At 63.2% G+C, this 57,671-nt stretch carries 48 protein-coding genes and 1 pseudogene (1 of these 49 running past the window's edge); 23 read left to right on the forward strand and 26 right to left on the reverse strand.

Going from position 1 to position 57,671, the window contains the following annotated elements; genetic code table 11:
• Positions 1-87 precede the first annotated feature (87 nt).
• Together PQR32_RS27650 and PQR32_RS27655 are read left to right on the forward strand one after the other, a co-directional pair.
• Positions 88-834, forward strand: a complete 747-nt coding sequence (locus tag PQR32_RS27650; RefSeq protein WP_408234388.1) for an amino acid ABC transporter permease — start codon at positions 88-90, stop codon at positions 832-834.
• Between the two features lie 2 nt (positions 835-836).
• Positions 837-1,493 (forward strand): amino acid ABC transporter permease, encoded by a 657-nt coding sequence (locus PQR32_RS27655; RefSeq protein ID WP_408234391.1) that lies wholly within the window; start codon positions 837-839, stop codon positions 1,491-1,493.
• 82 nt (positions 1,494-1,575) lie between these two features.
• Here PQR32_RS27655 and PQR32_RS27660 read toward each other — a convergent pair whose 3' ends face one another.
• From PQR32_RS27660 to PQR32_RS27670, 3 genes are read right to left on the reverse strand one after another with little or no spacing between them, the layout of a single operon-like run.
• On the reverse strand, positions 1,576-2,856 hold the full coding sequence (locus PQR32_RS27660) for a c-type cytochrome (RefSeq protein WP_408234394.1): 1,281 nt from the start codon (positions 2,854-2,856) through the stop codon (positions 1,576-1,578).
• Between the two features lie 12 nt (positions 2,857-2,868).
• Positions 2,869-5,100, reverse strand: a complete 2,232-nt coding sequence (locus tag PQR32_RS27665; RefSeq protein WP_408234397.1) for a xanthine dehydrogenase family protein molybdopterin-binding subunit — start codon at positions 5,098-5,100, stop codon at positions 2,869-2,871.
• A 1-nt stretch (position 5,101) separates the two neighbouring features.
• Positions 5,102-5,557, reverse strand: coding sequence for a (2Fe-2S)-binding protein (locus PQR32_RS27670; protein ID WP_007177017.1), 456 nt, complete (start codon positions 5,555-5,557; stop codon positions 5,102-5,104).
• Between the two features lie 410 nt (positions 5,558-5,967).
• On the opposite strand from PQR32_RS27670, the gene PQR32_RS27675 reads away from it, so the two are divergent.
• Together PQR32_RS27675 and PQR32_RS27680 are read left to right on the forward strand one after the other, a co-directional pair.
• The gene (locus PQR32_RS27675) at positions 5,968-6,366 is read left to right on the forward strand and encodes a hypothetical protein (protein WP_408234400.1); all 399 of its coding nucleotides are present in this window, start codon (positions 5,968-5,970) and stop codon (positions 6,364-6,366) included.
• Between the two features lie 503 nt (positions 6,367-6,869).
• On the forward strand, positions 6,870-7,688 hold the full coding sequence (locus tag PQR32_RS27680; RefSeq protein ID WP_408234403.1) for an alpha/beta fold hydrolase: 819 nt from the start codon (positions 6,870-6,872) through the stop codon (positions 7,686-7,688).
• Between the two features lie 10 nt (positions 7,689-7,698).
• On the opposite strand, the gene PQR32_RS27685 is transcribed toward PQR32_RS27680, so the two are convergent.
• Together PQR32_RS27685 and PQR32_RS27690 are read right to left on the reverse strand one after the other, a co-directional pair.
• Positions 7,699-8,679 (reverse strand): peptidoglycan DD-metalloendopeptidase family protein, encoded by a 981-nt coding sequence (locus PQR32_RS27685; protein ID WP_408234405.1) that lies wholly within the window; start codon positions 8,677-8,679, stop codon positions 7,699-7,701.
• A 625-nt stretch (positions 8,680-9,304) separates the two neighbouring features.
• Positions 9,305-9,721: a hypothetical protein gene (locus PQR32_RS27690; protein WP_408234408.1), complete on the reverse strand. Its 417-nt coding sequence runs from the start codon at positions 9,719-9,721 to the stop codon at positions 9,305-9,307.
• A gap of 185 nt (positions 9,722-9,906) precedes the next feature.
• Here PQR32_RS27690 and PQR32_RS27695 point away from each other — a divergent pair, with 185 nt between their 5' ends.
• On the forward strand, positions 9,907-10,314 hold the full coding sequence (locus PQR32_RS27695) for an SRPBCC family protein (protein WP_408234411.1): 408 nt from the start codon (positions 9,907-9,909) through the stop codon (positions 10,312-10,314).
• Between the two features lie 156 nt (positions 10,315-10,470).
• Here PQR32_RS27695 and PQR32_RS27700 read toward each other — a convergent pair whose 3' ends face one another.
• The 4 genes from PQR32_RS27700 to PQR32_RS27715 form a co-directional block, all read right to left on the reverse strand.
• Positions 10,471-11,742, reverse strand: coding sequence for a c-type cytochrome (locus PQR32_RS27700; RefSeq protein WP_408234413.1), 1,272 nt, complete (start codon positions 11,740-11,742; stop codon positions 10,471-10,473).
• On the reverse strand, positions 11,739-12,473 hold the full coding sequence (locus PQR32_RS27705; RefSeq protein WP_408234415.1) for a (2Fe-2S)-binding protein: 735 nt from the start codon (positions 12,471-12,473) through the stop codon (positions 11,739-11,741). Before PQR32_RS27705 ends, PQR32_RS27700 begins: the two co-directional genes overlap by 4 nt.
• The gene (locus PQR32_RS27710; protein ID WP_408234418.1) at positions 12,470-15,298 is read right to left on the reverse strand and encodes a xanthine dehydrogenase family protein molybdopterin-binding subunit; all 2,829 of its coding nucleotides are present in this window, start codon (positions 15,296-15,298) and stop codon (positions 12,470-12,472) included. The genes PQR32_RS27705 and PQR32_RS27710 overlap by 4 nt, the downstream gene beginning before the upstream one ends.
• Before the next feature lie 438 nt (positions 15,299-15,736).
• Positions 15,737-16,564 carry a DeoR/GlpR family DNA-binding transcription regulator gene (locus PQR32_RS27715; RefSeq protein WP_408234641.1) on the reverse strand — a complete coding sequence of 276 codons (828 nt, stop codon included), beginning with the start codon at positions 16,562-16,564 and terminating at the stop codon, positions 15,737-15,739.
• A gap of 50 nt (positions 16,565-16,614) precedes the next feature.
• Between PQR32_RS27715 and PQR32_RS27720 the strand changes: the two genes are divergently transcribed.
• The 3 genes and pseudogenes from PQR32_RS27720 to PQR32_RS27730 all read left to right on the forward strand — a co-directional run.
• A complete protein-coding gene (locus PQR32_RS27720; RefSeq protein ID WP_408234421.1) occupies positions 16,615-17,202 on the forward strand; it encodes an NUDIX domain-containing protein in 588 nt (195 codons plus the stop codon).
• Positions 17,203-17,421: 219 nt separating this feature from the next.
• Positions 17,422-17,751 (forward strand): hypothetical protein, encoded by a 330-nt coding sequence (locus tag PQR32_RS27725; RefSeq protein ID WP_408234644.1) that lies wholly within the window; start codon positions 17,422-17,424, stop codon positions 17,749-17,751.
• Between the two features lie 168 nt (positions 17,752-17,919).
• A pseudogene (locus PQR32_RS27730) lies at positions 17,920-18,126 on the forward strand (hypothetical protein); the annotation flags it as partial.
• 7 nt (positions 18,127-18,133) lie between these two features.
• Here PQR32_RS27730 and PQR32_RS27735 read toward each other — a convergent pair.
• Positions 18,134-19,294, reverse strand: a complete 1,161-nt coding sequence (locus PQR32_RS27735) for a porin (protein ID WP_408234424.1) — start codon at positions 19,292-19,294, stop codon at positions 18,134-18,136.
• 523 nt (positions 19,295-19,817) lie between these two features.
• Here PQR32_RS27735 and PQR32_RS27740 point away from each other — a divergent pair.
• Together PQR32_RS27740 and PQR32_RS27745 are read left to right on the forward strand one after the other, a co-directional pair.
• The gene (locus PQR32_RS27740) at positions 19,818-20,927 is read left to right on the forward strand and encodes an OpgC domain-containing protein (protein WP_408234427.1); all 1,110 of its coding nucleotides are present in this window, start codon (positions 19,818-19,820) and stop codon (positions 20,925-20,927) included.
• 175 nt (positions 20,928-21,102) lie between these two features.
• The gene (locus tag PQR32_RS27745) at positions 21,103-21,996 is read left to right on the forward strand and encodes an alpha/beta hydrolase (protein WP_408234647.1); all 894 of its coding nucleotides are present in this window, start codon (positions 21,103-21,105) and stop codon (positions 21,994-21,996) included.
• Between the two features lie 52 nt (positions 21,997-22,048).
• On the opposite strand, the gene PQR32_RS27750 is transcribed toward PQR32_RS27745, so the two are convergent.
• Positions 22,049-23,131 carry an AI-2E family transporter gene (locus PQR32_RS27750; protein WP_408234429.1) on the reverse strand — a complete coding sequence of 361 codons (1,083 nt, stop codon included), beginning with the start codon at positions 23,129-23,131 and terminating at the stop codon, positions 22,049-22,051.
• 374 nt (positions 23,132-23,505) lie between these two features.
• Between PQR32_RS27750 and PQR32_RS27755 the strand changes: the two genes are divergently transcribed.
• Both PQR32_RS27755 and PQR32_RS27760 read left to right on the forward strand, forming a co-directional pair.
• Positions 23,506-23,787 carry a DUF3331 domain-containing protein gene (locus tag PQR32_RS27755; protein WP_106311561.1) on the forward strand — a complete coding sequence of 94 codons (282 nt, stop codon included), beginning with the start codon at positions 23,506-23,508 and terminating at the stop codon, positions 23,785-23,787.
• 275 nt (positions 23,788-24,062) lie between these two features.
• Complete coding sequence (locus tag PQR32_RS27760; protein WP_408234432.1) at positions 24,063-26,639, forward strand: adenosylcobalamin-dependent ribonucleoside-diphosphate reductase; 2,577 nt, start codon at positions 24,063-24,065, stop codon at positions 26,637-26,639.
• A 158-nt stretch (positions 26,640-26,797) separates the two neighbouring features.
• Here the strand turns inward: PQR32_RS27760 and PQR32_RS27765 are convergent, their stop codons facing one another.
• The 7 genes from PQR32_RS27765 to PQR32_RS27795 form a co-directional block, all read right to left on the reverse strand.
• Positions 26,798-27,748 (reverse strand): dimethyl sulfoxide reductase anchor subunit family protein, encoded by a 951-nt coding sequence (locus tag PQR32_RS27765; protein WP_408234435.1) that lies wholly within the window; start codon positions 27,746-27,748, stop codon positions 26,798-26,800.
• 20 nt (positions 27,749-27,768) lie between these two features.
• Positions 27,769-28,524, reverse strand: a complete 756-nt coding sequence (locus PQR32_RS27770) for a 4Fe-4S dicluster domain-containing protein (protein ID WP_408234438.1) — start codon at positions 28,522-28,524, stop codon at positions 27,769-27,771.
• Between the two features lie 27 nt (positions 28,525-28,551).
• The gene (locus PQR32_RS27775; RefSeq protein WP_408234441.1) at positions 28,552-31,476 is read right to left on the reverse strand and encodes a molybdopterin-dependent oxidoreductase; all 2,925 of its coding nucleotides are present in this window, start codon (positions 31,474-31,476) and stop codon (positions 28,552-28,554) included.
• Positions 31,477-31,655: 179 nt separating this feature from the next.
• Positions 31,656-32,654 (reverse strand): Ldh family oxidoreductase, encoded by a 999-nt coding sequence (locus PQR32_RS27780; RefSeq protein WP_408234444.1) that lies wholly within the window; start codon positions 32,652-32,654, stop codon positions 31,656-31,658.
• A 175-nt stretch (positions 32,655-32,829) separates the two neighbouring features.
• Positions 32,830-34,200 (reverse strand): C4-dicarboxylate transporter DctA, encoded by a 1,371-nt coding sequence (gene dctA / locus PQR32_RS27785; protein ID WP_408234447.1) that lies wholly within the window; start codon positions 34,198-34,200, stop codon positions 32,830-32,832.
• Between the two features lie 177 nt (positions 34,201-34,377).
• Positions 34,378-35,553, reverse strand: a complete 1,176-nt coding sequence (locus PQR32_RS27790) for a UxaA family hydrolase (protein WP_042328033.1) — start codon at positions 35,551-35,553, stop codon at positions 34,378-34,380.
• 59 nt (positions 35,554-35,612) lie between these two features.
• Positions 35,613-35,957, reverse strand: a complete 345-nt coding sequence (locus PQR32_RS27795; RefSeq protein ID WP_408234450.1) for a UxaA family hydrolase — start codon at positions 35,955-35,957, stop codon at positions 35,613-35,615.
• A gap of 257 nt (positions 35,958-36,214) precedes the next feature.
• On the opposite strand from PQR32_RS27795, the gene PQR32_RS27800 reads away from it, so the two are divergent.
• Complete coding sequence (locus tag PQR32_RS27800) at positions 36,215-36,973, forward strand: GntR family transcriptional regulator (protein WP_408234453.1); 759 nt, start codon at positions 36,215-36,217, stop codon at positions 36,971-36,973.
• Positions 36,974-36,994: 21 nt separating this feature from the next.
• Here PQR32_RS27800 and PQR32_RS27805 read toward each other — a convergent pair whose 3' ends face one another.
• Positions 36,995-37,927, reverse strand: a complete 933-nt coding sequence (locus PQR32_RS27805) for a 2-hydroxyacid dehydrogenase (protein ID WP_408234456.1) — start codon at positions 37,925-37,927, stop codon at positions 36,995-36,997.
• 256 nt (positions 37,928-38,183) lie between these two features.
• On the opposite strand from PQR32_RS27805, the gene PQR32_RS27810 reads away from it, so the two are divergent.
• The gene (locus tag PQR32_RS27810; protein ID WP_408234459.1) at positions 38,184-39,671 is read left to right on the forward strand and encodes a sensor domain-containing diguanylate cyclase; all 1,488 of its coding nucleotides are present in this window, start codon (positions 38,184-38,186) and stop codon (positions 39,669-39,671) included.
• Positions 39,672-39,839: 168 nt separating this feature from the next.
• Here the strand turns inward: PQR32_RS27810 and PQR32_RS27815 are convergent, their stop codons facing one another.
• The gene (locus PQR32_RS27815; protein WP_408234462.1) at positions 39,840-40,142 is read right to left on the reverse strand and encodes a putative quinol monooxygenase; all 303 of its coding nucleotides are present in this window, start codon (positions 40,140-40,142) and stop codon (positions 39,840-39,842) included.
• Between the two features lie 271 nt (positions 40,143-40,413).
• On the opposite strand from PQR32_RS27815, the gene PQR32_RS27820 reads away from it, so the two are divergent.
• Entirely contained in the window at positions 40,414-40,755 is a 342-nt protein-coding gene (locus PQR32_RS27820; RefSeq protein ID WP_408234465.1) for a zinc ribbon domain-containing protein YjdM, read from the forward strand.
• 29 nt (positions 40,756-40,784) lie between these two features.
• Here PQR32_RS27820 and PQR32_RS27825 read toward each other — a convergent pair whose 3' ends face one another.
• Both PQR32_RS27825 and PQR32_RS27830 read right to left on the reverse strand, forming a co-directional pair.
• Entirely contained in the window at positions 40,785-42,185 is a 1,401-nt protein-coding gene (locus tag PQR32_RS27825; RefSeq protein ID WP_408234468.1) for a heavy metal sensor histidine kinase, read from the reverse strand.
• Positions 42,182-42,853, reverse strand: coding sequence for a heavy metal response regulator transcription factor (locus PQR32_RS27830; protein ID WP_408234471.1), 672 nt, complete (start codon positions 42,851-42,853; stop codon positions 42,182-42,184). The genes PQR32_RS27825 and PQR32_RS27830 overlap by 4 nt, the downstream gene beginning before the upstream one ends.
• A gap of 193 nt (positions 42,854-43,046) precedes the next feature.
• Between PQR32_RS27830 and PQR32_RS27835 the strand changes: the two genes are divergently transcribed.
• From PQR32_RS27835 to PQR32_RS27845, 3 genes are all read left to right on the forward strand, one after another.
• Positions 43,047-43,679, forward strand: coding sequence for a hypothetical protein (locus PQR32_RS27835; RefSeq protein ID WP_408234474.1), 633 nt, complete (start codon positions 43,047-43,049; stop codon positions 43,677-43,679).
• A gap of 93 nt (positions 43,680-43,772) precedes the next feature.
• The gene (locus PQR32_RS27840) at positions 43,773-44,405 is read left to right on the forward strand and encodes a cytochrome b/b6 domain-containing protein (RefSeq protein WP_408234477.1); all 633 of its coding nucleotides are present in this window, start codon (positions 43,773-43,775) and stop codon (positions 44,403-44,405) included.
• Positions 44,402-45,178, forward strand: a complete 777-nt coding sequence (locus PQR32_RS27845) for a molybdopterin-dependent oxidoreductase (RefSeq protein ID WP_408234480.1) — start codon at positions 44,402-44,404, stop codon at positions 45,176-45,178. The genes PQR32_RS27840 and PQR32_RS27845 overlap by 4 nt, the downstream gene beginning before the upstream one ends.
• Before the next feature lie 25 nt (positions 45,179-45,203).
• On the opposite strand, the gene PQR32_RS27850 is transcribed toward PQR32_RS27845, so the two are convergent.
• Complete coding sequence (locus PQR32_RS27850) at positions 45,204-46,172, reverse strand: AraC family transcriptional regulator (protein WP_408234483.1); 969 nt, start codon at positions 46,170-46,172, stop codon at positions 45,204-45,206.
• A 317-nt stretch (positions 46,173-46,489) separates the two neighbouring features.
• Between PQR32_RS27850 and PQR32_RS27855 the strand changes: the two genes are divergently transcribed.
• Both PQR32_RS27855 and PQR32_RS27860 read left to right on the forward strand, forming a co-directional pair.
• Entirely contained in the window at positions 46,490-47,542 is a 1,053-nt protein-coding gene (locus tag PQR32_RS27855) for an NAD(P)-dependent alcohol dehydrogenase (protein WP_408234486.1), read from the forward strand.
• Positions 47,543-48,279: 737 nt separating this feature from the next.
• Entirely contained in the window at positions 48,280-49,236 is a 957-nt protein-coding gene (locus PQR32_RS27860; RefSeq protein WP_408234489.1) for a LysR family transcriptional regulator, read from the forward strand.
• A 41-nt stretch (positions 49,237-49,277) separates the two neighbouring features.
• On the opposite strand, the gene PQR32_RS27865 is transcribed toward PQR32_RS27860, so the two are convergent.
• Together PQR32_RS27865 and PQR32_RS27870 are read right to left on the reverse strand one after the other, a co-directional pair.
• On the reverse strand, positions 49,278-50,420 hold the full coding sequence (locus PQR32_RS27865; RefSeq protein ID WP_408234492.1) for a nucleoside hydrolase: 1,143 nt from the start codon (positions 50,418-50,420) through the stop codon (positions 49,278-49,280).
• A gap of 76 nt (positions 50,421-50,496) precedes the next feature.
• The gene (locus PQR32_RS27870) at positions 50,497-51,573 is read right to left on the reverse strand and encodes an SDR family oxidoreductase (protein ID WP_408234495.1); all 1,077 of its coding nucleotides are present in this window, start codon (positions 51,571-51,573) and stop codon (positions 50,497-50,499) included.
• Positions 51,574-51,710: 137 nt separating this feature from the next.
• Between PQR32_RS27870 and PQR32_RS27875 the strand changes: the two genes are divergently transcribed.
• Positions 51,711-52,619, forward strand: a complete 909-nt coding sequence (locus tag PQR32_RS27875; RefSeq protein ID WP_408234498.1) for a LysR family transcriptional regulator — start codon at positions 51,711-51,713, stop codon at positions 52,617-52,619.
• A gap of 38 nt (positions 52,620-52,657) precedes the next feature.
• On the opposite strand, the gene PQR32_RS27880 is transcribed toward PQR32_RS27875, so the two are convergent.
• Positions 52,658-53,599 (reverse strand): hypothetical protein, encoded by a 942-nt coding sequence (locus PQR32_RS27880; protein WP_408234501.1) that lies wholly within the window; start codon positions 53,597-53,599, stop codon positions 52,658-52,660.
• Positions 53,600-53,723: 124 nt separating this feature from the next.
• On the opposite strand from PQR32_RS27880, the gene PQR32_RS27885 reads away from it, so the two are divergent.
• Entirely contained in the window at positions 53,724-54,569 is an 846-nt protein-coding gene (locus tag PQR32_RS27885; protein WP_408234504.1) for a M15 family metallopeptidase, read from the forward strand.
• 259 nt (positions 54,570-54,828) lie between these two features.
• Positions 54,829-57,671: the 5' portion of a type VI secretion system membrane subunit TssM gene (gene tssM / locus PQR32_RS27890; RefSeq protein WP_408234507.1), read on the forward strand. 1,039 nt of this gene lie beyond the right edge of the window; 2,843 of the gene's 3,882 nt are visible here — the first part of the coding sequence; its start codon is at positions 54,829-54,831; its stop codon lies beyond the right edge, outside the window.

Raw genomic sequence — 57,671 nt, forward strand, 5'->3', positions numbered from 1 at the left:
CGGCGGCGCCCCCCCATTTCGCGCGGCCCCCCCCCCCCCCGCGGGGCCCCCCCCCCCGGAGTTTGACCTCACGATGAGCGCCACGCCATGACCTATGCGTTCGATTTCAGCGGCTTCGGCCTCTATGCGGGGATGCTCGCGCGCGGCGTCGCCGTGACCTTGGGGCTGACGGCCGTCTCGACTTTGCTCGGCGGGATCGTCGGCATTGCCGGTGCGAGCGCGGCGGTGGCCGGGCCGAAATGGGCGCGCTGGGTGGTGGCGAGTTATGTGGAGCTGATCCGCAACACGCCGTTCATCGTGCAGTTGTTCTTCGTGTTCTTCGGCTTGCCGAGCCTCGGCATTCATATCGATGAAGTGCAGGCCGCGATTCTCGCCATGACCGTCAATCTCGGCGCTTACGCCATCGAGATCGTGCGCGCCGGCATCGATTCGATTTCACGTGGTCAGGTGCAGGCGGCGCAGGCGCTCGGTCTGCATGGGCGCCAGGTGTTTCGCTTCATCGTGCTGCCGCAGGCCATCGCCAACGTGTTTCCCGCGTTGCTGAGCCAGGTGCTGATCGTGATGCTCGGCTCGGCGGTGGTCTCGCAGATCTCGGTGCCCGATCTCACCTATGCGGCCAACTTCATCCAGTCGCGCAACTTCCGCTCGTTCGAGAGTTACCTGATCATCACCGCGACGTATCTGGTGCTGTCCATCGTGTTGCGGCAAATCCTCAACCGGCTCGGTCGCGGTCTGTTCGCCGGCCGTGTGGCGCGCGGCAACGAAAGCGCCCCGCGCAACTGGCGCAATCGCCTGATGTGGCGCGGCGCCCGCACTCTGCCCACGGAGCGTTGATCATGGTCGAATTCACGCTGTGGGATATCGCCCGCAATCTGTTGCTCGCCGCCCGCTGGACGGTGCTGCTGTCGTTGATCGCGTTCGTCGGCGGCGGCATTGTCGGGCTGATTCTGCTCGCGATGCGCGTGTCGCCGATCGCCTGGCTGCGCCGCATCGTCGTGGTCTACGTGGAAGTGTTTCAGGGCACGCCGCTGCTAATGCAACTCTTCCTGGCGTTTTTCGGTTTGCCGCTGCTCGGCGTCGATGTGTCGCCGTGGGTCGCGGCCACCGTCACCTTGACGCTGTACACGAGCGCGTATCTGGTCGATATCTGGCGCGGCTGTGTGGAAGCCGTGCCGCGCGGTCAGTGGGCCGCGGGCGCGAGTCTCGGCATGACGTTCGGCCAGCAGTTGCGCTATATCGTGTGGCCGCAGGCGCGGAAAATCGCGGTGGCGCCGACGGTCGGGTTTCTCGTGCAAGTGGTGAAAAGCACCGCGCTCGCATCGATCATCGGCTTCACCGAATTGACCAAGACCGGCAGCATGATCACCAACGCCGCGTTCCGCCCGTTCCCGATCTACGGCATGGTCGCGATGATCTACTTCGCGATGTGCTTTCCGCTGACGTGGTACGCGCGGGCGCTGGAAAAGCGGCAGAAGGTGGGCCAGCATCGGTGAGCTTCGCTGCGGCGCGTGAATGAAGAAAAGCGGCAACCGTGTTGAGCGGTTGCCGTTTCTTTTTGTTGCTCGCCTTGCAGGACTAGCGAGCCGCGTGCGTCGACTTGCGCAGCTTCGCCACGTCGTCTGCCGTCACCGCCGGCGCGCCGTTGTTCCACCCGGCCCGCACGAAAGTGAGCACATCCGCGATCTGCTGGTCGTTGAGCACCGGCGCGTACTTCGGCATCGGATACGGCGCGGGAATGCCGCCGATCACCAGGTCCTCGGTGCCGTTCAGCGTCACGTTGATCAGCGACGATGGATCCTTCTCAAGCACGTTCGGATTGCCGGACAACGGCGCCAGCATCGGCGCGAAGCCGCGTCCATCGACACCGTGGCAGTGCATGCAATACGCCGTATAGACGCGCGCGCCGGCATCGTTCGCGGGACGGTTCAACGACACCTTCGTCGCCTGCGGGTCGTACTTATAAGGCGGGGCACCGCTGCCGCCCGCCGGCGGTAGCGACTTCAGATACGTCGACATGGCGGCGATGTCCGTGTCGTTCATGCCCTGCGTGCTGTTGTTGATCACGCTGGTCATCGAACCGAACGCCGAGGCATGACGATTCGCGCCGGTCTTCAGAAACGCCTGCAGGTCCTGATCGTTCCAGCGGCCCAGACCGACGTTGTGCTCGCCGGTGAGGTTGGCCGCGAACCAGCCGTCGAGCAGGCCACCGGTCAGGAACGCGCTGCCGCTTTCATCGAGCGCCTTCTCCTGGAACGCGATGCCGCGCGGCGTGTGGCACGACCCGCAATGCCCGAGCCCCTGAATCAGATAGGCGCCGCGATTCCACGCCACGTCCTTGCCCGGCTTGTCCTGATAGACGCCCTTCTCCAGGAACACCATGTTCCAGAACTTCAACGGCCAGCGCATGTTCATCGGCCACTTAATGTCGGGCTCGCGATTCGCCTGCTGCACCGGCGCCACGCCGCTCATGAAATACGCGTACAGCGCCTTCATGTCGTCGTCGTTGACCTTCGCGTACGACGGATACGGCATCGCCGGATAGAGGTTGTGGCCGTCTTTCGCGACGCCTTCGCGCATCGCCCGCGCAAAGTCCTCTTCCGTATAGCCGCCGATGCCGGTCTGCCGGTCGGGCGTGATGTTGGTGGTGTAGATCTGGCCCATCGGCGTGGTCATCGGCAGGCCGCCCGCGAACGGCTTGCCTTTGGGCGCCGTGTGACAGGCGACGCAATCGCCGAGCTTCGCCACATAAGCGCCGCGTTGCACCAACGCTGAATCTGCCGCCCGCGCGGGAGTCTGTGCCAAGAACGGCAGCGTCACGCACAACGCCGCACCGAAACCCTTCAGAGTGTTTTTCATGTCGGGCTCCGGTCAGGCGGTTTGCAGTTGGCTGCCGACCGGCAATTGCCGCAGCCGCTTGCCGGTGGCCGCATAAATCGCGTTGGTCAGCGCGGGCGCGAGCGCCGCCGTGCCGGGTTCGCCGATACCGCCGGGCGCCTCGCCGCTCTTCACGATATGCACCTCGATGGGCGGCGTCTGATCGATCCGCAGCATCCGGTAGTCGGTGAAGTTGTTCTGCTCGACGCGGCCGTCCTTGATCGTGATCTCGCTATAAAGCGCCGCCGTGATGCCGAAGATGATGCCGCCCTGCACCTGCGCTTCGATCGTGTTCGGATTGACCACCATGCCGCAATCGACCGCGCACACCACGTGCTTGACCGCCACCTCGCCGTGATCCACCGCGACGTCCACGACGATCGCAAAGAAGCTGCCGAACGCATGCATGACCGACACGCCGCGCCCTTGCCCCTTCGGCAGCGCGCTGCCCCAGTTCGCCGCCTGGGTGGCGACGTTGAGCACGTTCAACGCGCGCGGGGTTTTGCCGAGCAGATCCTGACGGTATTTGACGGGATCGACTTTGGCCTGCGCCGCGAGTTCGTCGATGAAACTCTCCACCACGAAGGTGCCGCGCGTCGGTCCCACGCCGCGCCAGAATGCGGTGGGCACCGCGTGCGGTTCCTGGCGGACGTAATCGATCAACTGGTTGGGCAGGTCGTACGGCAGATCCGACGCGACTTCGACCGCATCCGGATCGATGCCGTTCTTGAAGGCAGGCGGTGCAAAACGCGCCAATATCGAGGAGCCGACAATCCGATGCTGCCACGCGACCGGTTTACCATTCGCGTCCAGTCCCGCTGAGATCTTGTCGTAGTAATACGGGCGGTACATGTCGTGCTGAATGTCTTCCTCGCGCGTCCAGACGACCTTCACCGGCGTCGGCACTTGCTTCGCGACCTTCACGGCCTGCGTGACCATATCGAACTCGAGCCGCCGGCCGAAGCCGCCGCCGATCAGATGGTTGTGCACGACGATCTTGTCGGCCGGCAAGCCCGTGACCGCCGCGGCGGCATCCACCACGCGCGTCGGCACCTGCGAGCCGAGCCAGACATCGCAACCGTCGGGGCGCACGTGGACTGTGCAGTTGATCGGCTCCATGGTGGCGTGCGCGAGGAACGGCTGCTGATACACGGCATCGACGCGCGTCTTCGCATTGGAGAAAGCATTGCCGACGTCGCCGTCCTTGCGCGCCACCGCGCCGTTGCGCTGCGAGGCGTTGGCGAGATCGTCGACGATCTGCTTCATCGACAGAGTCGCGCCCGCGCCCTCGTTCCACTTGATGACGAGCGCCTGCACGCCGCGTTTGGCGGCCCACGTATGGTCGCCGATCACCGCGACGGCGTTGTCGATCTTCACGACCTGGCGCACGCCGGGGATTTTTTTCGCGTGGGTGTCGTCGACGCTGGCGAGCGTGCCGCCGAACACCGGGCAGTTCGCAATCGCTGCGTAGACCATGTCGGGCACGCGCACGTCGAGCCCGAACATCGCGGTGCCGTCCACTTTCTCCGGCGAATCGAGGCGCCTGGCCGCCGTGCCGATCAGCTTGAAGTCCTTCGGGTCCTTGAGCTTGACGTCTTGCGGCGCGGGCAGACCGGCGGCCACGGTCACCAGTTGGCCATAGCCGATGCTGCGCTTGCTGGCCTCGTGAATCACCTGCCCGGCCTGCGCATGGCAGCTTGCCGGATCGACCTGCCATTGCTGCGCGGCCGCGCTGATCAGCATGGTACGCGCGGTGGCGCCCGCTTTACGCATCGGCTCCCACGCATAGCGGATCGACGTCGAGCCGCCCGTGAGCTGGCCGCCGAGCAGCGGGTCCATGAAGAGCTTTTCATTCGGCGGCGCGTGATCGATGGTGACCGCGTCGAGCGGCACTTCGAGTTCTTCGGCGATCAGCATCGGAATCGACGTGTAGACGCCCTGGCCCATCTCCACCTTCGGAATCACGAGCGTGACCTTGCCCGCGGTATCGATCTGAATGAACGCGTTCGGCGCGAACACGCCGCTTTGCGGCGTTTCGACACCGTCGCCGCCGATCACCGATTTGCCGGCCTTCTGATCCTGGCTGGCGGCCGGCATGCTGAAGCCGAGCAACAGGCCACCGCCTGCCGCCGCGCCCACCGTCACACCGAATTTCAGAAAGGTGCGGCGTGAAAAGCCACCTGCGGCGCGTGCGCCGTGCTGTGCATCGAGCAATCCTTGGGACATGTCATGCCCCCTTTGCGGCTTGCTTGATCGCCGCGCGGATGCGGTTATAGGTCCCACAGCGGCAGATATTGCCGGCCATGGCGGCGTCGATGTCGGCATCGGTAGGATTGGGGTTGCTCGCCAGCAGCGAAGCCGCTGACATCACCTGTCCCGACTGACAGTAGCCGCATTGCACCACGTCCAGTTGGCGCCAGGCCTGCTGCACTTTCTGACCGGCCGGCGTGCTGCCCACCGCTTCGATCGTGGTGATCTTCCGGTCGCCGACAGCCGCCGCCGGCAACACGCACGAGCGCACCGCCACACCGTCGAGGTGCACCGTGCAGGCGCCGCATTGCGCGATGCCGCAACCGAACTTCGTGCCGGTCAGACCGACCAGATCGCGCAAGACCCACAGCAGGGGCATGTCGGGCGGCGCGTCGACGGTGTGCGTCTGGCCATTGATATTCAGCGTTGTCATTGAGCGGCTCCGAGTGGGGATTATTGTTTATCAGGCTGTTTAGACAGAGACGTCGAACCAAAACGTAAAGACTCGCCGCGTTTATTCGACAAGCCGGACTAATACGCGCTGCGGCTTTCCGGTCGATGAAAACGGCGGTTAATGCATGGGCGCGAACGCGCCGATACTGACCGGCGAATTGTAGACGCGCATTAAAAAGTTCGCCTCGAACCTGCATGCCGCCGGCCGGCTCGAAGAATTTCGCCGGGGCCGATCGCGCGGCTGAAAGCTGTTTTTAATCGGCGGGAGACTATCCGCGCATCGGCCCGAGGGGCCGGCCTTTATACGATCAGTGAATCTTGTTGAATCAATGCCGGGCGATTTTGTTAGCATGGATCCGGTCTGACTGACTATCCGAAGGAGCAGCACACATGAACGACTCGCAATGCACTCAATTCCTCTCGGACATTCGCCGACCGCTTTTGGCGCTGCACAAAGCCATTCTCGATCACGAGCGTGCCGTGTACGAAAAGGAATTCGGCCCGGTCACGCCGGCGGCTTTCCTGCAGGTGCTCATCAACGGTTCGGGGTTCCGCTGGCTCACGCCGCTCTCGACGGTCATTGCGAACGTCGACGAAATTCTCGACGATAAGGAAGCCGAAGCCGCCGACCGCACCGCCGCGGCCGAAGCGGTAATGGGACTGTTCTCGCCCGACCAGCCAAACAATGCTTTTCTGCCGCGCTATCTGCCGCTATTGCAGGCCGATCCGGCGATCCTGCATCAGCATGGTCAGGTGTCGCAATTGTTGCGCGGGATTGAATCGAAGTAGCCGGTTGCGCGCGGCTTCGTGTGCTCGCGTGGTGCGGGTTCGGGCCGCGCTTTGATTGCGCTTTGATTGCGCTTTGATTGCGCTTTGATTGCGATTCGCTGTCGGCGGATCGCGAGCGCGGTGCGCAGCGTTCATGCCACCTCGGCTCCCGAATTTCCTCACCATCGGAAAGCGCGTGTTTCGATCGAGCGGGACTCGTCTGCATGATGGCCGCACGGCGGCGGCGTTGACGATTACCAGGCATTTTTGAATGCGGCCAACACAACGAGGCCTTATTTCATGCCAATTTATGCGCGATTCGTAAGAGTGCGTGTTGCGTGGACGGTTCGTTATGCCGTTGAAACGAGTGCGCGATCAAGCCACGATTGAATTTGCCTGGCTTTGCTGAATAAAACAAAGGTGAGCTTCTGCGGGAGGCGTGCGGAGCAGGCTACGAAAAGCCGGTCAGCATGCTTCACGAAGCCCTGCTAAGGTAAGCAGACTTTCTTGCGACGCTCATCGCTATGCAAAACTGGCCGCTCCCCGAAAGCTATACCTTCCGCGATCAAGCCGTGCGCTTCAACGTGACCGGCAATGGTCCGCCGCTGGTGCTGGTTCATGGCACGCCGTTTTCTTCGTATGTGTGGCACCGCATCGCCCCGCATCTCGCGCAGACGCGCACCGTCTATTACTACGATCTGCTCGGCTATGGACAATCCGAACAGCGCGACGGCCAGGACGTCTCGCTCGGCGTGCAGAATGGTTTGCTGGCGGAATTGCTCGCGCATTGGCAACTGAAAAGCCCGGATGTCATCGCGCACGATTTCGGCGGCGCGACTTCATTGCGCGCGCATCTGATCGATGGCTGCGACTACCGCAGCCTCACGCTGATCGATCCGGTGGCGGTCGCGCCATGGGGTTCGCCGTTCGTGCGGCATGTGCGCGAACACGGTGACGCGTTTGCCGGACTGCCGCCCTACATTCACGAAGCGGTGGTGAAAGCATACGTGCGCGGCGCGATCGCGCGCGAGATTCCGGACGACGAACTCGCGCCCTATGTGATGCCCTGGCTCGGTGCAACCGGCCAGCCCGCGTTTTACCGGCAGATCGCGCAAATGGATCAGCGCTACACCGACGAGGTCGAAGCGCGCTATCCGCAGCTACGCTGTCCGGTGCAAATTCTGTGGGGCGAAGAGGACCAGTGGATTCCGCTGGCGCGCGGCCGTCAACTGGCCGCGGCCATAACGGAAGCGCGCTTTCAGGTGGTGCCGAAAGCCGGCCACCTGATGCAGGAAGACGCGCCGGAAGCGATCGTTGCCGCGGCGCTGCTGTGGCTGGATTAAGGGTGTACGATTAGCCGCGTCCTTGCGGCAGGTACGGCATGGGGTCGATCGGCTTGCCGTCGCGGCGCAATTCAAAGCCCACGGAAACGCGCGAATTGTTTTCGTCGCCCATCTCGGCGATCTGCTGTCCTTGCACGACGATATCGCCGATTTTGACCAGCAGCTTGCGGTTGTGCGAGTAGGCGGTCAGAAAGTCCTTGTTGTGCTGGACGATGATCAGGCTGCCGTAGCTGTTCAGGCCCGTGCCGGCGTACATCACCTTGCCGTCGGCCGCGGCCCGCACCGGATCGCCCGGCTTGCCGCCAATTTCGATGCCGCGCGTTTCGCCCGGCTGGAAGCCTTCGACCACGCGCCCGCCCGCGGGCCAGGCTAGTGATACGCGGTTCGCGTGCCGCGCGGTTTGCTGCGCCACTTCGCGTGCTTCAGCGGCACTGAGCGTGGGCGACTGTACGGACTGCGCGGACTGCGACGCTGACGCTGACGCTGACGGCGACGCTGACGCTGACGGCGTCGCCCCCGGCGTGGAGGCCGGCGCCGCCTGCCGCGCCGCAACCGAAGCCGCCGGCGCGGACGCCGCCGCGGCCTTCGCCGCCGCATTGGCCGCGTTCACCGCCCGCACCATTTCCGGCGACGCGACGTGCAGCACCTGTCCCGACTTCAAGCGCGAGGACGCCTTCAATCCATTCCAGGCCTGCAACTGCTTCACGCTGCAATGATGATGCTGGGCGATGCGCGCCAGGGTGTCGCCACGCTTGACGCGATACACCAGCGGCGGCGATTTCTTGAGCAGCTCGCTCTGGTCGGGGGTAATGCCGGGCGGGGCGGCTGCCGTCGCATCGGATGCCGGCGCGCTTGCCGCCGGCACGCTGGACGCGGCCGCCGCGCCTGTCTGCGCGCCCTGTTGGCCCACATTCGCACAACCGCCGACCGCCAGCGCAACCCATACGCCAGCCAGACCCGCCATCGTTGTTCTGTCGAAGCGCTTTCCCATCTTGTTCGACTCCTGCCTCGTTCATTGGCGAGCCGGATGCCGCCTTGTCGCGTGCGATGCGCGCGCCCGGACGGCGCGCTGCGTTCCCCTGCGACACGGCAAAGCCGCCTCGTGCGGCGCTCACCCATGCCCTGCCGACCAACCCAACCCTCGCCTTCACAAGCTGACGGATCCCCGGACGCGTACATGCCGCCCGCCAAAACAGCCGATCTTCCGCGAAAAGGGCCAGACTGCCGATTAAAATTCAAGCGGAATTGTAAAGTGCGTTTTATAAAAAACGCGTCAACCCACACACTCTGATACAAACCTTACGCACGGTATTGCGAACATCGTTGCGCGTGCAACGTGTACGGTGGCGGCGCGTGCCCTCAGGCATCTGCGTGGCCGCCGCAAGTCCGTCATTACCGCACTGCGTTTTCATGTGCCGCTGGCGGATCAGCCTGCGCGTCTGCACGCCATGCAAGACGCACGCATGTCGAAGCCCAGGCAAGCGCACGGTAACGTTTGCATTAACGGCAGACTGGCGTCGAAACTTGAATTACCAGCGGCGGCGGTGGTTGGCGTGGAGTAAGAATCGCGTCGGCGCGCGAACGGAGCGGCGTCCGTCCGGGTCGATGGAACGAAGCTAGCTGTAGTACTGCCCCTGGTACTTCACGTAGCCGACCGGATGATGCGTGAAGTGCAGCACCGGCAGAACGGGATTGCGATTGTCTTCGGTGGGATAGGCACTGGCGTCGGGGATGTATTCGCCTTGCGCTTCGATTGGCTGCCCTGCCTGCAAATTGGGGATCTCGTGCGCGAGGCCCTCGTTGTCGCCGAAACGCACGGCGACGAAGACCTCGGTGCCCAAGAGATTTTCCGTACCGCCTTCGAACTTCACGACCGTATCGATCTTGATGATGAAGTGCTGGTGATTGGCGCCGTTGTGATTCTCCGGGCTGGCGAACACCTTGCTGATCGTGCCTTGCACGCAGGCCAGCGGCGCGCCCAGCGAATAAACATAACTATGATGCGGAAGGATCTGCGTCGCGCGATTGCTCATGAAGTCTCCGTGAAAGGAATCTGTCTTGCCTACGGCGAAACGTAAGGCGCGCCGCGAGCCGGCAGCGGCGCGATACCATTTGAGCGGACCGTGGCGCGCGAGTTCATTGCGCGCCGTTCGTAGCAACCATCTTGCATGGGACCAGAGTAAGTGCTTTGTACCAACACTGGTCGATAGGAGACACGATGACTGATCCTGCCCAGGCGCAAATCATCAGCGCCCACATCGCGCGCGACTGGCGCGAGGTTTACGCTTTCACCTCGGATCCGGCGGTATTTCCTGAGTGGGCATCAGGGTTGGGCCGGCCGTTGGGCCATGACGGTGCGACATGGTATTTCGAAGGCAGTGAAGGCACGACGACCGTGCGCTTTTCCGCGCCGAACGAGTATGGCGTGCTCGACCACTACGTTCTGTTGCCCGACGGTAGCGAGATCTATATACCGCTGCGGGTGATCGCGAACGGCAGCGGCTGCGATGTGCAATTCACGCTGTTTCGCGTGCCCGGCATGACGGACGAGAAATTTGCCGCCGACGCGCAATGGGTCGAGCGGGATTTGCGCAAGCTGAAGGCGTTGATCGAAGATCGCGATTGACGTACATACGCGCGCGGCCTTGCCGGTTTTTGCCCACGCTGCTGCTGCGCATAACCCCCGCGCGTAAAAAGAAACCGGCGCCCTTAACGAAAGAGCACCGGTTTCTTTGAACGCTGCCCGGCGCCTGATAGCAAGCACCAGAAGTGCGGCTCGAGTTTAGCGCAGCGCTTTCACCGCATCCGCCGTCACATCAGCAGGCTGGCCGCCCCACGTCGCGCGCAGATAATTGGCAAGCTGCGCAAGTTCCGCGTCGCTGAGTTGCGTGGAGAAGCCCGGCATATCCTGCATCCGTTCGAGGCCCGGAAAATCCTGCGCGCCGATGCCGTCGAGCATCGCCACGATCAGATTGTGGGCATCGCCTTGACGCAGCGTCGAATTGCCATGCATCGGCACGGCGACATGCGGCTTGCCTTCGCCGGTCAGACCATGACAGCCCGCACACACGGCGAGATACACGTTGCGCCCTGCTTCGAGCTGAGCGGCATCCGCGGAAACCGACTGCAGCGGTTGCGGCGCGGGCGCCTGATCGCCGAGCAGATAGGTCGACATGGCGCGCAAGTCGTCGTGCGTCATGTACTGGCTGCTCAGATGCACCACGGGGTACATCTCGCCGAACGCCGAGCCCTGCGGCGCGATGCCGGTGGCGAAGAACGTCTGCAGGTCGGCCGCGGTCCAGCCGCGCGCCGCGAGACCGTGCGGCGTGATATCCGGCGCCGCGATCCGGCCGAGTGCCGCGCCGGTCAGCGGCTTCGCGCCGTCGAGTTGGCCGAACGTGCCGCGCGGCGTGTGACACTCGGCGCAATGGCCGAGCGCGCTCGCCAGATAGCGGCCGCGATTCCACTCCGCTGACGTACCGGAGGAGGTCCCGGCCGATGCATCCGGCAACGAGTCCTTCAGGAACGCCCAGTTCCAGAAACGCACACCGAAACGCATGTTGAACGGGAACGACAGCTCGGGCTCGTGATTCGCCACCGCGGCCGGTTTCTGCGCCATCAGGTACGCGTAGATCGCATCGCTGTCCGCGCGCGACAACTGACGGTACGACGTGTACGGCATCGCCGGATAAAGTTGCTTGTCGGGCGTGACGCCGTCCTGCAGCGCCTTGTACAGATCGTCCGCGCTCCAGTTGCCGATTCCGTGGTCCTTATCCGGCGTGATGTTGGTGCCGTAGAAGGTGCCGAACGGCGAAGCGAGCTTCACGCCACCGGCGAATGGCGCGCCGTCGGCGGAGGTGTGGCAGGCGGCACAATCGGCGGCCTTGACGAGGTAGCGGCCGCGCGCGAGCGGATCGGCGGCGGTGGATTGCGGTCCCAATGCGGCGGCGGCGGCCAGCGCGCCGGAGTCGTCGTGCTTGCTGCAAGCGCTCAGCGCGAGCGCCGTGCCGAGCAGTAGCAGCGCGCGGCGCAAGATCATCGGGCGGCTCATCATGCGGCATCCTTTACGAGGCCCGGCGTCGTCAGCACGACTTCCTTCACGGCTTCGTAATAGCGCACGTAGCCCGTACAGCGGCAGATGTGATCGTTCAACGCTTCCGTAATCGTGGCCTCGACCTTGTCTTTGGCAACCGGCTCACGCTTCAGGCGTTCGATCAACACGGTCGCCGCATTGACGAAGCCCGGCGTGCAGTAGCCGCACTGAAAACTGAAGTGCTCGAGAAACTTCTGCTGGATCGCCGACAGTTCGACGACCTCGCCCGCTTCGTTGCGCTTCGCGTGGCCTTCGATCGTGCGAATGGACTTGCCGTGAAAAAAATTCGCGCCGGTGATGCAGGTGCGCACTTCTTCGCTGGTGCCGTCCGGTTTATCGACGATCACCACGCACGCGTGGCAGATGCCCTGGCCGCAGCCGAGGCGCGAGCCGGTCAGGTGCAGGTACTCGTGCAGGTAGTCGATCATCATCAGCCCGGCAGGCACATCCGTCGGGCCGACGATCTCGCCGTTCACCTTGATCGACAGCGGCATCGAACGGAAATGCGTCAGCGGACGCTCGACCGCGGCGGCAGCAGGCGCGCTCGCGGCGACGGCGGCCGAAGCCGCGGCAGCGGCGCTCGCGGAACCGGCAGGAGAGCCGCTTGCAGAAGCTGCGGAAGCGCCACTTGCAGCGGCAGCGCTCACCGCACCACTAGCGCGGTTAGCGTTGATTTGATTGGCGGCCGTCATGCGAGCACCTCCTGAATACGTTGCGGGGTGACCGGCAGGTCAGTAAAGCGATGTCCGATCGCGTGCGCGATGCCATTCACAATGGCGCCGACCACGGGAATCATCACCACTTCGGCGATGCCCTTCGGCGGATCGGTCTCGGTCAGCGGCGGCAGCACTTCGCCGGTCTGGGTCCAGACCGCGACGTCCGTGGCGCGCGGCAAGTGGTATCGATTGAAGTTCCACGTGCCGTTGCCGGGGCCGTCTTCATAGAGCGGCAGATATTCATGCAGCGCGTGGCCGATGCCCATCGCCAGACCGCCTTGCAACTGGCCCGACACGAGTTGCGGCGAGATCTGATTGCCGCACTCCATGATCGAGTGATGCGCGAGCAGATCGACCTTGCCGCTCGCTTCATGCACCGACAGTTCCACCAGCGTGCCGACCGCGCTGTAATACGTCACGGCCGCGTTGTTGCGCTGAACCGGCGGAATGAACACGCGCTGACGATCCAGCACGCGGTAACGATTCGGCGTGGTCTGCATCTTCTGCTTGTCGGCCGACGCGTTGTCGCCATAGCGCACGGCGAGCCCGTCAAGCGGCCAACGCTCCACGCCGCCGTCGATCTCGAAGTCCGCTTCGGTCCATTGCCAGCGGTTGAACACGTGCACGGTCGCGCCGGTCACGAGTCCGAGTTCGTGCGCCTTCTTTGCGAGCTGTTCGAACGGCAGCGCTTCGAGGCCTGCCGCGGAGAGCTTGCCGTCGACCCAGCGCGCGTCTTCGATACGCACCACCAGCGGCGCGGCCTGACCGCCGCCGATGCCCTGGCTCCAGACCGACATCGCCGCGGGCCACAAGCCATGCGCGAACACCACGCGCGCCGCTTCACGCGTGCTGTGCGTGAAGTAGTAAGCGGAATTCGTCGCGCTCGACGGCGATGCGTAGCCCGGCGACCAGCGCGGATTCGCCGCGAGCCTGTCCTGATCCGCTTGGGACATCATGTACGGATCGCCGCTGGTGACGACCGGCAGATCGGGCCAGTCGGTGATGGCGACATGCACGTCGGTGGCCGGCTTGCCGAGCCATTTCGCCACCGCGACGGCCTGCGAGGTCGACATGCCGGTGCCGATTTCGGCGGCCGTATGGTGCAGGCTGATCTTGCCGTCGGCGCTGAATTCGACCTTCGCGAACGAAGTCTCCGCGCCGGTGCCGAAGTCCTTCTGCACGCACGCGAAGCCGACGCCGTAGCGCTTGCCCGGATGCGCCGCTTCGAACTCGCCCTTGCGCTTCGCGCGGTTCGTCCACAGCGGATGCACACGGGCCTTGTTCAACACGTCGTCGACGCGAATCGCGCCGGCCGGCACCGCGCCTTGCGTGTTCTTCATGCCGGAGCGCAGCGCGTTTTTCAGGCGGAACTCGATCGGATCGAGTTCGAGCTGCGCGGCGATTTCGTCGACCATCATCTCGGTCGCGGCCATGCTCTGCAGCGTGCCGTAGCCGCGTGCGGAACCGGCGTCGATTGCTCGCGATGCAATCGCCACCGCCGACAGATCGTTCTTCGGGAAGTAGTAGATCGACTGCGCGGCCGTCGCGCCGACCATCGCCACCGACGGCGAGAAGTTGCAGCGCCCGCCACCGTTCGCTTCCATCTCCGCCTTGAACGATTGCAGCAATCCGGTCTTCCGGTCGACGGCGATGCGGTAGTTCATCTTGAACGCATGCCGCTTCAACGAGGTCTGGAATTGCTCATAGCGATCGTTGGCGAGACGCACGGGACGTCCGTCGGCATACATCGCGCAGACGAGGCCGTAGAACGGCACATTGAAGTGATCCTTGGAACCGTAGCCCACCGTGTAGCACGGGTGGATGAACAGGTGCTTGACCGGGAACGTGCACTTCGCAACCATCTCGGTGGCGCTGTCTGCGACCTCGGACGGCGCCTGGGTCGGCACCACCATATGCAGCGATTGCGTCGCCGCGTCGTACCAGCAGTTCGCGTTGTCGGGCTCGAGCGCGGCCGTGTCGATCGACTGCGTGTTGTACTCGCGCTGCATCACCAACCAGTCCGCCGACGGCTGATCCAATTCCTGCTGGATCCGCGCGGCGTGGTACATGCCCTGCTCGTCGAGCTTGCCGTGTTCGACGCCGTCCGGCCACACCGGCTGGTGCTTGCGCATCATGCTCGGGAAAACGGGTGCGTCTTTCAGACTGGAGAAGGTGTCGTCGTCGTACGGCGTCTTGCCGCCAACGCGCACGAAGCGGAACGTGCCCCACGGATCGCGTTCGGGCGCGCCGGTTTGCGCGCCGTAACGGATGATCTGATCCTGGAACTTCAGCTTGTCTTTCGCGAAGCGGAAGCGCGCGAAGTCGTGATAGATCAGGATTGCCACCGCCTGGCCGAGATACGCGGGCGTCTTGCCCGGCGGCAGCAGCATGTCGTCGCCATAGAAGGCTGGGAAGATCAGGCCGTCGCGCGCCAGATCGGCAGCGGTGATCACGCGGTCCGGCTTCAGTTCGTCGCCGAGCAGCGTCAGGTCGAACCCTTCGTAGCTGCGGTCGGCTTGCGTCGTGCGCAGAATGAAGGCGTGCGATTGCTGCTGCGGCCAGTGCGGCATGTCGGCGGCGCGCATGTCGCGCGCGAACACTTTCGAGCCGGTTACCTTGGCAATGCCGTCGATGCGGAATCTGGCCTGACCGTTGGCCGCATCCCACTGCACCGGCGTCAGGATTTTTTCTTCGAACAACGCAGCGAATGCGCGGCTGCCCATCGGCGCGATATACACCGACACACCCGCCAACACGCTGGCCTTCAGAAAACTACGACGCGAAAGGTCGAGTTTCCCCATGGACTTCTCCTTTAGTGAATACGGCGGCAACCCGGCTGCAGGGGACTTCCGTCGAGCGTCGGCAGAAAGACGCGGGCACGGACCGTCACACGCGCGTGGCCGCGTGCGTGCGGGCACGCGACGAACCTGCGCTGAACGGCTGTCACCACGAGGGAGGTGTTCGAACCGCGGACGCTATCTAACGCCCGGGCGTACCGGCGACCTGCGACGACCACCACTTCGGTCGTGCCGCAGTCGATCTGATTGACCTTGAACTACCGTGAGTTGCCTTTCCTCGCCCCACAGAGGGCAAGGGGCGGGATTATCGCGCTGATTCGGCGTGGGGTGCGTCAAATTTTGTGCCCTATCTCGTAAATAACGAATCTGGTATAGACCGCTATATTCGCGGGTTTACAGCGGGTTTTGACGATTTTTTTACTTTTTGATCAGCATGCCGAACTATGCGTGCACGATCGTGATGCCCAACGCCTCGAACGGCTTGGTCAACGCCTCGTCCGTATTCGTTTCGACGACGATCGTGCTCGCCGCCGTCACATCCGCGATCTTGTACGGCGAGGCCGCATTGAGTTTTTCCGCCGACGCCAGCACCACCGTCTCCGCCGCGTGTTCCGCGAACGCGCGTTTCACGTACGCCTCTTCCCTATCGCCGGTGCTCAGGCCCGCTTGCGGATGCACGCCGGTCACGCCCATGAAATACAGGTCCGCGCGAATGTGGCTGAGCGCTTCGATCGCCGCGGCGCCGACGTTGACCATCGAATGCCTGAACAGGCGGCCGCCGATCATGACGACCTCGAGCTCGGCGTGCTCGGCGAGTTCGACGGCGATGCTCGGGCTATGTGTGACGATCGTCGCCCGCAAGTCACGCGGCAGATGACGCGCCAGTTGCACCGCGGTCGTGCCGCCGTCGACGAACGCAATCTGGCCGTGCGCGATCATGCCCGCCGCCGCCCGGCCGATCGCCGCCTTCGACGCCGACTCGATACGCTCGCGCCCGGCGAAATCCACCGCCGCCGGCGACGCCGGCAGTGCACCGCCATGCACGCGCTGAAGCTGGCCTTCGGCGGCGAGTTCGCGCAGATCGCGGCGAATCGTGTCCTCGGAGACCTCGAATTCGGCGCTCAAGGTTTTGGCGACCACTTGCCCGTTGCGCTTGAGCGCCTCGAGTATCAACTGCTTTCTTTGCGATGTGAGCACGGCGGCGTCCTTACCGGGTTCCGGCGATTTGCACGAAATTACTTGTTTTTGCACGATATCGCACGATACCATGATTCGCATGCGGGGCGAACCGCGTTTCCCTACAGGACAGGATGCGAGCCATGAACGAAATCGCCGGGCGGGTCAGGATTGTCGACGTCGAGGTGCTGTCGGACGACTGGTACGTGCTGAAAAAAACCACCTTCGATTTCCAGCGCGCCGACGGCAGCTGGCAACGCCAGAGCCGCGAAACCTACGACCGCGGCAACGGCGCGACGCTGCTGCTCTACGAACCGCACCAGCGTACGGTTGTGCTGACACGGCAATTCCGCCTGCCGGCGTTCGTCAACGGTCATCACGGCATGCTGATCGAGACGCCGGCCGGACTGCTGGAGACCGCGTCGCCGGAAGAGCGGATTCGCGCGGAAGTCGAAGAAGAAACCGGCTACCGCGTGCACGACGTCCGCAAGGTATTCGAGGCCTTCATGAGCCCGGGTTCGGTCACGGAGAAACTGCACTTTTTCGTCGCTGAATACGATGCGGTGGCGAAAGTCGGCGCAGGCGGCGGCCTCGCCGACGAAGGTGAGGATATCGAGGTGCTGGAACTGCCCGTGGAAGAAGCGCTGGCGATGATCGAGCGCGGCGAAATCGTCGACGGAAAGACCATCATGCTGTTGCAGTACGCCCGGCTGAATCTGTTCGGCACGTAGTTCAAACGTGGCGAGTTTCCGCGCTTTTCGGACTCATCCTATCCGGCATTAGGAAAAGGACGATAGGTTGGACAAGGCAATAAAAATATTCTTACGTACCCATTGAGGTCGACCGGCGCCGCAGTCAAGGCGGCGCCGGTTTATCGAATGGAAACCCTTTCCGTCAGAATATTTTTAATTCGCCGCTTTTATAAGGCGGCGGGTAAAGCCGAGGTTCAAATGGATTCTCTCAGTTCCGCAAACCGATTCATGAACGGTTTTTTCTTCGGCACCCTGATTGCCGCCGTCATCATGGTGCTCCTGTGCAATGCCGGCGAATTTTCGCCATTCATGGCCAAACTGCATGCGCTGGAACAGGTTATCGTGACCGCGCTGATTTCCATCGTGATCGTCGACGCAAAACCGTTGGCCTATAAAACCGTGTGGCGCGAGCGCCGCTGCAGCTTCGTCCTCGATGAGGACATCAACGCCACCCTGCGTGGCCGGACGGCCGGCATTCCGTTCGGCGTGATCGTCGGCATTCTGTTTCAGAATTACGTGATGAATTGAGGGTTAATCCGGTTTAATTCGCCGCTCGATATTAACCATCTTCAATACGCGCGCCTTGTGATAATCCGTTATCCAGGGCGCGCGATTCGTTTACCTCTTCCCTTTCCCGCTGCGGGTTGATCGAATAGCCGGTCAGCTGATCAATGCCCGCCGCGTTCGCTGTCCAGATCGCCGCTGTTCGAGCGCGGCGAGCTCGTCGAAGTGCTGACGGACTGGAAAGCGCCGCCGCTGCCGGTGTCGGTGGTCTTTCCACACGGGCGGCATCTGGCGCCGCGGGCGCGGATTTTTATCGATTGGGTGGCGGAGTTGCTCGGCACGAGAGCGTCCGCCACGGCAACGCCGAAAAACAAACCGCCACGCCGTACGGCTAAGTAAAGTGAAATCAGAACTTATGCCGGATCGCCGCGCGCACCACGACCTGCTTCGAGGTCGATGAAGGAGACTGCGTACCAACGTTAAAGGCATCGTCCAGAATCGAATAGGTCGAGTCGCCGGTCACCTGCTGATACTCGCCCTGGATGTAGACGTCGGTGCGTTTGGACAGGTTGTAATCCGCCATCAGGCCGAACGAGTGGATCTTCGGCTTCACGCCGCCGGTCGAGGCGTCGTAGGTCTCCATCGTGTACACGTATTGCGCGCCGACGAACAGCATCGGCGAGATCTGATACTTGCCGTTCACCTCGAAGTTCTGATACTTCAGCGAGTTCAGCAATACGCCCGGCGGCACGAGCGGCGTCACGCCAAGATAGCCGTTGCCGGTCGGGTCCAGATAGTTCGAGTTGGTATAGACGAAGCCGGCCGTCGCCGGACCGAACGTATAGGTGATGCCGCCGCCGAACACGCGCATGCGGGCGGCGATGAAGCTGGCGTCGTTCGCCGTGATCGCGCCGTTCGCGCCATTGCCGGGGTTGTTGGCCTGCAGATAGGCCGCGGCCACCAGCAGGCCGCCGTAGGCATACTGGCCGCCGAAACTGTACGCGCGATTGTTGGCGAAATTGGTGTCGTTACTGAAGCTGTAGACGCCGCCGAACTGGAAGCCGGACAGCGACGGACTCGTGTACTTGACCGAGTTGTCGAGCCTGAACGAGTTGTCCGTATTGTCGTTGTCGTACGGGTGCGAGAAGAGCGAGCCGGCCCAGTTACCGTTCGCCGTGGTCTGCGCCAGATAGTCGACCACCGAATCGTACTGGCGGCCGAACGTCAACGTGCCGAACTGGGTCGCACTTAAGCCGACAAAAGCCTGGCGGCCGAACATGCGGCCGCCCTGATTGAGCCGCCCGGAACTCACGTCGAAACCGTTTTCCAACTGGAAGATCGCCTTCAGGCCGCCGCCCAGTTCCTCGGCGCCCTTCAGCCCCCAGCGGCTGCCTTGCGCATAGCCGCTCGCCAGCTCATAGACATGGCCGCGGCCGACATTGTTGGTGTAGTTGATGCCTTCGTCGAGCACGCCATACAGCGTGACGCTCGTCTGCGCCAGGGCGGGCGCGGCAAAAGCGGCGGACACAGCGGCAGAGACAGCTAGCGCGAACACTTGCTTGTTCATGACGATCTCCCTGCACTCGAGCAATGGGACAACTCGATCCGGCCGCTTTGTTCTTTGCGCCTCACAAGGTGCTGCACCGACCTTGACGCGCTTTACGGAAATCCTCACACGCCGTTAGCCGTCCGTCCATTGGGTGTCGTGTCGATCTCTCAAAACGTTGCGAAATCTCCACTTGGTGCGGTGGACCCTTTTGTCGCGGCGCTCATTCAGGTAAACGGCGCAACGCCACGCGGACTTGATACCGGCGGCGCATCACGCGCGCTGACTTGCCCTGTCTCAAGCCGATTTGTCACGAAAGGAAATATAATCGCGAGCTTCTTGCGGCGGCGCAGCGGAACTCCGCGCCGCCATGTGGGTCACTTTTACTGCCTCCTGCAACCGTGCCACGTTCGGCCGGTTGGAAAGCGGCGACGCGGGTCGCGTATCCGCCGCAGCATCCCAATCCAATTTCTAAAAGCCTTGTGAGACGCCTGCCGCGCTGAACCAGCGCGCCGTCGCACGGGGTTTGCTTTTGGCGAACACAATGCAAAAGTCGCAATCCCGCCTGATCGAACTCGATTTTTTTCGGGGGCTGGTCCTTCTGATCATCGTCGTCGACCACATCGGCGGCAGCATTCTGTCGCGCGTCACGCTGCACGCCTACGCGCTGTGCGATGCCGCCGAGGTCTTCGTGTTCCTCGGCGGCTTCGCGACCGCCACGGCCTACGCCGCGCTGGCCGAACGGCGCAACGAGACGATCGCGCGCAGCCGCTTCCTGCGGCGTTCGCTGGAAATCTATCGTGCGTTCCTCGTCACCGCCGCGCTGATGCTGCTGGTCAGCGCCGTTCTCACCGCGTTCAGCATCGACGGGCCGAATCTCGCCACCACCGATCTCGACGATCTGATGGACACCCCGCTCGCGGCTCTCGGCGACATCCTGCTGTTCCGCCGCCAGCCGTATCTGGCCTCGGTGCTGCCCATGTACGCGTTCTTCGCCCTGCTGGTGCCGATGATCCTGCCGCTCGCGCGCAGCAAGCCGTGGCTGCTGCTGGCCGGCAGCGTCGCGCTATGGGCCGGCGCGCCGGCAATCAACGCCTACCTGCCCGCCGCGCCGGACATGCATTGGGATTTCAATCCGTTCGCGTGGCAATTGCTGTTCGTGCTCGGCGTGCTGGCCCGTTGCCAGCCGGTCTATCAGCGCGTGAGCGCGCACCGTCTGAGCTGGCTCGTCAGCCTGCTGGCGTTTGCCGTAGTCGCGGCCGCCGCTTACTACAAGCTCTTTATCGAGCACGAGCCGCTCGATGCCAGCCTCAAGCAAAACCTCTCGTACCTGCGCGCGGTCAATTTCCTCGCCATCGCGTGGCTCGTCGCGAATCTGATTCAGCTCGGCTGGGCAAAGAAGCTCGCCCAATGGGTGCCGTGGGTCGGCGTAATCGGCCGCAAGGGCTTGCTGTGCTTTATCGCCGGCGCGGTGATCTCGCTCGTGGTCGATTCCGTGCTGTACGCGGCGACGGACGGCTACCTGAACTATCCGCTCGGACTGCTCGCGGATGCGATCGCGATCGGTGCGCTGTTCGCGGTGGCGTTGGGCGCGGAGCCGCTCAAGCGTCTGGCCGGCCGGCTGTATGCCGGGCGGCTGCGGACATCGCCCTGAGCGGCGTGCGAACGCAGAGGCGTGCGCTACCGTCTGGCGGCCGTGGTCCATTTCCGGGCCGCTCGGCCACTTGCCACGCTACGCGTCCGCTGAACTCGCCAGTGCTCAAAATCCACCGCCGATCCTGATAGCATGACGGCCGCACGCGACCCGCGTGGCCGCCTCCTACTCTGACATGCGTCTAATCCTACGTTCCGCCTTCGTTGCGCTCTGCGCAGCCTCGAGCAGCGCGCCGGTGCTCCCCAGCACCGTGATCGGCCGCAGCTTCCATTCCGACGCCCTCGGCCGCGACTGGGCCTACACGATCTATCTGCCGACCGGCTATCGCCATGACGCCGGCCGCCTGCCCGTGCTGTATCTCCTGCACGGCAACAACGGCGACGCCAACGACTGGATCACGCAAGGCCACCTGCAGAGCGCGGCCGACGCGCTGATCGAGCACAAGGACATGCCGCCCGTCGTGATCGTGATGCCGCAAGGCGGCACGGACTGGTACGTCGATCGCAAGGAGAAGATGGAGACCGCGTTCTTCGACGATCTGCTGCCCGAGATCGAAACGCGCTACGCGGTCTCGACGCAACGCAGCGGACGGATGATCGGCGGCGTCTCGATGGGCGGCTTCGGCGCGCTGCGCTATGCGATGACGCAACCGGAGCGCTTTTGCGGCGCGCTGCTGCTGAGCCCCGCGATCTATCCGAACGAGCCGCCGCGTGCGTCGGCTGCGCGCCGCGTCGGCGTGTTCGGCGAGCGCGAGTTCGACGCGCGGGTCTGGCACGAGCTCAACTATCCGGCGCAGTGGGATCGCTACATGAGCCGGCCGTACCGTCTGCCGATGTTCATCGCCGCCGGCGACGACGACCTCGCGATCCAGGCCGATGCATCATCGCTCTATACGCACCTGCGGCTGGCGGGCAATCCGGCGGCGCTGCGCATTATCGACGGCGGCCACACGTGGGACGTCTGGAGCGCGCTGCTGCCCGCTGCCCTCAAATACACGCTCGGTTGCGTGAAGCCGCAATCGCAACCGCAGCAGCCGCCGCTGGAACATCCTTCGTATCAGCGGCCCTGAACGGTGCAGCAGTACTGGTCGAAATGGGATGGGCCTAAAAAAAACCATGCAACTATTGCACGAGATCGGTCCACAACACCATCAGCACGGTCATCAGCGCGGGACCGATGAAGATGCCGAGCAGGCCGAACGTTTCCGCTCCGCCGAGAATGCCGAACAGCACGAGCAGGAACGGCAAACGCGTCGAGTTGCCGATCAGCACCGGCCGCACGAAGTGCTCGGCGATGAACACTACGACCGAGCCGAACACGGCAAGCCCGATGCCCCCCGCCACCGAGCCTTGCGCGACCAGCCACAAGGCCGCGAGACCGAAAGTAATCGGCGCGCAGAACGGCAGCATCGCGGCGATCGCGGTGACGAGCGCGAGCAGCGCGACATGCGGCAAGCCCGTTACGAAATAGGCGACGCCCAGCAACGCCCCCTCGCCGAGCCCGACCACGACCAGTCCCGACACCGTGCCACGCACCGCCGTGGCCATACGGAGCAGAAGCTGCGCGCCGTCGTCGCCGAAGCCGCGCCGCATGCCTTTGAGCAGCGAGCCCGACAAGCGCGGCCCCGCCTGAAAGATCACGAACAGCGTGATCAACATGAAGCCGAACACCGCCACGGCATGCACCGCGCGCGCGCCGAAGTGGCGGCCGAGCGTCATCACCGTGGTGCTGTGCAGTCCCTTCATGGCGGCCGATTCGCGCAGCGGCGGAGCGAGGTTGGCCTGCCACCACGTGGAAGCCTGCTGCACGCCGAACGGCAGATGCTGGATGAAATCCGGCAACGGAATGCCGTTCTCCTGCGCGTCCTTGAACCACTCGTTCATGTCATGCGCTTCGCGTAGCGCCTGGGCGATGCCGATGCCCACCGGCAGCACGACCAGCAAAGCGATCGCCAGCGTCAACACTGCCGCGATCAGCGTCGTGCGTCCGGTGAACCAGCGGTTGCCTTCGACCCTGCGCAACAGCGGCCAGAGGGCGATCGCAATCACGGCGGCCCATGCCACCACCGCGATGAAATCGCGCGCGACCCACAACGCCAGCAGCACCAGTCCGATGTACAACACGAGCGAGGCCGCTTTCTGCTTCTTCAGGCGGTCCGACGCGTCAGGCGGTTCAGGAGGTGCGACAGGCGGGCGTGAATTCATGTGAGCTCTTATGATTTTGTGAAGGCGCCCCCTCCAGGGACTTCCTTCGGTGTGTGTGCGAGACGACCTGAAAAATGCAAAACCGCTACACTGGCATAGCACGGTCGCTCATCAATAACCACATCTTAAAGGAAGCACCGGCGCCCTTTGCGGGTGGCACGCTTGTCTCACTGCGTACAACACTGCGTTGCAAAAATCCGCCCTATCGTAAATTCAACTTAACAATGGCCCGCGAAGGCCCGTCTTTTCGGGATAGCGCGAATGTCAAGTTTCATTGTTGCTATTTGAAGAACAGTGTTTCAACCGCGGGACAATGGCTATCCGGCGCGCGCGGGACTACATTCGGCACACCACACAATACGGAGCCGACGACGATGACCTTAGAGTCCATCCCCCTTGACGGTACCAATGGCGTACGCATCGAGATTCTCGAGCGCTCGGACACGACGCTGGTGATTCGGTGGGTCGAACCGGGTAAATGTCATTACGGCGAGCAGCGGTGGCGGCGCAGGTCGGCACATACGTCGGGAACCTGTGCGGTATCGCGCCGCAAGATTCGCCGCGGCGACGCGGTGTTCAAACCGGCCGAGCGGCCGGCGCCTTTGAACGCTTCCGCCATGATTTGCGCTGAACTGCTGGAGTGCGTCGAGGCCTGAGCTCCAGTCTCCCAGCCGGCGTCGCGCGTGCGGTCTGCCCAACGTGCCTGACGCGCCCGATCTGCCCGGCGGATCAACCCACATAGCGGCACGCGCATCGCGCGACCCGCTCCGCGCCGTGGGCAAAACACCCTCTGATTGCGGCCCTTCGCCACGTGCGTTAAGGTGGACGTCGTTGCGTCAAGTCACCCTGCCGGCTCCACGCACGGCGCTATAGTGACCCGCACTTCCACCCACCGCGCCGCGCCCCTTGCGGCGCCGATTGAGGGCATACCATGGCCGAAGACACGCCGGAAACCCGCGCGCCAATAGCGCCCCCCGCGCCTCCCGCTCCACTCGTCGCACCGCAACAATTCTCCCTCGACGTCCTGCTCGAGAAGTACGCGAAAGGCGACGAGCAATCGGCCGACGACGTGTTCAAGCGCGTCGCGCGCGGCGTCGCCGAGGCCGAACCGCAAGCGCTGCGCGAGTCGGTTGAAGCGCTCTTCGTCGATAACCTGCGGCACGGCGCGCTCGGCGCCGGCCGTATCATGAGCGCGGCGGGCACCGGCATTGCGGCCACGCTGATCAATTGCTTCGTGCAACCCGTGGGCGACGCAATTCAAGGCGTCGACGAACAAGGCCTGCCCGGCATTTACGTCGCCTTGCTGCAGGCAGCCGAAACCATGCGCCGCGGCGGCGGGGTGGGCTACAACTTCTCCGCGATCCGTCCCAAGGGCGCGCGCGTTCACACCACCAGTTCGTCGGCGTCGGGTCCGTGCAGTTATATGGACGTGTTCGACGCGTCGTGCCGCACCGTCGAGAGTGCCGGTTCGCGGCGCGGCGCGCAGATGGCCGTGCTCGACTGCAATCACCCCGATTTGCTGGAGTTCATCGAGGCCAAGCATTCGAAGGGCCGCTGGAACAACTTCAACGTCTCGGTCGGCGTGACCGATGAATTCATGCGCGCGGTCGAGGAAGATCAGCCCTGGCAACTCGTGCATCGCGCCGAGCCCTCACCGGCGCAGCGCGCGGCCGACGACGTCCGGCAGCGCGAAGACGGGCTATGGGTCTACAGCGAACGTCCCGCGCGAGCGATCTGGGATCGCATCATGCGCTCTACTTACGACGTCGCGGAACCCGGCATCGTGTTCATCTCGCGCATGAACGAAGACAACAATCTGCGCGCGGTCGAAACCATCCGCGCCACCAATCCGTGCGGCGAACAACCGCTGCCCGCGTATGGCTGCTGCAATCTCGGCCCGCTGAATCTCACGCGCTTCGTGATCGACCCGTTCGCGCAGATGAAAGGCCGCAAGCCTTCGTTCGACTGGGACGGCCTCGCCAAACGCACGCGCACGCAGGTGCGCTTTCTCGACAACGTGCTCGACGTCACGCTGTGGCCGCTGCAGCAGCAATACGACGAGTCGCGCGCCAAGCGGCGCATCGGCGTGGGCTTTACCGGCCTCGCCGATACGCTTGTCATGCTCGGCTTGCGCTACAACTCGCAGGAAGGCCGCGACTTCGCCGTGCGCATTGCGCAACTGATGCGCGACGAAGCGTATCGCGCATCCGTGGAACTGGCGCGCGAGCGCGGCGCGTTTCCGCTTTTCGACGCCGCGCGTTATCTGGAAGCCGGCACGTTCGCCTCGCGTCTGCCCGAGGACATCAAACAGGCGATCCGCAGCGACGGCATTCGCAACAGCCATCTGCTCTCCATCGCGCCGACCGGCACGGTGAGCCTTGCCTTCGCGGACAACGCGTCGAACGGGATCGAGCCGGCCTTCTCGTGGACCTACACGCGCATGAAGGTGATGGCCGACGGCGGCCGCGAATCCTTCGATGTCGAAGACTACGCGTATCGGCTTTATCGCGAGCTAGGCGGCGACACGAGCAAACTACCGGACTATTTCGTCAGCGCGCTGGAAATGTCGGCGCGCGATCACCTCGACATGATGGCGGCCGTGCAACCGTACGTGGACACGTCGATCTCGAAGACGGTGAACGTGCCCGCCGACTATCCGTTCGAAGCGTTCGAAAGCCTCTATTTCGATGCGTGGAAAAACGGCCTCAAGGGTCTCGCCACCTATCGGCCCAACGAAACGCTCGGCGCGGTGCTCAGCGTGAGTCCGCCGCAAGCCGACGACACGCTGGCCGAGAGCGATCTCGATCCGCTGCGTATCGCGATCGATCACCGGCCCAAAGGCGAACTGCCCGCGATCATCGAGAAGGTCGAATATCTGACGCAGGCGGGTAAAAAATCGCTCTACGTGGCGGTGTCGTTCATCGAGGTCACGGGACGGCTGGGCGGTGAAGACGTCACCATCGAGCGGCCTATCGAGTTCTTCATTCCGACCGGTCAGCGCGACGAATCGCAGCAATGGATCACGGCAACGATGCGTTCGCTGTCGCTGGCGGCGCGCGGCGGTTTTGTCGCGCGCAACTTGCAGGACATGCGCAAGGTTTCGTGGGATCGCGGCCAGGTCCGGCTCGGCGAGGTGCAGCGTCTCGACGGGCATCGCACGCCGCGCTGGCACGATTCGGAAGTGGCCGCCCTCGCCTTTGCGATCCAGCAGATTCTGCATCGGCGCGGCTTTCTCGATGCCGAAGGCAATCAGGTGCCTTCGCGCATGTTGGCACGTTTGCCGCGCGGACAGATGCGGGCCGAGACGGCATTGCCGGCGGATTTCGGCATCCGGCCGCATCCTGTTGAAACCGACGCCGACGCTCTCGCGTTGACGCAGCCCGGCGGAGCGCAAGGGCTCCATACGATGCTCGGGCGTAAGTGCGGGTCGTGCGGGGCGAATGCGGTGATTCGCAAGGACGGGTGTGACTTTTGCACGGCGTGCGGTGAGGTAGGGGCGTGCGGGTAGATTGTTCTGCCTGAAAAACGTCGCGGCCGCTATTCCTGGCGGCCGTTTTTTTTGCGCCACCGGAGATCGCCGAGCGCGCCGCACGCGCGGTCATCAACCGACTCGCGTCCCGCTCGCTGCCGATTGAGTTGATCGCATGCGGCCCGCGATCCAGCGTCCTAACCAACCCTCGCGTAATAAAGATTCTGCGGATGCTTCGCCTCAGCAAAGAAAAACCACCTTTCCGCCACCAACCCCGCGTATTGCACGAGACACGCCGCAGCCAGCAAGTCGAGTGAAACGCCGATCGAATGCAGGCCCGTCCCCAGCGCCATCAACAAAACCGGTGCAACAAACGCCGTCGCTAGAAAACCCCACTTGACACCGCGCAGCGTCCCCGCCGATTTGCCGTGAAAGAACTCGCGCAGATTGAACGCACCGGCGGTAAAGCCGCGCGACACCTGCACCAGCTTCGGGTTGTGAATGCCGGTAGCGCTCTGCACGGTCGACTTCGGCCGCAAGCGCGCATTGCGCATGAGCGATGCCGAGCGGCTCGCGCAGCCGGCGAGCGTCAGCACGCATGCGCAGACAGCGAGTCCAACGGTCCACTCAGGCGCGAACCACGCGCTCAAGGCCGTCGCCAGCGTGAAGCCTGACGCGCAACCGAGCAGCGCGAAGTTGACCAGCGTGAGCGGCGTGGCCCACTCCTGCAGAAAACGCAGACACGCGTAGATCATCGCCGTGCAGACGAACAGCACGGCGCTCGCCAGCACGCCGAGCCAGCCGATCGCGAGCGACCACGGCGAGCCGAACCAATGCGCGACGCCGTAGAAAAACGCGCAGGCGAGAAACGCCGGCAGGCACAGACACTCGCGCGACAACCACGAGGTCCGCCACATGGCGATCGCGCGCCATGCGCGTTCGGGATGGCCGAGATGAAAGAACGACGCGATCAGTCCGAGCCCGCCCAACACCACCGACACGCCCGCGCCGGTGATATAGAACGCACCGGCGGGCGACGCGAGCAGGCCCAGATGCGCGGCAGTTTCCACGCCGACGAGCGCGATCAGCAGACCCTGTGCCGCGCCGCTCAAGGTGGTCAGAAAAACCACGGAGAATGCGGGATTCATCGTGAGGTCCTATCGGTTCATTAGATGCGCGTCGCCATCGACGCAAGGTGCAATTCACCGCGCTCGAATTGCGCATCGAGCGATTCCGGCGACTCGCTTGGCTCCTGCAGCGAGCCGGACGATTTGCACGAGCAGGAACCACTGCCGCAACCCGCGGCCTCGGTCGGCACGCGCGGCAAATAGTGATTCGCGGGCCGCGTATTCCACTCGGGCATCAACTGATAGCCGCCGCGCTCCTCGATGGCCTTCGACACCACCGACTCCGGATCATGAATATCGCCGAACAGCCGCGCCGAAGTCGGGCACGCGAGCACACAGGCCGGCTGTCGATCGCGCTCGGACAGATTTTCATCGTGGATCCGATCGACGCACAGCGTGCACTTGGTCATCTCCTTGCGGCTTTCGTCAAGCTCGCGCGCGCCGTACGGACACGCCCACGCGCAATACTTGCAGCCGATACAGCGGTCGAAGTCCACCAGCACGAGCCCGTCTTCCTTGCGCTTATAGCTCGCACCGGTCGGACAGACCGGCACGCACGGCGGGTCCTCGCAGTGCAAACACGACTTCGGAAAATGGATCGTCTCGGCGTTGGGAAAACTCCCGGCTTCGAAGCTCTGCACCCGGTTGAAGAAGGTGCCGGACGGATTAGCGTCGTACGGATTCAGGTCGGCGAGACTGCCCGATTCGCCCGACGTGTTCCACTCCTTGCAGCTCGTCACGCAAGCATGGCACCCCACGCACACGTTCAGGTCGATCACCAATGCCATCTGTGTCATCAAAGGCTCCTTGCGGCTGTCTCGATGCTATTTGCGCCCCGTCGCGCCGCGCAGCCGCGCAGCGAACTCCCCACGTCCCGCGAAATACGTCTGCACGATCCGCGAGATCACGCCGTTCTCACCCGGCACCGCGGACATCGCCGCAAATTGCGGCAGCGTGTGCCGCGCGTCCGCTTCAGCCGGATAGATGCGCACGCGCACGTCGTACCACGCGGCCTGGCCCGTCACCGGATCGGAGTTCGACAGGCGTCGCGCCACGTCGTCGTCGCGGCCGGGCAACTCGTCGGTGATGAGGTGGTTGAGCAGGAAACCGCGTTGCGATTCATTCGCGCCCGGCCCGAGGTTCCATGCGCCCGATGCCTTGCCGATCGCGTTCCACGTCCAGACCGTGCCCGGCTCGACGGTCTCGCTGAAGCGCGCCATGCAACGCACGCGGCCCCATTGCGATTCCGCGTAGATCCAGGCGCCGTCCGCGATACCGTTTTCGGCGGCCATCAACGGATTCATGTACAGATAGTTCTCGCCGTGGATCTGCCGCAGCCACGCGTTCTGCGAGTCCCACGAGTGGTACATCGCCATCGGCCGCTGGGTCACCGCGGCGAGCGGGAACTGGTCGAGGTCCGTGGCCGCGCTTTCGAGCGGCGCATACCAGAACGGCAGCGGATCGAAGTACTTTTCGACGCGCGCGCGCAAGTGATCCGGCGGCTGCCTGCCGCTCGTGCGGCCCTGCGCGGCGAGCCTGAACTTCTGCATCACGTCGGAATAAAGCTGGATCAGAATCGGCTCGCCGAACTTGCGGAAACCCTGCTTGACCGCCCACTCGAGATACGGCCCATTGCAGTTGCGCATGTATTGCAGCGTCTCGGGCAGCCGGTAATGGAACACGCAATTGTTCTTCGCGTACTGCTCCCACTGCTTCGGATTCGGCTCGCCGACCAGCGCCTTGTCGCCGTCCTTGCCACGCCAGCCGATCAGAAAGCCCACGCCGGAATCCGGCGAAGTCGTGAAATTGACGACGAAGTCGGGATAGTCGCGATAACGCCGCGCGCCCTCGGCGGTCGTGAAGGCGGGAAACTTCAAACGCGACGCGAGCTCGATCAGCACTTCCTGGAACGGCTTGCATTCGCCGGTAGGCGGCACGACCGGCACGCGCACCGAATCCACCGGGCCGTCGAATTCGGAAATCGGCCGGTCGAGCATCGACATCGCGTCGTGCCGTTCCAGATACGTCGTGTCGGGCAGGATCAGATCGGCGAACGCCGTCATCTCCGACTGGAACGCGTCGCACACCACCAGAAACGGAATCTTGTACTCGCCGTTGGCGTGCTTGTCGGCCAGCATCTCGCGCACTTTCATCGTATTCATCGACGAATTCCACGCCATGTTGGCCATGAAAATCATCAGCGTGTCGATCGGATACGGATCGCCGCGCCACGCGTTGGTAATCACGCTGTGCATCACGCCATGCACGGCGAGCGGATATTCCCATGAGAAGGCCTTGTCGATGCGCACCGGGCCGCCCTGATCGTCGATGAACAGGTCCTCGGGCGCGGCGGGCCAGCCGAGCGGACCGGTGGCGAGCGGCGTGTTCGGCTTGACGGCGTCGGGGCTGTTAGGCGGTTTCGCCGACGGCGGCACGGCGCGCGGAAACGGCGACTTGTGACGAAAGCCGCCGGGCGTGTCGATCGTGCCGAGCAGCGACATCAGCACGGCCAGCGCGCGGATCGACTGGAAGCCGTTGGAGTGCGCCGCGAGGCCGCGCATCGCGTGAAAGGCGACCGGGTTGCCGGTGACCGTTTCATGCGTCTCGCCCCATGCGTCGGTCCAGCGGATCGGCAGGGTGATACGGTGCGCGCGGCTCGTCTGGATCATTTCACCGGCGAGGCGGCGAATCGTGTCGGCCGCAATGCCGGTGATGCCGGCGGCCCACTCGGGCGTGCAATCGGCCACGCGTTCGCGCAGCAAGGCGAACGACGGCGTGACCGGCGTGCCGTCGTCGAGCGTATAGCGGCCGTCGAGCGCGGGATCGACGCCAGGCGTGTGATGCGGCACGGCGCGCGCCGCGTCCGCATCCCACCAGAGGTGATTCTGCGGAAACAGCGGGTTGCCGACCGGCCGCTCGGGATCGCGCACGAACAGGCCGAAGTTTTCGCTGGCTCCGTCGAGATCGACGAGTTCCGCCGCGTTGGTATAGCGGCGCACGAACTCGTGATCCCACGCGTCGGCGGCAATCAGTTCGTGCAGAAATGCCATGAACAGCGCGCCGTCGGTGCCGGGCTTGATCGGCACCCACTCGTCGGCAATCGCAGCGTAGCCCGTGCGGATCGGATTGATCGCAATGAACCGGCCGCCCGCGCGCTTGAACTTCGAAATGGCGATCTTGAGCGGATTCGAATGATGATCTTCCGCGGTGCCGATCATGAAGAACAGTTTGGCGCTGTCGAGGTCCGGGCCGCCGAATTCCCAGAACGAGCCGCCGATCGTATAGATCATGCCCGCCGCCATGTTGGCCGAGCAGAACCCGCCGTGCGCCGCGTAATTAGGCGTACCGAACTGTTTGGCGAAGAGCCCGGTCAGCGCCTGCATCTGGTCGCGGCCGGTGAAGAGCGCAAATTTTTTCGGGTCGGTGGCGCGAATGTGGCCGAGGCGCTTTTCGAGCACGTCGAACGCGTGTTCCCACGACACCGGCTCGAACTGCGCGCTGCCCCGCTCCGCGCCCGGCTTGCGCATCAACGGTTGCGTGAGGCGCGCGGGCGAGTACTGCTTCATGATGCCCGAGGCGCCCTTCGCGCAGATCACGCCCTGGTTGAGCGGGTGCTCCGGATTGCCGTCGATGTAGCGCACCTCGCCTTCGCGCAGATGCACACGAATGCCGCAACGACAGGCGCACATGTAGCAGGTGGTCGTTTTGATGTCGAGCCGTTCATCCTGCGTGCGGGCGTGGTGTTCCATGCGGGATCTCCGTCGCTGCTCCGGCTATGTCGAAGCGGTGGGTGATGCGTTACCGCCCATCCTAAGCGCCGTCGGCCCACAAGGGAAATCGCCATTTTCGAGAGAAACTATCCGCCGCGCCGATAGTTTCCGTTTGGCTTTCAGTGGCGCGCCGGCTGTGGCGCTTGCCTCAACGTCGGCTAACTGCGACCTTCGAGTTGTGCGATCAGCGCGTCCGGAATCTCCACGCCGTCTTTCTGCGCCGTGTCCGCGAGACGCTCTCTTCGATCGCCGGGCAAGCGCACGTCGTGGTCCGCGAGCATCATGTCGATCAGCGCTTCCACGCGTGACAGATAGGTTTCGTCGCCGGCGAGCGCGCCCGGATCGATCGCCCAGAACAGATGGCCGATGCGCGAGCGCTCCCCCTCTTCGGTCAGGAACGAGCCGGCTTCGTAGCCGAAGTTCGCGCCCGTCAGGGCCGCCGCCAGCAGCTCGACGATCAGCGCCAGCATCGCGCCTTTCGCGCCGCCGAACGGCAGCATCATGCCGTCGAGGGCCGCGCGGGCGTCGGTGGTCGGCTGGCCGTCGCGGGTGGTCGCCCAGCCCTCGGGAATCGGCTTGCCGTCGCGCGCGGCCAGCGCGATCTTGCCGCGCGCGATCTGCGACAGCGCGAGGTCGATCACGAGCGGCTCGCCATTGCGACGCGGGAACACGGCGGCGATCGGGTTGGTCCCGAACAGCGCGCGGCGGCCGCCCCACGCGGGCATCGCCGCCGGCGAATTGCTGAACGCCAGCGCGACCATGCCCGCCGCGCCGAGCGCGGCCAGATGGGCTGCGCCCACGCCGAAATGGTGACTGCGCTTCACGCCCGCGACCGCGCTGCCGAATTGCTTCGTGCGCTCGGCGAGCGTGGAGACCGCAAGATCGCACGCGGGATAGGCCAAACCGTCCGCACCGTCGATCAGCACCGCCGCGCCGCGATCCGCGACGATCGTCGCTTGCGCGGTGGGGTCGACGCGACCGTTGCGCAACTGCGCGCAATACATCGGCAGACGCGATACACCATGCGACGACAAACCGCGCAGGTCGGCATAGACCAGCGCGCGAGCCGTGGACTCGGCAGTGGCCGGCAGCGCGCCGGCGCGGCGCAGCGAGTCGACGGCAAGCGTGGTGAGCGCGTCGGGAGACAGTCGGGCCATCGGGTATTCCTCAAGTTGTTGTGTTGGTGTTGGTCTGGCGCTGCGGCGGATCGTTCAGCCGGCAACGCCACCACGCGCGGGCACGCGAAGCAATGCCGCAATACGTCGATTGCGGTATTGCCGACGAACTCGCCCATGACGATCGTCTGCCGGGTCGCTGTCGTGATTGTGCTACTTAGCCGCCCTTTTCCAGCAGCGTCGTGCCGGCAGCCGGGCGTCTTTCCTCGAGACCAGGTTGAGCCGACGGCGGCTGAGCCTGCGGTTTCGACTGCGACTGCGGCTGCACGTGATCCCGGACTTCGCGCGGGGCCGCGAGGAATTCCCGCGCCGCGCGCGCATCGAAAGCGCCTTCCCAGCGCGCGACCACCAGCGTCGCCACCACATTGCCGATCATATTGGTCAGCGCGCGGATTTCATTGAGCACGCGGTCGACGCCGAGAATCAGCGTGATGCCCGCCACGGGAATGATGTTGTGCGTTGACAGCGTCGCCGTCAACGCGACCAGCGCCGCGCCCGCCACACCCGCGCCACCCTTCGACGTCAGCATCAGAATCGCCAGCAAGCCCAATTGCTGCATCAGCGAAAGATGCGTGTTGGTGGCCTGCGCGATGAAGAGCGAAGTCATCGTCAGATAAATCGCGGCGCCGTCGAGGTTGAACGAATAGCCCGTGGGCAGCACGAGCCCGACGATCGCCCGCGGGCAGCCCATGCGTTCGAGCTTCTCCATCAGGCGCGGCAGCACGGATTCCGTGGTGGACGTGCCCAGCACGATCAGCAGTTCCTCGCGGAAGTAGCGCAAGAGCGGCCAGAGTCCGACGCCCGCCCAGCGCGCCGCCGCGCCGAGCACGACGACGATGAACAGGATGCTGGTGATGTAGAAGCACAGAATCAGCAGACCGAGTTGCTGCAAGGTGCCGATACCGTATCTGCCGACCGTGAACGCGATCGCACCGAATGCGCCGAGCGGCGCGAGTCGCATGATCATCTCGACGATGCGCATGAGCGTGTCGCCGAACTGTTCGATGCCGCGCATGAGCAACCGGCTGCGCTGCGACATGATCGACAGCGCGATGCCGAACAGCACGGAGAACAGCAGCACCTGCAGCAGATCGCCGCGCGCGAAGGCACCCACCACCGAATTCGGCACGATCATATCGAAGAAGCTCGACGACGCCGAATGCGCGTCCGCTACGTAGTGCGTCATGGCGTGGGCGTCTAGCGTGGCGGGATCGATGTTCAGGCCCGCGCCGGGATGCAGCACGTTTGCCACGATCAGACCGATCACGAGCGCGATGGTCGTCACCACCTCGAAGTAGAGCAATGTTTTGAAGCCGACGCGGCCGACCTGCTTCAGGCTTTCCATCCGCGCAATGCCGACTGACACGGTGCAGAAGATCACCAGCGTGATCAGCATCTTGATGAGACGGATGAAGGTGTCGCCGAGCGGCTTCATTTCGACGCCGAACGCGGGCGCGAAGTAACCGACGAGAATTCCGGCTGCAAGTCCGATCAGGACCTGCACGTAGAGATGTTTGAGCACGCGCAAGATGGTGTCTCCTCCACTCGCTGCCGCCAGATGTCGAACCGGCGCCGTAGCGGCATGGCTTGCCGGCAACGGGCGGCGTCGTGGCCGTTCTCCGTGCCGGCACGCGCCGGGATTTGGGGGTCCACTGCGATATTACCAGGCAAGCGCGAAGCAAGCGCGCTTGCCTCGCCGCCAAAATCAGGCGCTTTCGAACAACCGGGTCAGCACGAACTCGCGATGACCGAGCGCTTCCGCCGCGGTAAAGCGGCCGTTGATCGTGGCCATCATGCATTCGAGCAATTTGTCGCCGCTCTGGTCGAGGTTCTGTTCGCGCTGCAGGATGCCGGTCACATCGACGTCGATATGCTCGCCCATGGTGCGCACCGTACGCGGGTTCGCGCAGATCTTGATGACCGGCACGATCGGATTGCCGATCACGTTGCCCTGCCCCGTCGGGAAGAAATGCACCGCGAAGCCGGACGCCGCGCACAACGTCACCATCTCGGCCGCCGCCGACGACGAATCCATGAACCACAGGCCCGCGTGCGTCGGTTCCTCGGCTTTGTCGAGCACGCCGTCCACCATGCACTTCTTGCCGATCTTCTGGATATTGCCGAGCGCCTTTTCCTCGATGGTCGTGAGGCCGCCCGCGATATTGCCCTTGGTCGGTTGCGACTCGGAAAGGTCGTCCGTCTTCCAGCGGTTGATCATGTCCTGATAGCGGTCGAACATGAACTGGAAACGCTCGCGCACTCCGTCGTTGGCGCAGCGCGCGGCGACGATCTGCTCGCCGCCGGTCAACTCCGACGTCTCGCCGAACACGAGCGTGGTGCCGAGTCCGTACAGCTTGTCGAAAGCATTGCCGACGGTCGGATTGGCGCCGCAACCCGAGGTCGTATCCGACTCGCCGCATTTGGTGGAGACCCACAGGTCCGAGATCGGACACTCCTCGCGATCGAGCGACGTGGCGTACTGCACCATTTCTTTCGCCGCCTTCGAGGCCCGCATGATGGTGTCGTGGTCGCCGTGCAGTTCAATGCCGAAGCCCATCACCGGCTTGCCGGTTTTCGCAATGCCGTCCACCACGCGCTTGGTCCAGCCTTCCTCGATACCGATCACGATCACCGCCGCGACATTCGGATTGCTGCCCGCGCCGATCAGCGTGCGAAAGTGCAGATCGAGGTCGGCGCCGAACTGCAGCCGCCCGTACGGATGCGGCAGCGCCATGGTGCCTTTGATGTTGTGCTCGACGGCTTGCGCCGCCGCGTTCGACAGATCGTCGACCGGCAGGATGATCACGTGGTTGCGTACGCCAACGCGGCCATTGTCGCGACGATAGCCGCGGAAAGTCGTATCCAGGTCAATCACGCTCATGGTGTATCTCTCGTTCAGGTGTGGGGGCGATTCGATTCCGGCAGTCTGACCAGCGCGACTTACCAGCGCTTCGTCTTGATGTTGTGTACGTGGGCGTGTTCGCCGGCGCTGATCGGCGCGACCACCTTGCCGATATCGACGCCGTACTTGAACACCGTGTCACCCACCGCCATGTCCTTGAGCGCCACCTTGTGACCGATCGGAATGTCCTGTTTGGCCGGGAAGGTCACGATCTCGTCGTCGTCCATGATCCACGCGTTGAGTTGCGTGGCCGCCTTGATGCCCTCGACGACCGCCACGCCGACTGTGTCCTTCGCCTCGTGCAACACGATGTGAATCGTCTTGCGTTCGGGCGACGCGCCCGCTGCCGCGGTGCCCTTGATGTCTGCCGTGGGATTGCTCATTAGCGTCTCCGTTCGTCTAGTGAATGCGGTGTCGTGCCGCTGGGAAAGCGCAGCCAGATGCGCTGCTGTGAATCGATATTAGGCGGCCTATCGCTCGATGTCAACTAGGTCATCTATATGTGTTACATGAGTGTTTTCCAGTAGCGACGACAGATTCCATGTCATCTAGATGGACTAGATGAGTTTGTCGTTTAAAATCCGAGCAGGTTTAACCTTCGCGAGCGGCGTCGCGCGACTCGCGCATTTCAGAGGTTTTCATGAGCACGCTCGCCATCAATCCGCCCGCGCTGGGCGGCACGCGGTACAAAGAGGTGAAAAGCGCGATTCTCGCCGCGCTCTCGGCAGGCGAATGGAAAGGCGGCGAATGCATTCCTTCGGAGAAGCGGCTCGCCGAACGCTTCGGGGTGTCCATCGGCACGCTGCGCAAAGCGATCGACGAACTTTGTGCCGAGAACATCCTGATCCGTCATCAGGGCCTGGGTACGTTTGTGTCCATGCATCAGCGCGACCGGCATTTTTTTCGTTTCTTCCGGATCGTGCGGCGCGACGGCGACAAGGCCTATCCCGTCGTCACGCTGATCGATTTCAAAAAGGCCCGCGCCTCGCGCGAAGTGGCGGCCGCACTCGGCGTGGAAAACGGCGCGCGCGTGTTCCAGTTCGTCAACGGCCTGGCGTTGCATGGCAAGACGGTGCTCATCGAACATATCACCGTGCCGGAGGCGCACTTTCCGGGTCTCACCGAAACGAAACTGCGCAACCGGCCGAACACGCTGTACAACTTCTATCAGGACGGCTTCGGCATCAACGTGGTCGAAACCGATGAACGCGTGAGCGTGGGTCTCGCGAGCGAACTGGAAAGCGCCCAACTCGGCGTCGAGGTCGGCGCGCCGTTGCTGGAGATCCGGCGTATCGCCTACTCGTATCACCGCAGCGTGGTCGAGCTGCGCGTTTCGCGGCTCAATACCGAAGAGTACGAATACATCGGCAACCGGCCGGGCGGCAACGAAGAGAAGTAGTTAGGCGCAGCGCGATCCGTGTCAGATCGGCGTCAACACCGGTTCGCCCGCAAAATGCCGCCGGGCGTTGTTCAGAAAGTTGTCGACTGAGGCCGTGATCGCTTCCGGTGAGCGGCCGCCCACGTGCGGCGTCAACACTACGTTGCGCAGCGCCAGCAAGGCTTCGGGAGGATTGGGCTCGCCCTCGTAGACGTCGAGCGCGGCGCCGGCGATCGTGCCCGCTGTAAGCGCCTGCGCGAGCGCCGCCGTGTCGAGCACGCTGCCGCGCGAGACGTTGACCACGAAGCCGTGCGGACCGAGGGCGTCAAACACCGCCGCGCCGATCAGATGACGCGTACCCGCACCGCCCGGCGTCGCGACGATCAAAAAGTCGCTCCAGCGCGCGAGGCCTTCCACGCTGTCGAAGTACCGATGCGGCGAGTCTTCACGCGGCTTACGGTTGTGATAGCCGATTTCCATCTCGAAGCCCGCGCCGCGGCGCGCGACCTTCTCGCCGATGTTACCGAGCCCGACGATGCCGAGGCGCTTGCCGGAGACGTTCGGGCGCATCGGCAAGGTGTCGCGCCAGACGCCTTCGCGCGTGGCCTGATCGAGTTGTGGCACGTCGCGCACCACCGCGAGCAGCAAGGCGAACGCATGATCGGCCACGCAATGATCGTTGGTGCCCGCGCCGTTGACCAGCACGATACCGCGCGAGCGGGCATGGTCGACGGCGAGGTTTTCATAGCCGGCGCCCAGCGCGCTGACCAGTTCGAGCTGCGGCATGCGGTCGATGTCCGCGGCGGTGAGCCCGGTCGTGCCGTTGGTCAGCACGGCACGAATCGTCTCGCCGTGCGCGTCAAGCGCGGCGGCTCGCTCGGCGGCGTCGGGCGCGTAGACGACGTCGAACGCGGCCTCGATCCTGGCGCGGCTTGCATCGTTGAGGTGGATCAGAACCAGCAGGGATGGCTTCATGGCGGCGGTTTTCTTGGCAACGTGGATGGACCGGACAAGTTTCAGGCCAGTGTAACAAGGCTCCAGAAGGCTTGCCGGCAAGCGTCCCGAGGGCTGGATGCCCTGCCGGATGGGCCCCGGCGCACCTCAAGTCCATCGGAACCCCGCCGTTATCCTGTTGGATGGCCTGACGTGAAAATGATGCATAACTGGTCTTTCTTTTCAGCCACCGGCCAACCCGTCTTAAAATAGCGGCACTTCCGATCCTGAGAACCACATGCTGGACATCCTCCCGCGCGGCCCTGCGCCCGCCAACGACGATTCCGAGATGTTCGAACTCGCGCCCGTCTCGCTCTGGCTCGAAGACTTCAGCGGCGTGCGCACCTTGTTCGACGCATGGCGGGCAGACGGCGTGACCGATCTGCGCGCGCATTTCGCCGCCAATCCGGGTTGCGTCGCGCAATGCGCGCACAGCATCCGCGTCATCAAGGTCAATCAGAAGACGCTGACGCAATTCGAGGCCGCCGATTTCGAAGCGCTCACCGGCAATCTCGCCTCGGTGTTCCGCGACGACATGCTCAAGACCCACCTCGAAGAGCTATGCCAGTTGTGGGCCGGGCAATCGCAGTTCACCAGCCAGACGGTCAACTACACGCTCGGCGGACGGCGTCTCGACGTGCTGCTCAAGGGCGCCGTGCTGCCCGGCCACGAGGCGCGCTGGGACCGCGTGCTGGTATCGGTCGAAGACATTACGGAACTCGAAGGCGCGCGGCATCGCGTGACGCTTGCCGAACAGTACGTGCGCGGCCTGTTCGAGTATTCGCCGGTGTCGCTCTGGGTGGAGGATTTCAGCGCGGTCAAGCGTCTGCTCGACGAAGCGCGCGCGGCCGGCATCAACGATTTCCGCGTGTTCACGGACGTGCATCCCGAGTTCGTCGAGCGCTGCATGCAGGAAATCCACGTGCTCGACGTGAACCAGCACACGCTCGACATGTTCGCGGCGAAAGACAAGAAAACGCTGCTGGCGCATCTCGCCGACGTGTTCCGTGACGACATGCGTCCGCATTTCCGCGAGCAGTTGGTCGATCTGTGGGACGGCAAGCTGTTCCAGCAGCGCGAAGTGCTCAACTATTCGCTCGACGGCAGCGAGGTGCACGTGCATCTGCAGTTCTCCGTCCTGCCGGGGCATGAGAAGTCCTGGGACCTGGTGCTGGTGGCGCTGACGGACATCACCGCGCGCAAGAAGGCCGAGGCCTATCTCGAGTTCCTCGGCAAGCACGACGTGCTGACCAAGCTGCGCAACCGCTCCTTCTACGTGGACGAACTGAACCGGCTCGAACGCAAGGGCCCGTGGCCCGTGACGATCATCATGGCCGATCTGAACGGTTTGAAACGCGTGAACGATCAACTCGGCCACGCTGCGGGCGATGCGCTGCTCAGGCGTGCCGGCGAGGTGTTAGCCAAGGCGACCGACGCGCCCTTTCATGCGGCGCGCATCGGCGGCGACGAGTTCGCGATCCTGATGCCGGACACCGACGAGCGCGGCGGCGCCGCGATGGTCGATGCGATCAGGCAACTGGTGGAACTGAACAATCAGTTTTATCCGGGCTCGCCGCTCAGCTTCTCGATGGGCGCGGCTACCTGCCAGCGCGGCGACCGGCTCGAAGCGGGCGTGCAGCGCGCCGATCTGCTGATGTACGAGGAAAAGCGCGCGACCTACGCGAACCAGCCGGCTGCGAACGCGGCCGACGCGGCAGGCGGCTGAAAAGCGGACGCGCCGGATCGCGGCGCGCAGGATCGCAGCGCAGCGCAGCGCAGCGCAGCGCAGCGCCGGCACGATAAGCGCCATATTCCGCGTGGCAGTGTCAGCAAACGGGAGAAAGCGGGAGCAAGCGGGAAGACCGTGCGACCCGCCGCGCCGTCCGCAACTGGTTCAGCCCGGCAATTTGGCCGCCAGCACATCGACCTTTTCGATCGTGGGCGGCGACGCGAACAGTTCGCCCGCCTTCGCCATCAACGCGGCCGCCACCTTGCCGTTCAGGTGCGCGTCACGGCCGCCCTCATCCGGAAAGGCATCGAAGATACCGAACGTGGACGGCCCCAGCTTCAAACCGAACCACGCGACGGTGCCCGGCTCCTCCTCGACGAGCGGCAAGCCGCTGAGCAGAAACGCTTCGACCTCTTTTTCCTTGCCGGGCTTGGCTTCGAGACGGACGTACAGTGCGAGTTTGACCATGACAGAACTCCTGCTGTGAGATTCGAGCAATGGTGTGCTTTGCGAGGCTTCGCCAGGCGTGACGAAACTTGCTGGGCCGCGAGGCTATCGAAAAGTATAGTCCGCTGTCAGTGTAGCGTCGCCACACGCCACTCGCGCCGGCATCCGCATTCGCTGGTTTGCGCTGGCGCAGCATCCGGCGTACCGGACGCCGGCCGCCCGGCGCCCGTCCGCTATACTCGCCGACCCTGAAGTTTTCCGCAGCCCGGCGCCGCGGTCTGGAAAGAAAATCATGTCGACAATTCCCGCCTGCCCGCAGTGCGCAATGGAAAATACCTACCCGGACGGCGACAACTACGTCTGCCCCGACTGCGCGCATGAGTGGCCGATGAACGCCGCCCCGTCCGCCGACGACGCCGACGAGCGCGTCGTCAAGGACGCCAACGGCCACTCGCTGGCCGATGGCGATGCCGTCGTGCTGATCAAGGACCTGAAAGTGAAAGGCTCGTCGATCACGCTGAAAATGGGCACCAAGGTGAAGAGCATTCGCCTTGTCGGCGGCGATCATGAAGTGGACTGCAAGATGGACGCCGGCAACTTCATGCTGAAGGCCGCGTATCTGAAGAAGGTCTGAACACAAACCCCGGTCGTGGCGGCCAGCGCCTAAACGCCCGGAAAGCGCAACTCGAAGCGCACCACGCCTGGCGCCGGACACACCACGCGCGCCGTGCCGCCATGCAGATGCATGATCGCCTTGACGATCGCGAGACCCAGACCGCTTGACTCGGTGAACGCGCTGCGCGCCGCGTCTGCGCGATAGAAGCGATCGAACAGACGGCCTAGTTGCTCCTCGGGAATCGGCGCGCCGTCGTTTTCGACCACCACGGTGGCGCCCGCTTCGTCCTGTGCGCCACGCAGACGCACCACCGTATCGCTTGCCCCGTAACGCACGGCATTGACGACCAGGTTGTTGATCGCGCGGCGGCACAGCATCGGATTGACCGATGCCACGCCTGCGGCCTCGACCACGAAGCGCATGCCGCGTTCGTCGGCGGGACCTTCGAAATAGTCTGCGATCCTGACGAGTTCCTCGCGCAGATCGACCGGCTCGCGTTCCACTGAAAGCGCCGCATGGTCCGCATGCGCGAGAAACAGAATGTTCTCCGCGATATGGCTCAGGCGGCTCAGTTCTTCGAGATTCGATTCGAGCACCTGCTGATATTCGTCGGGCTCGCGGGTCCGTGCGAGCGTCACCTGAGTCTGCCCGATCAACGCGCCGACCGGCGTGCGGATCTCGTGCGCCAGATCGGCGGAAAACTGCGAGAGCCGTTGATAACCATCGGCGAGACGGTCGAGCATGGCGTTGAACGCGTGCGTGAGCTGGCGCAATTCGAGCGGCGCCGCCTCGCTGTCGAGCCGCACGGACAGGCTTGTGGGGCTGATCTGCGCGGCCCGCGTGGCAATCTCGCGAACCGGGCGCAACGCGCGGCGCAGCACGTACCAGGCGAGCAGCGTCGCGGCCAGCATGCCGATCAGCGTGGCCAGCACGATGCGGTCGCGGTACGCGGCCAGCATACGCACTTCCTGCGTCATCGGATGGCCGGCGATCACTTCGACTTCGGTGCCGTCCTCACGCGCTTTGGCGGTGGCGATCGCCCAATGCACCGGCACACCGTTGGCCAACTGCGTCTGGCGGATGTCGGCAAAGGTCGGCAAGCGGCCCTCCACGCCGGCTTGCAGCGCGGGTACCGCCACGCCCGCCGGGTTCACGTCGATGAACGGCGCCTCGCCCGGACGACGAAACAGCAGCACGTCCTGTTCCGCGCCGAGCATGGTCTCGAACAGCAATGGCCGGCTCTTCAATTCGCTGACCGAATAGAGATCGCGCACGATGCGGCTGAAGTGCTCGACGCGAGCGGTCAGCACCACGTCGGCGCGGCGCTGCAACGACACCTCCGCGGAGTGATAGAAATACGCGCCGAGCGTGCCGATCACCACGCACGCAATCGACGCGAACAGCACCGTGGTGCGAGCCGTGAGCGAGCGCCCGGTCCAGAATTTCATGAGCCGTCGCCGAAGGTGTAGCCAATGCTGCGCACCGTATGGATCAGCTTCTTTTCGAACGGATGATCGACCTTGGCGCGCAGCCGCTTGATGGCCACGTCGACCACGTTGGTGTCGCTGTCGAAGTTCATGTCCCACACTTCGGAGGCAATCTGCGTGCGCGACAGCGCTTCGCCCTGGCGGCGTACCAGCAGATGCAGCAGCATGAATTCCTTGTTGGTGAGCGGAATCTCCACGCCTTCGCGCGTCACCTTGCGGCGCAGCACGTCGAGCTTGAGGTCGGCGATTTCGAATACGTCGCTTTCACGGATCACGCCGCGGCGCAGCAGTGTGCGGATACGCAGCACCAGCTCCGTAAATGAAAACGGCTTGACGAGATAATCGTCCGCACCGAGTTCGAGACCGCGAATACGGTCGGTGACGTGATCGCGCGCGGTCAGGAAAATCACCGGCAGATCGCGCCGCGCCCGCAGCGCGCGCATGATTTCCCAGCCGTCGATGCCGGGCAGCATCACGTCCAGCACGACGAGGTCGTAAGCATTTTCGAGCGCCATGTGCAGGCCGTCCGTGCCGGTGCGCGCGAGATCGACCGCATAGCCGCTCTCGCGCAAACCCTTCTTCAGGTAGTCGCCGGTTTTCGGATCGTCTTCGATGACGAGGATGCTCATGGCGCTCGGTGCTCCGATTCGGCTTTGGTTCAGAGCTTCGCCCTGCCGCTCGCCGAATCCTGGACGTGGATATGCCGGCCATTTTACGTGGCCGCGGCGCGCCATTCATGACGTTTTTGTCATCCGCCTGTCACTCGCCGGAGCCGGTCCCGGGTCTAATCTGTCCCCATCCTTCACCACCTGGAGCAGATTCATGAAGATCGTTTCCGCGCACGCGTTGCGCGCCTTCGCCGCCCCCGCGCTCGTTGCCGCTGTTTTGCTCGCCGCCGGACCGGCGGCCCAGGCCCAGAACGCCGCGCCTACCGGCGTGCGTGGCACGGTGACGTCGCTGTCGGGCGATCTGCTCAAGGTCCACACGCGCGACGGCAAGGACGTCGACGTGAAGCTCGCCAAGGACACGCCGATTCGCGGCGTGGTGATCGCCAACATCAACGACATCAAGCCGGACAGCTATGTCGGCACCGCCGCGATTCCGCAGGCGGACGGCACGCTGAAGGCGCTCGAAGTGCACGTATTCCCGGCCAGCATGCGCGGCTCCGGCGAAGGCCACCGTCCGTGGGATCTCGGCGGCAACAGTTCGATGACCAACGGCACCGTGGGTTCGCTCGTGGTCAGCAACGGCCGCACGATCACCGTGAAGTACAAGGACGGCGAAAAGAAAATCGTGATTCCGCAAGACGTGCCTATCGTCGCGCTGGAACCGGGTGACCGTTCGCTGCTGGTGCCGGGCGCGAAAGTCGTGCTGTTCGCCCACAAGGAAGCCGACGGCTCCATGGCCGCCAACTTCATCTCCGCAGGCGAGCGTGGCGTGACGCCGCCGATGTAATACGGCGTTTGCCAGCTCTCCTGTTTGCCTGAACAGCCGCGTTCTTCAATGGCGCGGCTTTCCACTTCCTGTTCGTCTCGCGATCCTTGCACCATGCCCGAACCGCAAACGCGCCTGCTCGTTCACCCGCTCGTCGTGCGAATCACGCACTGGATCAACGCATTCGCGATGGTCTGCATGGTGATGAGCGGCTGGGCGATCTATAACGCGTCGCCGTTCTTCCCGTTCAGATTTCCGGTTTGGGCGACCGTCGGCGGATGGCTGGGCGGCTCGATCGCGTGGCATTTCGCAGCGATGTGGCTGCTCTGCGCGAACGGGCTGCTGTATTTCGCGTATGGCCTCGGGCGCGGGCATTTTCGCCGCAAGCTGTTGCCGGTTCATCCGCGCGACGTGGTGCATGACGCAAGCCTCGCGCTGCAGTTCAAGTTGCCGCACGATACTGGCAAATATAACGCGGTGCAGCGTGCGCTGTATCTGCTCGTGCTATGTCTTGGCGTGCTGCTGGTGGCCTCGGGGCTGTCCATCTGGAAACCCGTGCAATTCTCGTGGCTCACCGCGCTATTCGGTGGCTTCGACTTCGCTCGGCGCGTGCATTTCATCGCGATGGCCGGCGTAGTCGGTTTCGTGGTTGTGCATCTGGCGCTGGTGCTGCTCGTGCCGCGCACGTTGCTGCCGATGCTGACAGGGCGCGCACGGCATTCGGCGCACGAAGGGAGCCAGGCATGAGCGCATCCAAACCCAACGACGGTGCGCGTCGATCCCGCATCGTGCTTGCCGATCATCAGCCGCAAATCGAGCGGCTGCAACGACGCCTGTTCCTGCGCTCGTCGCTCTCAATCGGCGCTCTGGCGATGCTCTCTGGCTGCAACATGCAGGACGGCGATTCGGTCGACAAGGTGCTCTGGGCGATGTCGCGCTGGAACGATCGCGTGCAGGGCTGGCTATTCGATCGCAACAAGCTTGCACCGACCTATTCGGCGCGCGAAATCACCGACCCGTTCCCGTTCAATGCGTTTTATCCGGAGTTCGACGCGCCGGACATCGACGGCTCGACGTATCAACTGGAAGTGTCGGGGCTCGTGTCGGACAAGCGCACGTGGAATCTCGATCAGCTACGCGCGTTGCCGCAGGCTTCGCAGATCACGCGCCACATCTGCATCGAAGGATGGAGCGCGATTGGACAATGGCGCGGCGTGCCGTTTCGCACGTTTCTGGAGCGCATCGGCGCCGATCTGAACGCGCGCTATGTCGGCTTCAAATGCGCGGACCGTTATTACTCCAGTCTCGACATGGCAACGGCCTTGCATCCGCAGACGCAGCTTACGCTCGACTTCCGCAATGAGCCGCTGCCGGCCAAATACGGCTACCCGCTGAAGCTGCGTGTGCCGACCAAACTCGGCTTCAAGAATCCCAAGCACATCGCGGCGATTTTTGTGACCAACACGAATCCCGGTGGCTATTGGGAAGACCAGGGGTACAACTGGTTCAGCGGTTTGTAACGTGTAGCGCGGCCCGCTTGCCCGATCACACTGCGGTGACGTAACGCGCCACCGGCTTGACCACGCGCGGCGGCGGCGCATCGTAGACGGCGCGCATGCGTTTCACTTCGTCGACCGGGCTCAGGCCGAACAGCCGCTTGAACTCGCGGCTGAATTGCGATGCGCTTTCATAACCGACGCGCGCCGCGGCCGCGCCCGCATTCAATCCATCCTGCACCATCAGCAAGCGTGCGTGATGCAAGCGCGTGGTCTTCACGTATTGCATTGGCGAAGTGGCGGTGACCGCTTTGAACTGCGCATGAAACACGGCGAGGCTCATGCCCGCTTCGGACGCGAGCGTATCGACGTCGAGCATGCCGTGGTAGCCCGCATGAATTCGCCGCAATGCCTTGGCAATGCGGCCGAAATGATTCTGATGCGTGAGCGCCGCCCGAATCGCGTCGCCCTGCTCGCCGGTCAGCACGCGATAACAGATTTCGCGCACCACGCCGGGCGCGAGAATGCGCGCGTCGAGCGGCGAAGCCAACGCGTCCATCAGACGTTGCACCGCATTGCACAGCGCCGGGTCGAGCGGCGTCGAATAGATGCCGACGGGTTCATTCTGCGCGGCGCCCTGCGTTTCGTTCAACGCCATCAGTAATTCGGCCACCATGGTCAGATCGACGCGCACCGAGATGGCAAGGAACGGCTCTTCCGCGCTCGCCTCGGTCTCGCATTCGAATGGCAAGGGCACCGAGAGCACCAGGTACTGCTGCGCGTCGTACTGAAACACCTGATCGCCGAGAAAGCCGCGCTTGCGGCCCTGGCAGACGATCACGATGCTCGGCTCGTACATGACCGGCATACGCGGCATGGGCGTATTCGCGCGCATGAGGTTGACGCCTTCGAGACTCGTGCGCGTGAGGCCCGGGGTGGGCGCGAGCACATCGAATAATTCGACCACGCGCTGCTGGGCGCGATCGACCGGGACGGGTTCAGCGGAACGGGTTGACATGACGGTATAGTGACGTGCGAGAGAATAATGCTTGAAATTTAGCACCAAACGAACTATCGCGCTCCTCGCCAGGAGTTTTAGGCAAATCTTCAAGACATTCAGGTATTCCCGGGGTCGCTTGCCGCTCCTATCATGGGAACCCTGCCGGATCATCCTTTTCCGCGCTGCGCCGGGCTCGGTTGCCAATTCCCAGTTTGACGAATTTGCCAGCCACCGCCCGCGCCGTGATCCGGTTCATGACGAGGTTGGCCACATCGGCGACATACGTCGCCCATCGCCGGCGCCTTGCAACTTCACCCTCTTTGCTGGAGCTACCCATGAGCACGACTTATGCCTATGCAGCGACCGACGCTACCGCGCCGCTCGCCCCGTTCGAAATCCAGCGCCGCGAACTGCGCGCCCATGACGTGCAGATGGAAGTTCTGTTTTGCGGCGTGTGCCATTCCGATTTGCATCAGGCGCGCAACGAATGGAAGAACACCGTGTTTCCGGTCGTGCCGGGCCATGAGATTGTCGGCCGCGTGACCGCGGTTGGTCCGGACGTGACGAAGTACAAGGCTGGCGATCTGGTCGGCGTTGGCTGTCTGGTGGATTCGTGCCGCACGTGTGCGAGTTGCAAAGAAGATCTCGAGCAATATTGCGAGAACGGTTTTGTCGGCACGTATAACGGCGTTGATCGGGTCGATGGTCAGATCACTTACGGTGGTTATTCCACGCAGCTCGTCGTGGATGAAGCGTTCACGCTGCGTGTGCCGGAGAATCTCGATCCTGCTGGTGTGGCGCCGTTGCTGTGCGCTGGGATCACGACGTATTCGCCGCTGCGGACCTGGGGTGCTGGTCCTGGCAAGAAGGTCGGCATTGTCGGCCTTGGCGGTTTGGGGCATATGGGTGTGAAGCTCGCGCGTGCGATGGGTGCGCATGTTGTGCTGTTCACGACGTCGCCGTCGAAGATCGAAGATGCGAAGCGGTTGGGTGCGCATGAGGTCGTGATTTCGAAGAATGCTGCGGAGATGGAAGCGCACTTGAATAGCTTCGACTTCATTCTGAATACGGTTGCTGCCCAGCATGATTTGAATCCGTTTTTGAATCTGCTCAAGCGGGATGGGACTATGACGCTGGTTGGCGCGCCGGAGCATGATCATCCGTCGCCGCAAGTGTTTAATCTGATTTTCAAGCGTCGCCGGTTGGCTGGGTCGCTGATTGGTGGGATTGCTGAGACGCAGGAGATGTTGGACTTCTGCGGGGAACATGGGATTACTTCTGATATTGAAGTGATTCCTATGCAGGGGATTAATGAGGCTTATGAGCGGATGCTGAAGAGTGATGTTAAGTATCGGTTTGTGGTTGATTTGGATTCCTTGCGGAAGTGATGGTTGTTTTTTTTGGCTCGCGCCGCGGTTTTTTTGGCTTGTGGCGTGGGTTTTTTTGTAGGTTGTTTTTTTGGCTATGGTCTTTGGGTTTTGGCCTTTCCTTGCTTTGTTAGTGGTCTATTAGCGTTGCCCCTGTGCGGGGCGGCACCTACTTCTCTTTGCCGCCGCAAAGAGAAGTAGGCAAGAGAAAGCGGCTCAAACCGCTAACTCTTAAGCGGGTCCCCCGCACAGCCACGGTAGTGGTCCATCTGGAATCTGTGCCCTCGCACATTTAGCCATACTGACAAAGCAGTCATTCTTCCGGCGGCGCTGCGCGCGCCCCCGCGGTAGTTCATTACCCTCGCTGGTTTTCTTGGCGTGTCGCCGAGGCGAAGCCAATGCCCCCGCACAATCCAAGCCGATGGTTTCAGCGGACCGCTCCGGCGAGCGCGGAGCGCGAGGCGGGAAGTATGACGGCCTTGTCACTCGCGCCGAATGTGCGATAACACAGATTCCAGATGCACCGCTACCGCAACTGTGCGAAGGACCCGCTTAAGAGTTAGCGGTTTGAGCCGCTTTCTCTTGCTTACTTCTCTTTGCGGCGGCAAAGAGAAGTAAGTGCCGCCCCGCACAGGGGCAACACTAATAGACCACTAACAAAGCAAGGAAAGGCCAACACCCAAAGAGCACCCCTAAAACCGCCGCGCAGGCAACAGAGCAACATCAAAAACCTCAACCCCCGACTGGAGCATGAAACCGTGATTGACAGAATAACTGCAATGCGCACATTCATCCGAATCGTGGACACCAACAGCTTCACCCGCGCAGCGGAGTCATTGAACATTCCGCGCGCCACGGCGACCACCATCGTCCAGAATCTGGAAGCGCTATTAGGCACCGTCCTGCTAGCCCGCACAACGCGGCGCCTAAGCGTCACACCCGAAGGCGCGGCCTACTACGAACGTTGCGCGCAAATCCTCGCCGACATCGACGAGATGGAAGCCAGCATCCGCCACGCGACGGATAACCTGACCGGTCGTCTGCGCATCGAAATGCCCGGCGCCGTAGCAAGCGCCATCGTGCTGCCAGCATTGGACGACTTCCACACCCGCTACCCTAACCTCGATCTCGCCATCGGCATCAGCAACCGCACCGTCGATCTGATCACCGAAGCCATCGACTGCAGCATCCAGCTCGGCGAATTGCCGGATTCGAATCTGGTCGCGCGTCAACTCGGCACCCTCGAGCATGTGACCTGCGCGAGTCCGGTCTACCTGGCCCGCTACGGCACGCCCGTGGACCTCGACGATTTGCGTGGACATGTGGCCGTCAATTGCATGTCGCCCCACAACGGCCGCGAAGTGGACTTCGATTTCGAAGTGGACGGCGAAGCGCAAAACGTCAAGGTGAAAGGCTTCGTCAAGGTCAGCGACGAACAAGCCTATCTAACCTGCGGCCTGCAAGGTCTCGGCTTGATCCAGCCCGCGCGGATCGCCGCGCAACCGTACCTCGACTCGGGACTATTGCGCGAAGTCCTGCCGCAATGGAAACCCGTGCCGATGCCGGTCTCGGTCGCCTACGTAAAGAATCGCCGCGTGTCGCCGCGCGTGCGCGCGTTCGTGGACTGGCTGGCGGAGTTGTTCGAGAAAGCGGAGCACGTCGATCAGGATCTCTCGCGTGTCCGTCAGTTGCTGCGCGGCCTGCATCCCGCCTGAGGCGGGTCGAATGCAGGCGCGCAGCGCGGTAGACAACCGCATCAGTTTGCTAACTTGACCGGCACCGGCCGCGTCAGCAGATCAACATAGAAGTTGAAGAAATTCGGATTGTCGAAGCGTTTCACCACCGTCATCTTCTGCAATCCCGCCGGCGGCGAACTCGTATAACCGGTAGCCTTGCCATCGTTCGCACCGAAGCTCATATCCACATCCACCCACTCATCCACGGTCTGCGTGGCGAACGAAGGATGCATCAGATACGCGAGTGTCAGCGTGTCCCAGATGTTCGTCGTGTAGTTCGGGTTGGTCTCGAAGCCGTTCTTGCCGTCGAAACCGTAACCGTTCAACGTCTTGAACAACTGCGTGATGATGGTCTGCTTCGTCGGGTCGTGCGCGACACGATCGTACAGCGCTTTGTCCATCTTCACGGTGTCCGTCACATCGAGCGGAATCACCACCTGTTTGATCGGCAGACGCAACACGGTCTTCGCCGCCTCCGGATCGAACCACCAGTTGAACTCGGCAGTCGGCGTGGTGTTGCCCGGCACGTCGATCGCACCGCCCATGTAAATGATCTGCTTGATCAACGGCACGATCTCCGGATGCTGACGCGTGGCGAGCGCAATGTTGGTCAGCGGGCCGATCGCGAGAATCGTCACCTCGCCGGGATACTGCTTCACCGAGTCGACGATGAAATCCACCGCGCTCTTGCTCTGCACCTTGGTGTGCGTGGCGAAGCCGTCAGGCGGCGCGACGAGGTCGCTGTCGGATTTCGGCTCGGGCGTATTCCAAGCGCCGAGATAGCCATCGCCGCCGGGGAATTGCTTCTGCTCGGCCTGAATGGTGGCGAGGTCGTGAGACAAAGCGTAATTGGCGCCCGCATACACGCCGATCTGATTTTCGACGCCCAGACGTTCGACCGATTTCAATGCATCCGCCACGCCCTGCTTCAGCCATTGATTGCCGGAAACCACCGTAATGCCGAGCACTTTCAACGAGCCTTGCGCCTGCAATTGCGCGGCCATGACGCCGAGTTGACCATCGTCGCTCAGCGTGTTGTAGTCGCTGTCGATAATCACTTTGGGCGGGTCCTGCGCATTGATCTCGCTGCCGCCACACGCCGAAAGCGCCATAACGGTTGTCACGCTTGCCACACACGTCAAAGCCACGAGAAGTCGCTTCACTGATGTCTCCTTTTTTATAGCGCTGTGCCGCGCGAAGGAGGCTCATCATAGACGTAATCCAGATGAAATCAAATCGTCATGTCAAATGGGTAATTCCCGGAATCAGCTTGCGGCGCCGGAGGTCGTCGAAAATGCCGGCAAACATCGTTTCCGTATCGACAAATTCGTGAAAACCGAAGCGCCGCGCCTTTGAACCGTCACCGAACATGTCGTAATCCCACGAGAAAACGAAATCGGCGAAACGCCATGACGACACGTCCCGATAAGAAACCGGCTGTAGACCGTGCTTCCCGGTCAGCGCATTCCACAAGGGCTCCTTGTCGGCCATGACCGTGTCCAGCGACATCGGCAACGGCGGCGCCACGTCGAGTTCGAAATAGCGGGCGATCTTCGGCCACATGTCGTTCCAGCGAAACAGATCGCCATTATTGATGTTGAACGCCTGATTCGCGGCGCGCGTTTCCGTCGCGGCCCAGACCGTTGCACGCGCAAGCAATCCGGCATCGGTCATTTCGAGCAGCTTATCGTATGCACCGGGTTTGCCTAGAAAGCGCAACGGCACGCCGAGTTCCTTCGACATCGACGCATACACAGCAATCGCCACTGCGAGATTCATCGGATTGCCTAGCGCGAAACCACCCACCACCGAAGGACGTATTGCCGACCAGCTCCAGCGCTTACCCGCTTGCCGCGACTCGAGAAAGGTCTGCTGATCGAACATGAACTCGGGCGGCATGAAGTGCGCGTCGTCCTCGCGCGCCGGCGTCTTGAACGGACCGAGGTGGCCACCGTACACCTTGTAGCCCTGCATCAGGCTCACGTGCTGCAAACCTGCGGCGACCGGTTCGATTGCATCGAGCACGTTGACCAGCATCGCCAGGTTCGGCGGCACGAGTTCGGCCCATGTCGGGCGATCCTGATACGCCGCATAGAAGACGTGCGTGACGCGATCGAGCGAGCGCAGTTTCGTCCGCGCGTCGGCTGAATCGAGCAGATCGACCGCGATGTATTGCACCCGTTCCGCTGCAGTTCCACCGCGACGCGCGAGGCCGATCACCTCCCAATCGTCGAGCGGGGCGAGATGAGCGACCAGATTGCGTCCGATCACACCTTGCGCGCCCACCACCAGCGCCACCTTTTTTGTTGCGGTCACGGCGAAGCTCCTCCTCATTTCATTCGTTCGTTGCAACGGTTCACGCGACGCGTGCCGTTCGGTGATTGAAAGATATCGGCGCTAGCGCGCTTTCGGTAGACTGCCCGTTGGCATATCACCTGTGAATCGAACTCACGATGGCACGTTTGGATGTGAACCGTTCCGGCGAACTCGAAGTCTTCGTGCGGTCGGTCGAACTAGGCGGCTTTTCGGCGGCGGCGCGCGCGTTGGGCATGACGCCCTCGGCGGTCAGCAAGCTGGTGGCGCGTCTCGAAGCGCGGCTGGGCGCTCGCCTTCTCAATCGCTCGACCCGTAATCTGCAACTCACGCCCGAGGGCTGCGTGTTTTATGAGCGCGGCGTGCGCGTGCTTGCCGACCTCGACGAAACCGAGCGCGGCGCAGCCACGGGCGCCACGCCGCGCGGCCGCCTGCGCGTGCATGCGAACGTTCCGCTCGGCCGGCACTTCCTGCTGCCACTGGTGCCGGCATTTCTCGACGCGCATCCCGGCATCACGCTCGATATCGTGCTGACCGATCAGGTCATCGATCTGCTGGAACAGCGTACCGATATCGCGCTGCGCAGCGGCCCGCTGAAGGACTCGCAAATGGTGGCACGCAAACTGGGTGACGCGAAGATGGTGATCGTGGGCGCGCCAGCCTATCTGGCGCGTCATGGCACACCGCAAACGCCTGGGGATCTGAATGCGCACAACCGGCTCGGCTTCGGTTTTGCAAGAGCCATGAGCGGCTGGCCGCTGCTCGACGCCAGGGGCAACGCGATCGACGTGCCGGTGGCAGGCAATGCAGTGGTCAGCGACGGCGAGACACTCCGTCAGTTGGCGTTAGCCGGTGTGGGCCTCGCGCGGCTCGCCGCGTTTCAGGTGCGCGACGATGTGGCTGCGGGGCGCCTTGTCGTACTCCTCGACGCGTGCAGCCCCGGCGATACGGAACCGGTCAACGCGCTCTATCTCGGCCAGGGCGGCCATCTCCCCGCCCGCGTGCGCGTATTGCTTGATTTTCTGGTGGAGCGCATGCGCGTCGAATGACGCGCATGGCGAGCGACGGTTTGCCTGATGAAGCGTGACTAAGGCTGACGGGCCTGCTGCGCCGAACCCGGACATGCGGGATCCTTACCCCAGTGGCCATCACATACGCGCCAGCGGCACAACTGGTCTTCGAAGAAGCCGCGCTGTCCGCACTCTTTCACGCGTTCAGCCAACTTGGCGTTGCCAGGCGTTGCCGATGCGCTGATCCTGGTCGCGGGATTGCCTTCCGCGGCCTTGGCATCCGCCGGTTTGGTCCGCGCGACGAGCGCGGCCAATAGATCGGCATCCGAATCATCTTTCGAAGCACTACCACTCGCGCGCGTTTTCTTCGACTGAGCGACCGCGGTCGGCGCGCTCGCATGACGATTGCTGGCCGTGGCGCTGTCCTTCTTGCCGTGGACCGCGCTCTCGTGCTTCTCCTTGCTGGCCACAGCCGTTGCGCTTTTGCCATGCTTCGCCGCCGGCACCGCGACTGCGGAAGCGGCCGTTGCGGATGCAACCGGTGCAGGTGCGCTGCTCGACTCCGCGCCGTCGGCGAGCGCGCGCGACAGACGGCTGCCGTCGCTGGCGGGCGCCGTGGCGGACGCCGCGGCGGCTTTGCTGTCGCTATCGTCGGCAACGATCGTCGCCGCTTGCGAGGAAGCCGGAGCCGGTGCCTCAGCTTTGGCGACGACCTGTGGCGCGGCGCTCGCGGCAACCGCCGCCGCAGCAGTTTTCTCTCCACTGGCCGGCGTCGCCGCTGCCAGCGACTCGCTCTGTGTACGCTGCTGCATATGCCACGCACCCCAGCCGCCCGCTGCGATCACGAGCAAGGCGACCAATAGAAGCGGCGCTTTCGACCGGCGTGGTTTTTCCGTAGGCGGCGCAACGCGGCCTTCGAGGTTCGCAAGAATTCGCGAACCATTGCCATCGGCGCCTTTAGCCTTATCGGATAACAGGCTAGGCGGGGCTTTGGAATTCGAACTTTCCGGCGCACTCATTCACTGTCTCATTGAATCCTGGATTATTTCGCCGTGATAATACGTTCCGGCTCGTCTCCGAGCAGGCCTGATTCTAAGAGCAAGCATTACAAAATACAATTGTTTCCAATTTCCGGGGTTGCCTTTGATTGCCGTAGTACTTCTCGCCTATTTCGCCATCGCCGTCGTGATCGCTGCAATGCTGCTATTGCCGGCGGTACGCGCCTCTTTATTAGGCGCGGCGCTCACTATTCACGGCCGTGTTATGCGCGGAGCATCGCGTGGCGCATCGCGCGCTCGCGGTCAATTAGCACGCTCGGCAAAAATTTCGCAATCGACAGCAGTCGATATGCAAAAGTTACTGGTAAAGCGGCGCTTGCTGATTTTTACCACGACAGGTATTCTTGCGACGCCTCCATTGGTGGCTTTGGCTTTACGCGGGCGGCAATTATTCCAATTCGATGACACTGCACGGGTTCCGGACGAGAAAATTGCTGCGTTATTGAACGGCGAACAGCTCGTGCCCCCGCCGCCGTTGCCGCCGGAGGTATTCGCAACGCAGGAAGTCGAGCAGATCCGGCCCGCGCTTAAAGACGCGAGCCGCGACTGGAATTTGCTCGATGCCGATTTCAGAACGCGTTTATTGCTCGTTTACAAAATCATGCGCGAGCAATACGGGTATGAAATGGCATTGCTGGAAGGTTATCGCAGTCCGGAGCGGCAAAACCGACTGGCGCAAATGGGGGGCAACGTCACCAATGCCGCAGCGTTTCAAAGCTATCACCAATACGGTCTTGCCACGGACAATGCGTTTTTGCGCGACGGCAAGCTCGTCATTTCAGAAAAAGATCCCTGGGCCATGCAAGGTTATCAGTTATACGGGCAGACAGCCGAACAGGTCGGTCTGACGTGGGGTGGCCGTTGGAAAATGATGGATCTCGGGCACGTCGAATATCACAAACCCGGCTTCGTCCTCGGGCGCGGTCATTAAGGCGCAATGGGTAAAACCGGGTAATAAAGAGGTTGACATGGGGTGTTCAATCAATTTTTCTGGCAAAAAGCGGCAATGCCGCACGCATAACGGCATTGCTCCGCTCATCGTCGCCATGGCCGGCTATTGCCGATTTAACAATTCGGCCGCATTCGCTTTCGCCTGAATATGCTTTCGTTTTATTTCAAACGGCGTACGCGCGCCATGCTGTCCGCCACACCACGCGCCACAACACTCATCATCAAGACCTGAACGGCTTATGCGACGCATTCTCAACGTGTTGACCCACACACGCACGCTCTCGATCATCGGCTTGCTCGCGCTCGCTGCTGTTTTGTTCATCGGCGCCGATACCTTGCAGATCGACCTGATGTGGCCGGCCTTCGTGCTCGGTGCGGTGATCGCGCTGTGGCTGCTGGTGTGGATCGCGCGCCGTCTGCGTGCGCGCCGCGCGAACCGCAAGCTCGGCGAGATGCTCGAGCAGCAGGCGGAGAAGCAGGCCGAAGCCGGTCCCGCGCCCACGCCCGCGCGCCAGGCCGAACTCGACGTGCTGCGCACGCGCCTCGTCGATGCGGTGAAGACCATCAAGACGTCGAAGATCGGCCAGGTCTCGGGCGGTTCGGCGTTGTATGAGCTGCCCTGGTACATCGTGATCGGCAACCCCGCTGCGGGCAAGAGCAGCGCGGTGCTGAATTCGGGTTTGCAATTCCCGTTCGCCGACAAGAACAACGCAGTGATCCACGGCATTGGCGGCACACGCAACTGCGACTGGTTTTTCACGACCGAAGGCATTCTGCTCGACACCGCCGGCCGCTACTCCGTGCATGAGGAAGACCGCACCGAATGGCTCGGCTTCCTCGGCCTGCTCAAACGTTTCCGGCCGAAGGCACCGATCAACGGCATCATCGTCACGGCGAGCATTGCGGAACTGACCAACAGCAAGCCCGAATTCGCGATCAATCTCGCGAAGAACCTGCGGCAGCGCGTGCAGGAGTTGACCGAAAAGCTCGAAGTATTCGCGCCGGTGTATGTGATGTTCACCAAGGCCGACCTGATTACCGGCTTCACCGAATTCTTTAGCGGCAGCGAGCGTCACGAATACGACCGCGTGTGGGGCGCCACCCTGCCCTACGAGCCCGACGAGAAGCGTGACGTGGTGGGTCTCTTCGACGAACACTTCGAGGAACTGTACGACGGCCTGAAAGAGATCAGCGTCGCGCAGATGTCGATCAATCGCGGCAACAAGCTCTCGCCGGGCCAACTGAGCTTCCCGCTCGAATTCTCGACCATCAAGCCCGCGTTGCGCGCGTTTCTCGCCACGCTGTTCGAGACCAACCCGTTCCAGTACAAGCCGATTTTCCGCGGCTTCTACTTCACCAGCGCATTGCAGGAAGGTGAAACCAATAGCGCCGCGGCCACGCGCATCGCAAACCGTTTCGGCCTGAGTTCGGATAGCCTGCCCAAGCCGCATAGCGCGTTCTCGAAGAACGGCTTCTTCCTGCGCGATCTGTTCTCGAAGGTGATTTTCGCCGACCGGCAAACGGTCAGGCAATTCGCCAGCCCCGCCAAGACGCGCATGCGTTATGCGACCTTCTTCGGCTTTGTCGCGGTGCTCGCGCTGGCGCTCGGCGGCTGGACCTGGTCGACGGTCAACAACCAGCAGCTCACGGCGAACGTGCAGGCCGACCTCGACAATGTCGTGCGCCTGCAGCAGAACCGCAACGATCTGCAATCGCGCCTGCAGGCCATGGACGTGCTCGAGGACCGCATCGACCAGCTCGAACAGTTCCGCCGCGACCGGCCGCTCGCGGTGTCGCTCGGTCTTTACCAGGGCGATCGCCTCGAACAGCGTCTGCTCACCGAGTACTACAACGGCGTGCGTCAGATCCTGCTCGATCCGGTCTCGCAGAATCTCGCGTCGTTTCTGAAAGACGTCAACGCGCATCCTGATCAGCTCGCGCCGTTGAACCGCGCGCCGGACGCCGCCGCGATTCCGGTCTCCACGCATTCGGCCATGATCGCGAACAGCCAGGGCGGTCTGTATAGCGACGCCTCGCCGACCAATGTTGAAGATGCGTACAACGCGCTCAAGACCTACCTGATGCTGAGCGACAAGCGTCACGTGGAAACGGCCCACCTCACCGACCAGGTCGCGCGCTTCTGGCGCGGCTGGCTCGAAACGAATCGCGGCAACATGCCTCGCGACGAGATGATCCGCAGCGCCGAGCGCATGATCACGTTCTACCTCGCGCGCGTCTCCGACGACGACTGGCCGATGATCGACCAGAACCTTGGCCTCGTCGATCAAACGCGTGAGAACCTGCGCCGCGTGGTGCGCGGCATGCCGGCCCGTCAGCGCGTCTACGAGGAAATCAAGGCGCGTGCGTCGACCCGTTTCGCGCCGATGACGATCGCGCGCATCGTCGGTGAAAACAATACGGCGCTGGTGGCGGGCAGCTATGCAATCCCCGGCACCTTCACGCGTGAAGCGTGGTTCCAGTACGTGCAGCCGGCCATTCGCGACGCCGCCACGAAAGAGTTGCAGGCGAAGGACTGGGTGCTCAACACGTCCGCGCACGACGACCTGACGCTCGAAGGCAGCCCCGAGCAGATCCAGAAAGCGCTCGTCGCGATGTACAAGACCGAGTACGCGATGCACTGGCAGAAGTTCATGCAAGGCATTGCGGTGCAGAGCTTCGGCAGCTTCGGCCAGGCCGTGGATGCGATGAACCGTCTCGGCGATCCGCAGGACTCGCCGATCCGCAAGGTGCTCGAAACCGCGTACGACCAGACTTCGTGGGACAACCCGTCGCTCTTCAACGCGAATCTGAAGCGCGCGCAAACCGGCGTCACGAGTTGGTTCAAGAACTGGTTCTCGCGTGCGCCGACTGGCCAGATCAACGCGAACATCGACATCAACGGCAATCCGGTTGAAGTGCCGATGGGTCCGATCGGTCAGGAGTTCTCGGCGCTCGGCCGCATCGTCGTGAGCGGCGACAACGGTTCGATGCTCAAGGGCTATATGGATACGCTGTCGAAAGTCCGCACGCGCTTTAACGTGATCAAGAATCAGGGCGATCCGGGACCGGGCGCGCGTCAGTT

The sequence above is a fragment of the Paraburkholderia dipogonis genome (assembly GCF_046027395.1).
GTDB classification, from domain to species: domain Bacteria; phylum Pseudomonadota; class Gammaproteobacteria; order Burkholderiales; family Burkholderiaceae; genus Paraburkholderia; species Paraburkholderia dipogonis_A.

Coding starts and splice junctions, on each gene's coding strand:
- PQR32_RS27655 (WP_408234391.1), top strand. CDS start 837: ATGGTCGAATTCACGCTGTGGGATATCGCCCGCAATCTGTTGCTCGCC.
- PQR32_RS27800 (WP_408234453.1), top strand. CDS start 36,215: ATGAGCACGCTCGCCATCAATCCGCCCGCGCTGGGCGGCACGCGGTAC.
- PQR32_RS27710 (WP_408234418.1), bottom strand. CDS start 15,298: ATGGGGAAACTCGACCTTTCGCGTCGTAGTTTTCTGAAGGCCAGCGTG.
- PQR32_RS27775 (WP_408234441.1), bottom strand. CDS start 31,476: ATGGAACACCACGCCCGCACGCAGGATGAACGGCTCGACATCAAAACG.
- PQR32_RS27840 (WP_408234477.1), top strand. CDS start 43,773: ATGCCCGAACCGCAAACGCGCCTGCTCGTTCACCCGCTCGTCGTGCGA.
- PQR32_RS27660 (WP_408234394.1), bottom strand. CDS start 2,856: ATGAAAAACACTCTGAAGGGTTTCGGTGCGGCGTTGTGCGTGACGCTG.
- PQR32_RS27720 (WP_408234421.1), top strand. CDS start 16,615: ATGAACGAAATCGCCGGGCGGGTCAGGATTGTCGACGTCGAGGTGCTG.
- PQR32_RS27790 (WP_042328033.1), bottom strand. CDS start 35,553: ATGAGCGTGATTGACCTGGATACGACTTTCCGCGGCTATCGTCGCGAC.
- PQR32_RS27765 (WP_408234435.1), bottom strand. CDS start 27,748: ATGAATCCCGCATTCTCCGTGGTTTTTCTGACCACCTTGAGCGGCGCG.
- PQR32_RS27760 (WP_408234432.1), top strand. CDS start 24,063: ATGGCCGAAGACACGCCGGAAACCCGCGCGCCAATAGCGCCCCCCGCG.
- PQR32_RS27795 (WP_408234450.1), bottom strand. CDS start 35,957: ATGAGCAATCCCACGGCAGACATCAAGGGCACCGCGGCAGCGGGCGCG.
- PQR32_RS27695 (WP_408234411.1), top strand. CDS start 9,907: ATGACTGATCCTGCCCAGGCGCAAATCATCAGCGCCCACATCGCGCGC.
- PQR32_RS27875 (WP_408234498.1), top strand. CDS start 51,711: ATGGCACGTTTGGATGTGAACCGTTCCGGCGAACTCGAAGTCTTCGTG.
- PQR32_RS27740 (WP_408234427.1), top strand. CDS start 19,818: ATGCAAAAGTCGCAATCCCGCCTGATCGAACTCGATTTTTTTCGGGGG.
- PQR32_RS27845 (WP_408234480.1), top strand. CDS start 44,402: ATGAGCGCATCCAAACCCAACGACGGTGCGCGTCGATCCCGCATCGTG.
- PQR32_RS27820 (WP_408234465.1), top strand. CDS start 40,414: ATGTCGACAATTCCCGCCTGCCCGCAGTGCGCAATGGAAAATACCTAC.
- PQR32_RS27755 (WP_106311561.1), top strand. CDS start 23,506: ATGACCTTAGAGTCCATCCCCCTTGACGGTACCAATGGCGTACGCATC.
- PQR32_RS27825 (WP_408234468.1), bottom strand. CDS start 42,185: ATGAAATTCTGGACCGGGCGCTCGCTCACGGCTCGCACCACGGTGCTG.
- PQR32_RS27735 (WP_408234424.1), bottom strand. CDS start 19,294: ATGAACAAGCAAGTGTTCGCGCTAGCTGTCTCTGCCGCTGTGTCCGCC.
- PQR32_RS27770 (WP_408234438.1), bottom strand. CDS start 28,524: ATGACACAGATGGCATTGGTGATCGACCTGAACGTGTGCGTGGGGTGC.
- PQR32_RS27705 (WP_408234415.1), bottom strand. CDS start 12,473: ATGACGGCCGCCAATCAAATCAACGCTAACCGCGCTAGTGGTGCGGTG.
- PQR32_RS27835 (WP_408234474.1), top strand. CDS start 43,047: ATGAAGATCGTTTCCGCGCACGCGTTGCGCGCCTTCGCCGCCCCCGCG.
- PQR32_RS27745 (WP_408234647.1), top strand. CDS start 21,103: ATGCGTCTAATCCTACGTTCCGCCTTCGTTGCGCTCTGCGCAGCCTCG.
- PQR32_RS27650 (WP_408234388.1), top strand. CDS start 88: ATGACCTATGCGTTCGATTTCAGCGGCTTCGGCCTCTATGCGGGGATG.
- PQR32_RS27715 (WP_408234641.1), bottom strand. CDS start 16,564: ATGGTATCGTGCGATATCGTGCAAAAACAAGTAATTTCGTGCAAATCG.
- PQR32_RS27665 (WP_408234397.1), bottom strand. CDS start 5,100: ATGTCCCAAGGATTGCTCGATGCACAGCACGGCGCACGCGCCGCAGGT.
- PQR32_RS27725 (WP_408234644.1), top strand. CDS start 17,422: ATGGATTCTCTCAGTTCCGCAAACCGATTCATGAACGGTTTTTTCTTC.
- PQR32_RS27880 (WP_408234501.1), bottom strand. CDS start 53,599: ATGAGTGCGCCGGAAAGTTCGAATTCCAAAGCCCCGCCTAGCCTGTTA.
- PQR32_RS27815 (WP_408234462.1), bottom strand. CDS start 40,142: ATGGTCAAACTCGCACTGTACGTCCGTCTCGAAGCCAAGCCCGGCAAG.
- PQR32_RS27855 (WP_408234486.1), top strand. CDS start 46,490: ATGAGCACGACTTATGCCTATGCAGCGACCGACGCTACCGCGCCGCTC.
- PQR32_RS27830 (WP_408234471.1), bottom strand. CDS start 42,853: ATGAGCATCCTCGTCATCGAAGACGATCCGAAAACCGGCGACTACCTG.
- PQR32_RS27680 (WP_408234403.1), top strand. CDS start 6,870: ATGCAAAACTGGCCGCTCCCCGAAAGCTATACCTTCCGCGATCAAGCC.
- PQR32_RS27780 (WP_408234444.1), bottom strand. CDS start 32,654: ATGGCCCGACTGTCTCCCGACGCGCTCACCACGCTTGCCGTCGACTCG.
- PQR32_RS27685 (WP_408234405.1), bottom strand. CDS start 8,679: ATGGGAAAGCGCTTCGACAGAACAACGATGGCGGGTCTGGCTGGCGTA.
- PQR32_RS27850 (WP_408234483.1), bottom strand. CDS start 46,172: ATGTCAACCCGTTCCGCTGAACCCGTCCCGGTCGATCGCGCCCAGCAG.
- PQR32_RS27750 (WP_408234429.1), bottom strand. CDS start 23,131: ATGAATTCACGCCCGCCTGTCGCACCTCCTGAACCGCCTGACGCGTCG.
- PQR32_RS27700 (WP_408234413.1), bottom strand. CDS start 11,742: ATGATGAGCCGCCCGATGATCTTGCGCCGCGCGCTGCTACTGCTCGGC.
- PQR32_RS27675 (WP_408234400.1), top strand. CDS start 5,968: ATGAACGACTCGCAATGCACTCAATTCCTCTCGGACATTCGCCGACCG.
- PQR32_RS27810 (WP_408234459.1), top strand. CDS start 38,184: ATGCTGGACATCCTCCCGCGCGGCCCTGCGCCCGCCAACGACGATTCC.
- PQR32_RS27805 (WP_408234456.1), bottom strand. CDS start 37,927: ATGAAGCCATCCCTGCTGGTTCTGATCCACCTCAACGATGCAAGCCGC.
- PQR32_RS27670 (WP_007177017.1), bottom strand. CDS start 5,557: ATGACAACGCTGAATATCAATGGCCAGACGCACACCGTCGACGCGCCG.
- PQR32_RS27690 (WP_408234408.1), bottom strand. CDS start 9,721: ATGAGCAATCGCGCGACGCAGATCCTTCCGCATCATAGTTATGTTTAT.